46 protein-coding genes, 1 tRNA gene and 1 pseudogene (1 of these 48 cut by a window edge) are annotated in these 57,671 nt (G+C 36.5%); 13 read left to right on the top strand and 35 right to left on the bottom strand.

All coding sequences use genetic code 11. From position 1 onward, the window contains the following. Window positions 1-217 precede the first annotated feature (217 nt). Entirely contained in the window at window positions 218-997 is a 780-nt protein-coding gene (locus FLUTA_RS16050) for a sulfite exporter TauE/SafE family protein (protein WP_013687950.1), read from the bottom strand. A 296-nt stretch (window positions 998-1,293) separates the two neighbouring features. Between FLUTA_RS16050 and FLUTA_RS16045 the strand changes: the two genes are divergently transcribed. Continuing rightward, window positions 1,294-3,711 carry a TonB-dependent receptor plug domain-containing protein gene (locus tag FLUTA_RS16045; protein ID WP_013687949.1) on the top strand — a complete coding sequence of 806 codons (2,418 nt, stop codon included), beginning with the start codon at window positions 1,294-1,296 and terminating at the stop codon, window positions 3,709-3,711. A gap of 285 nt (window positions 3,712-3,996) precedes the next feature. On the opposite strand, the gene FLUTA_RS16040 is transcribed toward FLUTA_RS16045, so the two are convergent. From FLUTA_RS16040 to FLUTA_RS16020, 5 genes and pseudogenes are all read right to left on the bottom strand, one after another. Beyond that, on the bottom strand, window positions 3,997-5,661 hold the full coding sequence (locus FLUTA_RS16040; protein WP_013687948.1) for a T9SS type A sorting domain-containing protein: 1,665 nt from the start codon (window positions 5,659-5,661) through the stop codon (window positions 3,997-3,999). Window positions 5,662-5,836: 175 nt separating this feature from the next. Beyond that, window positions 5,837-6,073, bottom strand: a pseudogene (locus FLUTA_RS16035) (SAM-dependent methyltransferase); the annotation flags it as partial. 236 nt (window positions 6,074-6,309) lie between these two features. Continuing rightward, entirely contained in the window at window positions 6,310-7,479 is a 1,170-nt protein-coding gene (locus tag FLUTA_RS16030) for an efflux RND transporter periplasmic adaptor subunit (protein ID WP_013687947.1), read from the bottom strand. A gap of 113 nt (window positions 7,480-7,592) precedes the next feature. After that, window positions 7,593-11,954 (bottom strand): CusA/CzcA family heavy metal efflux RND transporter, encoded by a 4,362-nt coding sequence (locus FLUTA_RS16025; protein WP_013687946.1) that lies wholly within the window; start codon window positions 11,952-11,954, stop codon window positions 7,593-7,595. Window positions 11,955-12,071: 117 nt separating this feature from the next. Further along, entirely contained in the window at window positions 12,072-12,455 is a 384-nt protein-coding gene (locus FLUTA_RS16020) for a hypothetical protein (RefSeq protein WP_013687945.1), read from the bottom strand. 681 nt (window positions 12,456-13,136) lie between these two features. Here FLUTA_RS16020 and FLUTA_RS16015 point away from each other — a divergent pair. Beyond that, window positions 13,137-14,186 (top strand): hypothetical protein, encoded by a 1,050-nt coding sequence (locus FLUTA_RS16015; protein WP_013687944.1) that lies wholly within the window; start codon window positions 13,137-13,139, stop codon window positions 14,184-14,186. A 253-nt stretch (window positions 14,187-14,439) separates the two neighbouring features. On the opposite strand, the gene FLUTA_RS16010 is transcribed toward FLUTA_RS16015, so the two are convergent. The 4 genes from FLUTA_RS16010 to FLUTA_RS15995 all read right to left on the bottom strand — a co-directional run bounded on the left by FLUTA_RS16010 (window position 14,440) and on the right by FLUTA_RS15995 (window position 18,069). Next, window positions 14,440-15,261: an NAD(P)H-hydrate dehydratase gene (locus tag FLUTA_RS16010; RefSeq protein WP_013687943.1), complete on the bottom strand. Its 822-nt coding sequence runs from the start codon at window positions 15,259-15,261 to the stop codon at window positions 14,440-14,442. A gap of 53 nt (window positions 15,262-15,314) precedes the next feature. After that, window positions 15,315-15,683, bottom strand: a complete 369-nt coding sequence (locus FLUTA_RS16005) for a hypothetical protein (RefSeq protein WP_013687942.1) — start codon at window positions 15,681-15,683, stop codon at window positions 15,315-15,317. 111 nt (window positions 15,684-15,794) lie between these two features. Continuing rightward, on the bottom strand, window positions 15,795-16,853 hold the full coding sequence (locus FLUTA_RS16000; protein WP_013687941.1) for a response regulator: 1,059 nt from the start codon (window positions 16,851-16,853) through the stop codon (window positions 15,795-15,797). Beyond that, window positions 16,825-18,069 carry a PAS domain-containing sensor histidine kinase gene (locus FLUTA_RS15995; RefSeq protein WP_148235451.1) on the bottom strand — a complete coding sequence of 415 codons (1,245 nt, stop codon included), beginning with the start codon at window positions 18,067-18,069 and terminating at the stop codon, window positions 16,825-16,827. The genes FLUTA_RS16000 and FLUTA_RS15995 overlap by 29 nt, the downstream gene beginning before the upstream one ends. A gap of 80 nt (window positions 18,070-18,149) precedes the next feature. On the opposite strand from FLUTA_RS15995, the gene FLUTA_RS15990 reads away from it, so the two are divergent. The 5 genes from FLUTA_RS15990 (at window position 18,150) to FLUTA_RS15970 (ending at window position 22,660) form a co-directional block, all read left to right on the top strand. Further along, window positions 18,150-18,683 carry a DoxX family protein gene (locus FLUTA_RS15990; protein WP_083800571.1) on the top strand — a complete coding sequence of 178 codons (534 nt, stop codon included), beginning with the start codon at window positions 18,150-18,152 and terminating at the stop codon, window positions 18,681-18,683. Beyond that, on the top strand, window positions 18,680-19,543 hold the full coding sequence (locus FLUTA_RS15985) for a universal stress protein (protein ID WP_013687938.1): 864 nt from the start codon (window positions 18,680-18,682) through the stop codon (window positions 19,541-19,543). Before FLUTA_RS15990 ends, FLUTA_RS15985 begins: the two co-directional genes overlap by 4 nt. A gap of 18 nt (window positions 19,544-19,561) precedes the next feature. Next, the gene (locus FLUTA_RS15980) at window positions 19,562-19,966 is read left to right on the top strand and encodes a hypothetical protein (RefSeq protein WP_013687937.1); all 405 of its coding nucleotides are present in this window, start codon (window positions 19,562-19,564) and stop codon (window positions 19,964-19,966) included. A 417-nt stretch (window positions 19,967-20,383) separates the two neighbouring features. Next, window positions 20,384-21,238, top strand: coding sequence for a restriction endonuclease (locus FLUTA_RS15975; RefSeq protein WP_013687936.1), 855 nt, complete (start codon window positions 20,384-20,386; stop codon window positions 21,236-21,238). A gap of 33 nt (window positions 21,239-21,271) precedes the next feature. Further along, a complete protein-coding gene (locus tag FLUTA_RS15970; protein WP_013687935.1) occupies window positions 21,272-22,660 on the top strand; it encodes an MBL fold metallo-hydrolase RNA specificity domain-containing protein in 1,389 nt (462 codons plus the stop codon). A gap of 89 nt (window positions 22,661-22,749) precedes the next feature. Here the strand turns inward: FLUTA_RS15970 and FLUTA_RS15965 are convergent, their stop codons facing one another. The 12 genes from FLUTA_RS15965 to FLUTA_RS15905 all read right to left on the bottom strand — a co-directional run bounded on the left by FLUTA_RS15965 (window position 22,750) and on the right by FLUTA_RS15905 (window position 33,640). Then, window positions 22,750-25,266, bottom strand: coding sequence for a cation-translocating P-type ATPase (locus FLUTA_RS15965; RefSeq protein ID WP_013687934.1), 2,517 nt, complete (start codon window positions 25,264-25,266; stop codon window positions 22,750-22,752). A gap of 413 nt (window positions 25,267-25,679) precedes the next feature. Beyond that, window positions 25,680-25,844, bottom strand: coding sequence for an SBBP repeat-containing protein (locus tag FLUTA_RS22055; protein ID WP_425357332.1), 165 nt, complete (start codon window positions 25,842-25,844; stop codon window positions 25,680-25,682). Window positions 25,845-26,769: 925 nt separating this feature from the next. Then, window positions 26,770-27,096: a hemerythrin domain-containing protein gene (locus FLUTA_RS15950; protein ID WP_245545451.1), complete on the bottom strand. Its 327-nt coding sequence runs from the start codon at window positions 27,094-27,096 to the stop codon at window positions 26,770-26,772. Between the two features lie 124 nt (window positions 27,097-27,220). Next, window positions 27,221-27,949 carry an iron-sulfur cluster repair di-iron protein gene (ric, locus tag FLUTA_RS15945; protein WP_013687931.1) on the bottom strand — a complete coding sequence of 243 codons (729 nt, stop codon included), beginning with the start codon at window positions 27,947-27,949 and terminating at the stop codon, window positions 27,221-27,223. Next, window positions 27,946-28,869, bottom strand: coding sequence for a tryptophan 2,3-dioxygenase family protein (locus FLUTA_RS15940; RefSeq protein ID WP_013687930.1), 924 nt, complete (start codon window positions 28,867-28,869; stop codon window positions 27,946-27,948). Before FLUTA_RS15940 ends, ric begins: the two co-directional genes overlap by 4 nt. Beyond that, window positions 28,851-29,318 (bottom strand): hypothetical protein, encoded by a 468-nt coding sequence (locus tag FLUTA_RS15935; RefSeq protein WP_013687929.1) that lies wholly within the window; start codon window positions 29,316-29,318, stop codon window positions 28,851-28,853. The genes FLUTA_RS15940 and FLUTA_RS15935 overlap by 19 nt, the downstream gene beginning before the upstream one ends. Next, complete coding sequence (locus FLUTA_RS15930) at window positions 29,315-29,710, bottom strand: group III truncated hemoglobin (RefSeq protein ID WP_013687928.1); 396 nt, start codon at window positions 29,708-29,710, stop codon at window positions 29,315-29,317. Before FLUTA_RS15930 ends, FLUTA_RS15935 begins: the two co-directional genes overlap by 4 nt. A 4-nt stretch (window positions 29,711-29,714) precedes the next feature. Then, on the bottom strand, window positions 29,715-30,119 hold the full coding sequence (locus FLUTA_RS15925) for a hypothetical protein (RefSeq protein WP_013687927.1): 405 nt from the start codon (window positions 30,117-30,119) through the stop codon (window positions 29,715-29,717). A 4-nt stretch (window positions 30,120-30,123) separates the two neighbouring features. Further along, window positions 30,124-30,384, bottom strand: coding sequence for a hypothetical protein (locus FLUTA_RS15920; RefSeq protein WP_013687926.1), 261 nt, complete (start codon window positions 30,382-30,384; stop codon window positions 30,124-30,126). Window positions 30,385-30,388: 4 nt separating this feature from the next. Further along, window positions 30,389-31,396 (bottom strand): cytochrome c, encoded by a 1,008-nt coding sequence (locus FLUTA_RS15915; RefSeq protein ID WP_013687925.1) that lies wholly within the window; start codon window positions 31,394-31,396, stop codon window positions 30,389-30,391. 10 nt (window positions 31,397-31,406) lie between these two features. Beyond that, window positions 31,407-33,158 carry a cbb3-type cytochrome c oxidase subunit I gene (locus FLUTA_RS15910; protein WP_013687924.1) on the bottom strand — a complete coding sequence of 584 codons (1,752 nt, stop codon included), beginning with the start codon at window positions 33,156-33,158 and terminating at the stop codon, window positions 31,407-31,409. 47 nt (window positions 33,159-33,205) lie between these two features. Then, window positions 33,206-33,640: an RrF2 family transcriptional regulator gene (locus FLUTA_RS15905; protein WP_013687923.1), complete on the bottom strand. Its 435-nt coding sequence runs from the start codon at window positions 33,638-33,640 to the stop codon at window positions 33,206-33,208. A gap of 375 nt (window positions 33,641-34,015) precedes the next feature. On the opposite strand from FLUTA_RS15905, the gene FLUTA_RS15900 reads away from it, so the two are divergent. Together FLUTA_RS15900 and FLUTA_RS15895 are read left to right on the top strand one after the other, a co-directional pair. Then, window positions 34,016-34,615, top strand: coding sequence for a Crp/Fnr family transcriptional regulator (locus tag FLUTA_RS15900; RefSeq protein WP_013687922.1), 600 nt, complete (start codon window positions 34,016-34,018; stop codon window positions 34,613-34,615). A 114-nt stretch (window positions 34,616-34,729) separates the two neighbouring features. After that, window positions 34,730-35,305: a Crp/Fnr family transcriptional regulator gene (locus FLUTA_RS15895; protein WP_013687921.1), complete on the top strand. Its 576-nt coding sequence runs from the start codon at window positions 34,730-34,732 to the stop codon at window positions 35,303-35,305. A 204-nt stretch (window positions 35,306-35,509) separates the two neighbouring features. Here FLUTA_RS15895 and FLUTA_RS15890 read toward each other — a convergent pair whose 3' ends face one another. After that, window positions 35,510-35,908 (bottom strand): hypothetical protein, encoded by a 399-nt coding sequence (locus FLUTA_RS15890; RefSeq protein WP_013687920.1) that lies wholly within the window; start codon window positions 35,906-35,908, stop codon window positions 35,510-35,512. Window positions 35,909-36,356: 448 nt separating this feature from the next. On the opposite strand from FLUTA_RS15890, the gene FLUTA_RS15885 reads away from it, so the two are divergent. From FLUTA_RS15885 to FLUTA_RS15875, 3 genes are read left to right on the top strand one after another with little or no spacing between them, the layout of a single operon-like run. Continuing rightward, window positions 36,357-36,632 carry a hypothetical protein gene (locus tag FLUTA_RS15885; protein WP_148235450.1) on the top strand — a complete coding sequence of 92 codons (276 nt, stop codon included), beginning with the start codon at window positions 36,357-36,359 and terminating at the stop codon, window positions 36,630-36,632. A gap of 32 nt (window positions 36,633-36,664) precedes the next feature. Further along, entirely contained in the window at window positions 36,665-37,426 is a 762-nt protein-coding gene (locus FLUTA_RS20960; protein WP_013687918.1) for an MbnP family protein, read from the top strand. After that, complete coding sequence (locus FLUTA_RS15875) at window positions 37,419-38,450, top strand: cytochrome-c peroxidase (protein ID WP_013687917.1); 1,032 nt, start codon at window positions 37,419-37,421, stop codon at window positions 38,448-38,450. Before FLUTA_RS20960 ends, FLUTA_RS15875 begins: the two co-directional genes overlap by 8 nt. Before the next feature lie 306 nt (window positions 38,451-38,756). On the opposite strand, the gene FLUTA_RS15870 is transcribed toward FLUTA_RS15875, so the two are convergent. The 10 genes from FLUTA_RS15870 to FLUTA_RS15825 form a co-directional block, all read right to left on the bottom strand. Further along, entirely contained in the window at window positions 38,757-39,410 is a 654-nt protein-coding gene (locus tag FLUTA_RS15870; protein ID WP_013687916.1) for a hypothetical protein, read from the bottom strand. A 176-nt stretch (window positions 39,411-39,586) separates the two neighbouring features. Then, a tRNA-Arg gene (locus FLUTA_RS15865) sits at window positions 39,587-39,660 on the bottom strand. Between the two features lie 84 nt (window positions 39,661-39,744). Beyond that, window positions 39,745-40,014 (bottom strand): ATP-dependent Clp protease adaptor ClpS, encoded by a 270-nt coding sequence (locus FLUTA_RS15860; RefSeq protein WP_013687915.1) that lies wholly within the window; start codon window positions 40,012-40,014, stop codon window positions 39,745-39,747. Between the two features lie 43 nt (window positions 40,015-40,057). Further along, entirely contained in the window at window positions 40,058-46,519 is a 6,462-nt protein-coding gene (locus FLUTA_RS15855) for a PD40 domain-containing protein (RefSeq protein WP_013687914.1), read from the bottom strand. Between the two features lie 21 nt (window positions 46,520-46,540). Next, window positions 46,541-47,164 (bottom strand): glycerol-3-phosphate 1-O-acyltransferase PlsY, encoded by a 624-nt coding sequence (gene plsY, locus FLUTA_RS15850; RefSeq protein ID WP_013687913.1) that lies wholly within the window; start codon window positions 47,162-47,164, stop codon window positions 46,541-46,543. Then, window positions 47,164-51,780, bottom strand: a complete 4,617-nt coding sequence (locus tag FLUTA_RS15845; RefSeq protein WP_013687912.1) for a hypothetical protein — start codon at window positions 51,778-51,780, stop codon at window positions 47,164-47,166. Before FLUTA_RS15845 ends, plsY begins: the two co-directional genes overlap by 1 nt. Further along, window positions 51,777-52,622 (bottom strand): 50S ribosomal protein L11 methyltransferase, encoded by an 846-nt coding sequence (prmA, locus tag FLUTA_RS15840; protein WP_013687911.1) that lies wholly within the window; start codon window positions 52,620-52,622, stop codon window positions 51,777-51,779. The genes FLUTA_RS15845 and prmA overlap by 4 nt, the downstream gene beginning before the upstream one ends. Then, window positions 52,604-53,365, bottom strand: coding sequence for a triose-phosphate isomerase (tpiA, locus tag FLUTA_RS15835; RefSeq protein ID WP_013687910.1), 762 nt, complete (start codon window positions 53,363-53,365; stop codon window positions 52,604-52,606). The genes prmA and tpiA overlap by 19 nt, the downstream gene beginning before the upstream one ends. A 4-nt stretch (window positions 53,366-53,369) precedes the next feature. Further along, entirely contained in the window at window positions 53,370-55,268 is a 1,899-nt protein-coding gene (locus tag FLUTA_RS22005; RefSeq protein ID WP_013687909.1) for a DoxX family membrane protein, read from the bottom strand. A 12-nt stretch (window positions 55,269-55,280) separates the two neighbouring features. Next, the gene (locus FLUTA_RS15825; RefSeq protein WP_013687908.1) at window positions 55,281-55,817 is read right to left on the bottom strand and encodes a DUF1599 domain-containing protein; all 537 of its coding nucleotides are present in this window, start codon (window positions 55,815-55,817) and stop codon (window positions 55,281-55,283) included. A 10-nt stretch (window positions 55,818-55,827) separates the two neighbouring features. On the opposite strand from FLUTA_RS15825, the gene folP reads away from it, so the two are divergent. Beyond that, on the top strand, window positions 55,828-56,709 hold the full coding sequence (gene folP, locus FLUTA_RS15820) for a dihydropteroate synthase (protein ID WP_013687907.1): 882 nt from the start codon (window positions 55,828-55,830) through the stop codon (window positions 56,707-56,709). 84 nt (window positions 56,710-56,793) lie between these two features. Here folP and FLUTA_RS15815 read toward each other — a convergent pair whose 3' ends face one another. Together FLUTA_RS15815 and FLUTA_RS15810 are read right to left on the bottom strand one after the other, a co-directional pair. Then, window positions 56,794-57,237: a PaaI family thioesterase gene (locus tag FLUTA_RS15815; RefSeq protein WP_013687906.1), complete on the bottom strand. Its 444-nt coding sequence runs from the start codon at window positions 57,235-57,237 to the stop codon at window positions 56,794-56,796. Continuing rightward, window positions 57,237-57,671, bottom strand: partial view of a mechanosensitive ion channel family protein gene (locus FLUTA_RS15810; protein ID WP_013687905.1) — the 3' end only. 477 nt of this gene lie beyond the right edge of the window; only the last 435 of its 912 coding nucleotides appear in the window; the start codon falls outside the window, past its right edge; its stop codon occupies window positions 57,237-57,239. Before FLUTA_RS15810 ends, FLUTA_RS15815 begins: the two co-directional genes overlap by 1 nt.

Here is a 57,671-nt window from a genome sequence, read left to right as displayed (position 1 = left end):
AAATTGCACTATTTTATTTCGTCTCGTGTTGTACCAGAAATCCAATAATTGCGATATCAATAATGTGTATCCGACTAAATTATAGATATTACCATTTAGACTAAATCGATCTAGGATTCAAATAATGAAGCAGAAATTCATTCTTTATTTGTTAGAACACGTCCTGGGAAAAAATTCAATTGATTCAAACATGCTGTCTGAGGAACCAAAAATCAGCTTACAAAATTCCGGTCATTAAAAGGATGGAAAATAGTAAAAGCATAATTGCAACGAAGTTTTGGAGAAAGCGGATAGTTACTTTCTTCAATAGCTTATTTCCGGCATATGCTCCTAAAAAAGCAGACAAAACGGCCATCGTTAAGAGTAAATAATCCAGTTTATCATGCTGCTTTACAATATCGGATGAATAAATCCCTAATCTAGAAATATCAATTAAAATAGCTATCACTACACCAGTCGCAACAAACTGCTCTTTTGACAAACCTGCACGTATCAAAAATGCCGTTCTCAGCGCTCCCTGGTTTCCAGACAATCCACCGAAAAAACCGCTCAAAAATCCACCAAGAGGGATATACTTCTTGTTAAATTCCAGTTTCGATAAGCCAGGGATGATGTCAAAAAGCGCAAAAAAGAAAAGTAATCCCCCAACTATGAGTTTCGTAATTGTAATACTACCACTTATATTGAACATGGAATACATCAGTATTGGCTCCATATCGGATATGAGAGTCAAAATGTATGCGCCGATAAATGCAGATACAATTGCTGGAATACCAAATTTTAGTACAATGTTCCTGTTTGCATTCTTTCCCACCAAATAGAGTTTAAATGCATTGTTGAGAAAGTGAACAATCGCCGTTAATGAAATAGCCAGTTCCAACGGAAAGAAAATAGCAAATATGGGAACCAAAATAGTTCCGAGCCCAAAACCAGAAAAAAATGTTAGTCCAGAACCAAGTAATGAAAAAAAGCAAATGGTTATATACTCGATTACCATATTTATCTTTTACTGAGCTGCAAAATAAAGCTAATTAAACAAACTCAAAATTATCTGAATATGAAGTTAAAATTAAGTACTATTCATTGAAACCGGTTAAACATGGAACAAAAATCCGCGTATAAAGTTGAAACGGCTCCCTGGCAGATCACGCAACTCATTGTTTCCCTTAGGTTCAAATCCAAGAATGGAACACTATTTTATGGATATTTTATTTGACAACGTTAAAAAAACAGATTACTTAGCACTCAAATTGTTAATTATTGCGATAAACTCTTATCCAAAAAACACTCATTATGCTCAAAACCAACGTATTATTAGCAATTATAGCTTGCATATCCTCCTTCACACATGCTCAAAAACTTCAAATTGTAGATGACTACACGAAGCAGCCAATTGCCAACGCTGTCGTAGTTCAAAACCAAAAAACATACACATCAAATGCTATCGGGTTAATGGATTTAACAGGAATAACTGTTCCATCTGAAATCCTGCTCGAGCATCCGAATTATACCAGCAAGACAATACAAATATCCAATAATGAATTAACTGTTATTTCCTTACTCGAAAAAACCATCGATCTGGATGAAGTTACAGTTTCATCAAGTAGGTTCTTAGAGAAGAAATCTGATGTTCCGAAACGAATTGAAACAATCAGGAGTTCAGAGATCCAGAGAATGAATCAAAGTAGTACCGCAGATTTACTGGCGTCTAATGGAGCAGTTTTCATCCAAAAATCACAATTGGGAGGTGGTTCACCAGTGATAAGAGGCTTTGAAACCAATAAAATACTTCTCGTGGTTGATGGCATTCCATTGAATAATGCCATTTACAGGGGGGGACATCTTCAGAATGTCCTGACAATCGATCCAGCGGCTTTAGAAAGTGTAGAAATCGTTTATGGGCCAGGTTCTGTTGTATACGGGTCAGATGCACTTGGGGGAGTAATGCATTTTCATACTATGAAACCCCAATTCTCTGAAACCGATTCGATACTGATCAAAACGAACTCATTTGCACGATACTTTTCAGCTGCAAATGGTTTCTCCGGACATGCGTCTTTAAACCTTGGCTGGAAACGCTGGTCTTCATTTACAAGTTTTACGTATTCCCATTTTGGTGACTTAACTCAAGGAAAAGTAAGAAAAAGTAAGTATCCGGATTTTGGTGAAAGAACATTCTATGTTGATCGAATCAATGATGTAGATTCGATGGTGAATAATTCAAACAAAAATAAGCAGGTAGGATCTGCATACTCACAATACGATATTATTCAAAAAATTGCATTTAAGCAGAATGATCACATAGTTCATACCTTGAATATGCAGCTTTCAAATTCTTCTGATATCGATCGATACGACAGACTTACCCAGACAAAAAATGGGCTTCCCCGCTTTTCTGAATGGTATTACGGCCCTCAATTCAGAGCTTTAATCGCTTATGATTTATCGATCAACCAAAAAAGTAAAATCTATGATCAGGTGAAAGTGAATGCTTCTCAGCAATGGATTGAAGAAAGCCGCCATGACAGAGCCTATAAATCAGACTTTTTAAATCATCGAACTGAAAAAGTATTGGTTAGTACACTACTCGTTGATTTGGAGAAAAGACTGGGAAAACATGAAATCAGATATGGGATATTTGCGAAATATGATCAGGTTCAGTCGACCGCAAACAAACAAAACATATTAGTTGACACGTCAGGTTCTTTAGATACCCGCTATCCTGATGGAGGATCTTCCATGTCGACTGGTGCTATTTACGTAACAGATGTGATTGAGATTTCGGATAAGTTTATTTTAAGCGGTGGAATCCGGGCCAACTACGTTCATCTTAAAGCTAAATTTAATGATCGGACATTTTACCCTTTTCCATACAGCGAAGCAAAGCAAAACAATAGTGCTCTGAACGGTAATCTGGGAGTGATTCTACAACCAATTAAGAGCATTCGGATTTCATTGAACGGATCAACCGGATTCAGAGCTCCCAATATTGATGATTTGGCAAAAGTTTTTGAATCGGTAGTTGAAACAAACAATACCTCTGGAAAATTGGTGGTTCCAAATACAAACTTGAAACCTGAAACTGTATATAGCGGGGAATTAGGTATAAGCTATCGGTACAAGGATAATATTCAGGTGTCGGCTCTGGGTTATTATTCCAGAATAGAAAATGTGATTGCCATACTCCCATCTACTTTAAACGGTTCTGATACTGCTTTTTACAATAATAACTATGTAGATGTTTATTCCGCTAAAAATGCAAATTATGGTATCGTATACGGTGCTGAAGGAAGTATTAAAGCTCAATTTCTGAAACATTGGGTCGTGACTTCTTCCATTAACTACACACAAGGCCGCGTTTATGTTGAAGGCGATGAAAAGCCATTAGACCACATACCGCCTGTATATGGAAAAACTTCCCTTCAGTTTACCTGGAAAAAACTGCAGACCGAGTTTTTCACTCAATACTCTGGTTGGAAAAAACTAGCCGATTATTCAGATAGTGGTGAAGATAATTTGGCCTATGCAACAGCAGACGGAATGCCAAATTGGATTACTTACAACTTAAGAATCGGGTATCAATTTAATTCTAAATTGTCTGCTCAGGTTGCTTGCGAAAATATATTGGACCAAAATTACAGAACGTTCGCATCAAATATTAGTGCACCCGGAAGAAATTTCATTGTTACATTGAGATTAAACACCTTTTAAATGAATCAGGACAAAAAGTTGGGAGTAATTCAATAAAGAATTCAGAAAATACAAAAGTCCAACACTAAATATTGGACTTTTGTGAAGTCTTTCGGAAATTTTTGGGGAGTTTTGTAGGAGGATATGGAAAGTTTACTTCAAATATAAGCACACTCAAAACTCACTATATTACTAAAAGAACAAGGACTGATCGGAGAAAATAGATGAAATACTAAAATTATTTTGTCCCATGAACGTTCGGTTAACCAAAGATCAAAAGATTAAAATTGGCGATATGGAGGAGACTTATTCCTTCACAAAAATTTGACCTTCCTCTCTCCTTGAATTGCGCACGATCAGATAAGTTCCCGAAGTCAAATCAGACACATCGATCGTATTTGAATACTGGTTTGACCTCATCTCGCATCCGGTGAGATCGTAAATCGCAATGGATTCTGTTTGATCAAATGCAGAGTAGATTGTCAAGATATCTTTTGACGGATTGGGGAAAATAGCGAATTCATTTTTAGTGGAAATATCCTTGACGGAAAGTGTTGAGTTCAACTTAAGAATGAAAACACTGGGATCTTGTGGAGAAGCCGGAATAGTCAAAGTCCCGGGTCCTGGGTCGAAATCAGTTGTTCCGAAGAATGTACCACCTACGTATACATTTCCATCCGGGTCTTTTCCTATGCCCGTAATGGAAGAAAGCGAACTACTTGGGATGATGAACACCCAATTAAAACCTCCGGAAGCGTTTAAACTCAAGGCAAATGCATCCGAATTCCAGGGTGAATCAAACGTAATTGCTCCCGAATTGAATGAAACATGAGAGGTAAATGATCCGGTGATGATGCAATTTTCATCGGAGTCGAGAAGTATCCTGCCTGGGAAATTCGCATCTCCATCCACTCCTTTTACCCAGATAAAATTGCCTGAGCTATCCAATTTAAGAATGAAGGTGTTTCTACCAGTACCAATCAATACCTGAGGCGTTCCTGTCAGGTTAAAATCGGTTGTATCTGAATAATCTCCTGTCAAATAATAGTTTCCCTGATCGGACACCGCAATTGATCCCGGCTGATGATAGTACTGTGAACCATACGTTTTAACCCAATCGAGATTTCCAGAACCGCTCAGCTTCACTAAAAAAATGTGACTGATGATATTCGGACTTACCAGATGTACTCCAGGTCCCGGATCGAAATCAGTGGTATATTCAAAAGATCCTGTAATTGCGCAACCGCCATCAGAAGTATCGTCGATACCATAAGATTCATTCCAACCTTCACCAGGAAAACTTCCGCCCCAGATAAAATTACCATTCGCATCCAATTTTGATATGAAAACCCCACCATAATTGCTGGTGTTTAATGCTGTTCCCGCATTTGGGTCCACATCCACTTCCATACTGAACTCCCCTACTAGAAAACATTCCGAATTTGCATTGAATACAGCTGTTTTGACCCTTGAATGTCCTGTACTTGGAAAAGATTTTGCCCATTCGAAATTTCCGTTCAAATCCAATTTCACTGCAAATGCATTTCCAGTCGAGGACAGAGACGTTAATTGATAAATACCTATTCCCGGATCAAAATCAACCGTATCATTAAAAAAACCGGTTACCAAAATATGTTGATTGTTATCTATTGCCAGCCCCAATGCGTTCTCTTCTTCGGTTCCCCCTAAAGCGATAACCCAAACCAAGTGCCCATCCGAATCCAGTTTCCGGACATAAGTATCAAAATTGTTAAATGCTGTCAGATAATGTGTTCCAGATCCTGGATCAAAATCCAGAGTGCTGTAAAAATTACCGCAAGAATAGGTGTTTCCGGAATTATCAACAACCATAGCGGCTGCACCAATCTCTTCCGTGCTTTGCAGTGCGGAAGTTACCGATAACCATTCCAACTGTGCCTCTGTCGGAAAACAATAAAACAAAAGAGAAAATAGGAGTATTGTTTTTTTCATAGTACTTTAGATGTCTGATAAAGGGTCCATGTTGATTTCTCTTCAAATATACTTTTTAATCTTATTCATTCCTGAACAATAGACCTGAAAAATTGTCGAAAATGGTGATCGGATAATATCCAGGATTGACAATGCGTGAAATGAATAAGATTCTGAAAGAGATTGGTGAGTAGGCAAGTGAATTGGCTGAAATATCCAAGACTCTAATATTTTCAAAACCATCATCCAATAAGAAGTCTACCAATTTACTGTCTCCACCCCCAATATCAATAATATTTGCCGATTTATCCAATTCTAATGAATGAATGAAGTCAAGTGAGGTTTGAGGAATTTGTTGCGTCCAACTAACTTGATCCGGAGTTTTCGTTTCGTAAACCGTTTCCCAATGTGTTTTTTTTACTCTCTTCCATATTACTCTTCCCCTTTACAACAATCATCGCGTTGTTGGTAACCGTTCGGATCAGCTTTCACTTCATCAGCATTAAAACCACACAGTGAGATTTCTTTGCGTTATACAATCTCATCTTTTTCATTTACAAGAAATGTATGTAGAGTATTATTTACCCTCATTGCTCGTTTGAAATCGTCTTTTGAGTCCATCAAAACTAAAAATTCCCAGCAACTTGCATTTACCAATGTTTGAACCTTTTAGTGTGAGTGGCCACCTGCCTCTTCACCATTTTTCAACTTACTTAAAAGATCATATGCTCCGTTGATTACAATTTTCAGTGTTTCCCAACTTTTACCCGAGGACAGAATAATCTCTGTGTAGCCCAATTCACTCACCCCGGTTTTCACCGAAATCATTTCAAATGCATGTTCATTTTTGTGATCAGCCTTCACCTCAGAAAAAATATACTTCTCACCTTCAAACTCTACAATTGCTTTATCGGGAACAGCTGTTACCTCGTTACTTCCACTTTCAACCAAACCTTTGAGGTACATTCCTGGAAGTAATTGATTGTCTTCTTTGTCTAAGTGGCAATGAACATTCACCGTGCGATCATTTCCGATTTCTCGCCCAATCAAGTATACTGTTGCAATGCGTTCTTTATCTTCATTCGCTAATGTGAAACGTACTTTTTGTCCAACTATTAGTTTGGGAATGTCTTTTTCAAACACGGTTAATTCAGCATGTAAATGCTCCGTATCTGCAATCTTGAACAATACATCAGATGGCGTAACAAAAGCTCCAATATTCGTGTTTACCTGAGTGACATAACCACTAATTGGAGAAAGAATGGAAGAAGAACTTTGAATTTTTCCATTTTCAATTGAAGTAAGCGAAATATTCATTAGCTGTAATCGGGCCTTTAATCCATTTACGCGTGCCCGCATACTTTCATATTCGCTTTTTGCCTTTTGAACCGTCTTCTTTGCATTGATGTTTTCCGTAGACAATTCCTGCTGACGTTCATACTCCAGTTTCAGGAAATCTAATTGACTTTTGTAATCCAAATAATCTTGCTGAACATTGATGAAATCGGGATTCTGAATGATTGCAACTACCTGTCCCTTTCTAACTTTCATCCCTTGAAGGAGTTCTGTGTTTTTCACCGTTCCTCCAAAAGGTGCTGAAATGGAAACCAAATTCTGTGGTGGAACGTCTAATATTCCATTCACTTTTATGGTTCCACTAAGGGATTTTAATTCAATTTTTCCGGTTTGAAGGTCAATTGTCTTGTATTGTTCAGCAGTAAGTTCCACGCTATTCTCATTTGCGTGATGCTCTTCTTTAGGAGCTGGTTTTTCGTTCGAACTACAGCTTGCAAGAAACAAGGTTGTAATTACAATTGTTGATTGAATAAATGATTTCATATATAATTTTTTAATTTATCGTTACCTGCTATTTCAGCTAAAATTGTCGAGCAATACTTGTTTTTGTTTGACCACGCTAATGCTTGTTTTTTATCATCAGCCGTGGCTGGATCTTATTTCTGACCTGTTAAATACTGAATTTTTGCGGCACTCAGGTTCGTTTGAAGCAAAATCTCAAGGTATCTCTCCCTTATTTCATTGGCTGTTTTAAGACTAAGCAGGTATTCAGAATACCCAATCTCTCCACCAGCATAACCTTTCTGGCCGCTTCTCAAGATATCTTCAGCATTTCCCAAAGCAGACTGCGTGTAATATTCCAGGCTATTTCTATTGTTTAGGTATTCCTGTAAAGCCTGTTCATACTTACCATGTAAACCAGTCTGATAGGCTTCGAAGTTACTTTCTGCTACTTTGGTTGAGAGATTAGCAGATTTTACTTTTGCACTATAACCATTAAAGAATATAGGAATAGACAAACCAACCTGGAAGCCTTGAAAGCGCTTAGAACCATTAAAATATACATCCTGATTGTTTACGTTTTGGGTTCCAATTAAGGTTTGATTAAAATATCCCAACGTAATATCAGGCAAACCTTTGGCAATTTCTACTTTTCGCTGACTTTGGGTAATATCAATTTGTTGGTGAACAAATGCCAGTTCAGGATTTCCTTGAATAGCACTTGAGTCATTCGCCAACAGAAGCTGTTCCTCCTTTAAAATTGTTTCAGAAATAGAAACACGATCCTGGCTACCCATCAGATTTTGCAACAACAAAAGATACCTCGATTGGTTGGCTTTATTTTGGGTAATTCGATAGTTTAGCTCATCTGACTGGGTTTGAGCAGTTGTCTTTTCAAGCAATGTTCCTTCACCCGTTTTCTCTCTTAATGATGAAGCATCAACAAAACCTTTGAACACACTATCCTGAGCTATTAGAATTTCCTGTTCTCCGTTGAGGTATTGTAAATAGAAATAGCATTGTTTGATTTGATGGACCAACTCATTTTTGGTCAACTCGGTCTTCAATTTACTCTGTTCAATAAGTACATTTCCCAATTCCGAATTGGCAGAAAACACGGTTGGAAATGGAATGGTCTGGGAAATCGTCAGATTATTATCGTTTCGATTGATACTGTTGTATTGGCCCACCATCAAATTCACATCTGTTTTAGGAAGCTCAAATAAGGTTAGTTTATACTGGGTTTGAAATTCAATTTGCTGATTCCCTGCAATGACAGCTTTGTTATTCGATAATCCTGCTTGAATTGCCTGCTCCAAAGTCACTACTTTTGTCTGCGAATAACCAAAATTAGAAAGGAACAACAAGGTAATAACCGTGGCTATCACTGGTAACGATTTCACCTTTGGTTTCATTTTCTCAAACCAATAATACAGAATCGGAAGCACCAGCAAAGTAAGCAATGTTGCAGTCAATAGTCCGCCAATAACAACTGTCGCCAAAGGTTTTTGAACCTCTGCGCCGCTTCCGTTGGATAATGCCATTGGAAGAAATCCTAAGGATGCAACTAACGCAGTCATGATAACCGGGCGTAATCGAACAGCTGTTCCAGTTTTGATAATTTCTATTGTGTCTTTCACCCCTTCTTTTTTTAATCGATTGAATTCTGCAATGAGTACAATTCCATTTAAAACGGCAACTCCAAATAAGGCTATAAAACCAACACCTGCGGAAATACTGAACGGCATTCCACGCACCCAGAGTGCAATTACTCCACCAATTGCAGAAAGTGGAATTGCAGTAAAGATTAAAAGTGCTTGTTTTGCAGATTTAAAAGTAAGGTACAGCAGGAAGAAGATCAATAACAAGGCTACAGGAACAGCAATGGATAAACGTGCCGTTGCAGCTTGTAGATTTTCAAATGTTCCGCCGTAAGTAGGATAATAACCCGCTTCAAATCTCACCTCTTTCTCCACCTTTTTCTGGATTTCCTCTACAATACTTTCCACATCTCTTCCACGAACGTTGAAACCAACAATAATCCTGCGTTTCGCATCATCCCGTTGAATTTGATTTGGTCCGTCTTTGAAATTGATCGTCGCCAATTGTTCTAATGGAATCTGAGCTCCGGTTGGTGATTCAATAAACAAATTCCGAACATCGTCTAAATTTTGACGGTTTACTTTATCCAACCGAACAACCATGTCGAATCGTTTTTCACCCTCAAATACCAAACCTGCAACTTCGCCAGCAAATCCAGCACGAATGGCAGTATTGATATCATCGATATTCAGTCCGAATTGAGCAATTTTATCCCTTTTAAACGAGATGACAATTTGAGGTAACCCAGAAACCTGTTCAATGTAAATATCTTGGGCACCCTCAATTTCTTTGGAAATAGCTCCAATTTGCTTGGCATACTTACTGAGTTTACCCAGGTCTTCGCCATATATTTTAATCACCACGTCCTGTCGGGCCCCCGTCATTAATTCGTTGAAACGCATTTGAATCGGTTGTTGAAACCCAAAGGTTACTCCAGGAATATGCTCTTCGAGTTTGGCCTGCATTTTTTCAGCTAATCCTTCTCTATTTGAAGCACTTGACCATTCAGATTTGTCTTTCAGAATGACCATTAAATCACAAGCCTCAACAGGCATTGGATCTGTTGGAATTTCGCTTGAACCGATTTTACCAACCACTTGCTTTACTTCCGGAAAGTGGTCTTTCAAAACTTTACCAGCTCTAGTAGCTGCTTCGATTGTTTGAGACAAACTACTTCCCGTTAAAACACGTGTTTCAACAGCAAAATCGCCTTCCTCCAAAGTTGGAATGAATTCTGACCCCATGGAACTGAATAGAAACAGACAAAAGAAAAACAATCCCAGTGCAATTCCTGCAACCAAGGCTTTGGAACGCAGCGCAAAACGAAGCATTGGTGCGTATACTCGTTGACATCCTTCAATGATTCTATCTGAAATAGTACGTTTCAAAGAAATTTTCTTGCTTAAAAACAATGCACTCATCATTGGTACATAGGTCAACGAAAGGAGAAAAGCACCAAGGATGGCAAACACAACTGTTTGAGCCATTGGTTTGAACATTTTTCCTTCTACGCCCACCAATGCTAGAATCGGCAAGTAAACAATTAATATGATTATTTCACCAAAAGCAGCACTATTTCGAATTTTGGAGGCAGAAGAATAAACCTCTTCATCCATCTCCATCTGTGACAGTTTTGTTCGCTTAGTTCGAAGCTGTAAATGATGTAAAGTTGCCTCAACGATAATCACTGCTCCATCCACAATCAATCCAAAATCAATCGCACCTAAGCTCATTAGGTTTCCACTAACTCCAAACAGATTCATCAATGAAATTGCAAATAACATCGCCAATGGAATAACAGAGGCTACGATCAATCCAGCTCTGAAATTCCCTAAAAACAATACCAATACAAAAATCACAATCAATGCCCCTTCTGCCAGATTTTTCGCCACAGTTCCAATTGCACTGTTTACCAATTTCGTTCGATCAAGAAAGGGCTCTACTACTATTCCCTTAGGAAGTGTTTTTTCGATTTGAGTCATGCGTTCCTTCACATTAGCAATCACTTTGGAAGAATTAGCTCCTTTGAGCATCATAACGACAGCACCCACAACTTCTCCATCGTTGTTCCGGGTCATCGCTCCGTAGCGGGTTGCGGATCCAAATTTCACTTCAGCAACATTTCTGATCAGCACTGGAATTCCGTCATCGTGAGTTGTTACAACAATTTCTTCAATATCGTCAATGGATTGAATTAATCCTTCGCTACGAATAAAATAGGCATTTGGTTTTTTATCAATATAAGCACCTCCTGTATTTTGATTGTTCTTTTGAAGAGCAGTGAATACGTCGTTAACACCAACGTTCATGCTTTTCAGTTTATCCGGGTCTAATGAAATCTCATACTGCTTTAGAAAACCTCCAAAGCTACTTACATCTGCAATCCCCTCTACACCTAATAATTGACGTCTAATGATCCAATCCTGAATCGTTCGAAGTTCAGTAGCATCATAGTTATCCTCATAGCCTTTTTTGGGATGAATCACATATTGGTAAATTTCTCCCAGTCCAGAAGTTAATGGAGCCATTTCAGGAATTCCCATTCCTTGAGGAATCGTTTTAGAAGCATCATTGAGACGTTCATTTACTTGTTGACGAGCCCAGTAAACATCTACTTCTTCCTTGAAAACTACCGTTACAACTGAAAGACCAAAACGACTAAAAGAGCGAACCTCCTCTATATCTGGGATTGTTGCCATGGATTGCTCCACTGGGAAGGTAACAAAACGTTCAATATCTTCTGCCCCGTTACTTGGTGAAGAGGTAATAATCTGAACCTGATTATTGGTGATGTCAGGAACGGCATCTATGGGTAATTGATTGAGAGAATATGCTCCCCAACCGATAAGCGCGACAATCATAATGCTGATCATCAACTTATTCTTGATACTAAATTGAATAACTTTATCTAACATGAACATGCTTGTTAATCGTAATTAATTCACTTGCCTACTGGTAGGCAAGGTTCGCTAATGTTTAACACAGAAGCGGTCAGGATAGAATATACCCTGTCTAAAGAACAAATGAAACGATTAACCCAATTGAGGCGGTTGCCAAATGAAGGATGCAAATTCAGAAAGCGCGAATTGCGTGGAATAGTTTATTTTAACCGATTCAACAATTCCAAAATCAGATGAGCCAATCTGGTAAAATGGATTGTTTGTTGGAATATAAACTAATTGAGATGAATAACAATTGGAAGAGTGGTCATGGTTAAAAGGTAAGCGACGATGCTCTGTATCTGTTTTACGATTTGTAGCATGATCCATTAAAAAATCAAAAAAACCAACAGCTTCATGTTCCTTGTTATGATGTTCATAATGAGCAATAACTTCAGGGAGCTCCACTAGAAAATGAACAAAACCCGTTGGAGCAATTATTCCAACAACAAAAAAATAGACCATTATTTTTTTCATCTTATTCACTTATACCAAAAGTATAAAAACAATTATTAATCGAATTCGATTTCACATTTAATTAACTCTTTTTATTCCAATATAGAATAATACCAAATTATAAATAAAACCATATTTTGTTCAAAAATATCGAATTGAAAAAGATTGTACCCTTAACTTAATAAATCTTCAGACTATCGTTTCATAAATCGTGGATTCATTCTATAATCAGCAATGCTATTACATCTTATCTCCTTCTATTACGAAAGTATCCTGTTCCTAACAGGATTTTAGTCGCTTTGGATTCGCTCGTCCATATAATATGAACTATCCCAGACAAGTTACAATCAACTGATTCATTTCGGAGGTTGAACCTGTTGGAATAAACTGAAAAACTAATAACATTCCTGAACGACATCGTAAACCACTTTTTTCAAAATCGTTAGTTAATGTTTTTCCCATCTGGTAAGCCACCATTTGAATACATAAAATAAGCGAAAGAACGAATATATCTCAATTCTTAACGAATTTCAACAAAACCACTTCTAATATAAATTCACCAATCCTGTCATAATTTTATGGCTTACTTTTGTAGAAAAATCAGTAATAAATCTAGAGTTCCTGCAATAATGAGGTGTCCTAAAAATCCCTAAATAGGAAAAAAAATGGGTCTATTCGCGGAACTGAAATCGATATTAAATTATGAAAAACAAGTTACTTTTATTTTTAGCCCTAACAAGCATTCACTTTTCGGGATACACACAAACAAAAAAACCAGTTGCAAAACCTACTGCCACTAAAGAATTATATACTTTTTACACTGTGAAAAACGGTGTAAAAACGAAGGTTAGTCCCAGTTCAAAGATTGTTATTCCAGTTGGTGCTGACGGGATGAACTCAATCAACATTGCTTTAGATATTGATGTACAGGCATTCCACAAAAAACACCCTTACGATTTTGTATCCATTTATGTTTACAACTATACGAAACAAACTTCCTACTCCAACAACCGTGTGATGAATTTCATCGATCCAGGAGAGGCAAAGATCATGGCACAAACCGTAACAAAGGGAATTACATTATATCCTGAATCAGGGGCTAATTTCAAAAACTATGAGCCATTATTCAAAACTACTAATCAAATCAGTACAGATTGGCAGGGTGATTCGTTGGCATTTATCATCACTGGAGCATACTCCAATGGAACTGAAACCTATTATGATGACTATTCCAATTCTGTAAAAACGAAACAGATATATAGCAAATTTACAGAAATAGACCCAGTTCCAACTGTACTCTTCGGCTACGATAAAGCGTATTTGAAAAATATTTCCAATATGAAACTTCGAAATAAAATTGATGGAAGCAACAATTTATTTACTTTCAATGGAACTGAAATTTTGACCATCAATGGAATGGCAAAAGAATGGTTAAAAGGTGCGATGTATTCTGCTAATGAAGCAGATATGATGGCAACCAAAACGTTTATTGTGAATTACTTCAACTCACGCCTAGCTGAATTCGAAAAAATGCCTGAAGATTTGGGCTATCTAGATAAATTAAACGCACTGATCCAAGAAACCACTTTTTTAAATCTCAGCAAATTAACAACTGATGAGAAAAAAACATTGGATAGACTCATTAAAAGAAGTAAAACTGCTACAACCGATGAAATTGTTGGCTACTTCAAAACAGCTAACCCAAATCCACCTGCAGCAGTGGTGGATTATTCCACGTATATTGCACGTTGATATTTAAAGTGCTTACTTATATAACAGATAGATTTAAGTATATTCAATAGATGAATTTGAAAAACCTTCGGGAGTATCCGAAGGTTTTTATGTTTAAGCAAACAGGATTATTTCTTTTCAAAACACTTTCGTAAGCGTAATAAGTGATCAGTTTTTTTAATCCCTGGTCATTTGCCTTCCTACGAATTAAAATCTGTATCGACTGAGAGATAAATGAATGGATGCATACACCTAACTTCTATTTAAGCTGAATTCAAGATCTAATTGATTCAAACGCTTTTCCAAAATTTTCAATCACATCTGTGATAACCATACTTTCCATACATTGTTCATTTAAGGTGATATCCGCCGCTAAACCATGAAGATACACCGCCAACTTTGCAGCATTTAAAGGAGTATATCCCTGCGCTAAAAAAGAAGTAATCACACCTGTCAAAGCATCTCCCGAACCTCCTTTTGCAAGCCCTGCATTACCTGTTGAATTTTGAAACACCTCATCTGGAGTTATAATTGCCGTTTGATGACTTTTTAACACTATAATGATTTGATACTCTCTCGCTTTAGTTATTGCAGTATTCATTCTATCATCATTATTTTGATGAGCACCAAAAAGTCTGTCAAATTCAAGGATATGAGGCGTAATGATTGTTTCCTGAGGAATGTAAGCGTGTAACTTTCTATTAGAAACCAAGGTCAATGCATCCGCATCTAATACGATTGGTTTTTTAAATTGTGCCAGAAGGTTAATAAGTAATTCTTCGGTAGTTTTATTTATACCCATACCAGAACCTGCTCCAATCGCAGAAAAATGATCAAAATCATACTGCTGATCTTCTCTCAATAGTAGCATTGCTTCTGGAACACTAATTTGAAGAATCTCCCTTTCTTCTTCAGGCACACAAACGGTGAGCAAGCCTACTCCTGTTCGAATTGCCCCTCTTGCAGCAATTACAGCAGCTCCCATAGAACATTTTTTACCAGCTACAATCAGTGCATGACCGTAATCCTTTTTACTGGAATTTGCTTCTCTCTGCTTTAACAGCGTTTTTATATCCTCTTTCTTGAGCTGATTCATTTCAATACATATTTCTAGAAAACAGGAGTGTAATCTATGATTGATTTAAGACCTTATCTCATAAAATGTTCTTTAACAAATGCTTCTTTCTGATTATCCGTCATTTTATCTGAAGATGCAATATCTATCTGTATATTCTTGAAATGCGAATCTTTAAGCAAGTAATGATGGAGTTCTGCTTTTGCATCTGTCGGACCAAATAGCAGTATATGATTGTAATTCCAAATCGCATTTGCAATTTCTTTATAATAAACTTGATGCATGTGTTTTTCTTTATTATGCATGTGTTTCTCTCCTTTTTTGAGTACTTCTTCCCTTTCACGAAAAGAAAAATCAGATTGTATCGAGCGATTCTTATTCTCATTATTCAAATCAATCAAATTTGCACTTGAATGATCCATCCAGATTCCTATTGCTTTCATAATCAATTATTTTAGAAGACATGACAAAGGAATTCAATTAGTCCTACAAAAACAATGATTCAACTCATGTGAATATCTGATAGTTACCCGAATGAATTTGATGTGTCTTAATCAATTTTTCATAGTAGCCAGTTTTTCATACTCGAGGATGGTGATCATACTTCCTGTAATCTCAATATATTTGTCCTCCTTAAAATCGCTCAGTGTTCGAATTACTGTTTCCTTGGCCGTTCCAACCAAGTTCGCCAAATCTTCACGCGAAACATTCATGCTGAATTGTTGATCTGTTTCTTTTTTATACGTATCAGAAAGCTTAACCAATGCTTCCGCCACTCTTTTTCTTACAGAACTATAAGCTAATCGTATCAATTGTTGCTCATTTTCAAGGAGATTATCAGAAAGAATTCCAATAAACTTTTTTGCAACCTCAGCATTTTTATAAATCAGTGAAAAGAAATCTTCTTTGGGGATCATATATATTTCAGCAGCTTCCAATACTGCAGCTGAATGAGTATACTGCTCATCTTTAAGCAAAGAAAGGAATCCGAAAAAATCTCCATCTTTATGTAAACTACTGATAAGCTCTTTTCCCTGGTCATTCTTTTGAAATACTTTTATCTTGCCTTTATTTATGAAATAAACACCTTTCGGATAAGCGCCTTCCATAAAAACCACGTCTTTCTTTTTATAATGCCTCATATCGCGTGACATCGAAAGCTCTTTCAATGAAACCAAACTTCGGGCCTCGTTTAAAAAATCCTGAACACCATCAATACTCTTCGTGAACTTCTTTTTCAAAAGATCTTGCTTGTTCAATCGTGTTTCGATCGCGTTCATTAATTCCTGATCATCGAAAGGTTTTGTTAGGTAATCATCTGCCCCCATAGCCATTCCTTTTCTCACATCACTGCGTTCTGCCTTTGCTGTTAGAAATATGAATGGAATACCAGCAGTTTCTTCATTTTTTGAAAGTAAATGCAACACTCCATGTCCATCTAAAACAGGCATCATGATATCACAAATTATTAGATCGGGGGTTTCTTTGATTGCTAATCGTACTCCTTCTTTTCCATTTTCAGCAGTGATTACTTCATACTGTGCCAATTCCAGTATTTCAGCCGTATTCTCACGAATATCAATATTATCCTCTATTAGAAGTATCTTTTTCATTGTCATTGGTTTTAGAGTCTTTTATTGATAGCGTAACTTTGGTTCCCTCGTTCTGAACGCTTTCAATCTCAATAGTTCCATTCATCAGTTCAATATATCTGGCTACAATACTCAAGCCTAATCCTGTTCCCTGAATATGAGTAGCATTTTTTCCTCTGAAAAAACGTTCGAAAAGCTGCTCTTGGTCTTCCTTGGAAATTCCAATTCCATGATCCTTAACAGTAATGAAAATTTCGTCTGCAATTTTTCTAACCGATAATTCAATTACCCCATCTTGAGAAGAAAACTTGATTGCATTGGAAAAAAGGTTCAGAAGTACATTCTTTAAAATTTTAGGATCCAGTCGAACTAGTTCCTCTCCTAAATAATCTTCACTAATTACCTGTTTACCAAACAACATGGTTCTCATTTCTGAAACTATTTCAGAAATAAATATTCTGATATTCATTTCCTCAGGTTCATTTACAATCTTACCCTCTTCCAATTTCGAAACTGAAAGAAAGTCATTCAGTATATCCGTTAGGTTATTAATCGATATTTTTACTTTACTAACATGTTTCTGATGATTTCCATCATCCTTACGCTCATGATACTTCGAGATTAAGGACACAGATGACATCATGGTGGTAAGTGGTGTTCTGAATTCGTGTGAAGCCATGGAAACAAATCGTGATTTCATTTCATTCAACTCCTTCTCTTTGGCAAGCGAAATATCCAGATCTCTTTTCGTTTTTTCTAATTCTGCTATCGCTTCTTCAAGAACCAATGTTCTATTTTTTACTTGTTTTTCAAGATCTGCAAAATAAGTTTTCATTCTGAACTCCGCTTCTTTTCTGAGCGTTATATCAATAATAAAAGCTATGACAAAATTTCCGTCTTTATTACTGTAAGGGCTCAAACTTATTTCAACTGGAAACTCAGATCCATCCTTTTTAAGACCAAAAAGATCCATACCCAAGCCCATCGATCTTGCATGTGGATGATGCGCATAACTCGTTCTGTTCGTTTCGTGTTTTTGGGTAAATCTTCTAGGAATCAGTGCTTCGATTTTCATTCCGGCCAATTCTCCATGTTCGTAACCAAACAGATGCTCTGCACTTGGATTAATTCTTATTATCTGCCCACTTGAATTTGTTACCAAAATCCCTTCTGTGGCATGTAAAAACAACGCATCATTCCCCTCTTTGCTTTCCATCTTTTTCAGTTCGTAGTTCATACCGAATATACGCTTTTTGATCGAAGACCAAATGTAGAAGAAGATTATCCATGAATAGGTGATCATAATCATGTCGGATAATGATTTTAATCATCCTCATTCGGATTACAAACGATGATTTAGCTCATTTTATAATCCTTGTTTCCTCTGTACGTTTGCTTATAGAAATAAAAACCTTAATGGAAATTCTTACTCAATATAATCCGATCGCAGCAATTACAATTGCACGAGTTTTTCTTGGAATTCTCTTTCTTTTCCAAGGATACGATGCGGTATTTAATATTGGACTGAAAAAAGTAACTGATACTTATCAAGCAAATTTTGGTTTGAAGGGTATTCCACGAAATCTAACCTCTTTTGCTGCTTGGTATACCTCCTGTACAGAACTCATTTGTGGTTTACTTCTCGTTTTAGGCCTATTTGAATTCGCTTCACTTTACTTACTTGGAATAAACCTGATTATTGCAGCCATTGGGTTTGGACTAAATGCCCCATTATGGGATACCAAAAATGTTTACCCAAGACTCATCTTACTTCTTTTTCTGTTAATAGTTCCTGCCCATTGGCATCATTGGTCTCTGGATTACCTATTATTCAAACCCCACATGTTATGAAGACTCTTTTAAACCAATCTGGAACCCTCCTTCCATCCAAGCGGATATTAGTACCCGTAGACTTCTCCGAGCTTTCAACTAATGCATTGGAATACGCTCTTCATTTGGCTAAAAAAACAAATGCTGAACTTCATCTGATTCATGCTTATGATTTCGAGATCTTCATGTACGATTCGGTTCAAATAAGCCAGACCGAGAATGACTTGGAAAAAGAAATCCTTCAACAACTCGAAAAATTGAAACAAACAATTCACTTAACCAATCCTGGGTTAAAGATTGTTTATAAAGCAATTATCGGAGTACCCGTTGATGAAATCAATGCTTACACCCAAAAAGAAAAAATTGATTTAATCGTCATTGGAACGCAAGGAGCAGGTTATATTCAGGAAAGAATGTTAGGCAGTACTGCTTCCTTGCTGATTCGGAATGCTAAAGCCCCAGTTATAATTATCGATAAAACAGTGAAGTTCAAGGATCCAAAACAAATTGTTCTTGCTGCCGACTTTCAGAAAACGGATCATACAAAAGTTCTTAATCCCTTGAAGGATTTTGCAAAACTGTATGATTCTCATATATGTATCTTAAATATTTATCCACACATTCAATTAATCCCTTCACTGGAAGAAATTCCCGAAGGATTCAGACTAGACTACTCTTTGAAAGATGTGAAACATACTTTCTTTTCTCTAGAAAGCGATCAGATTATAGAGCGCATTAACGACTTTGTAGAACATCACAAAATCGAGATGATTGCGATGATTGCTCGCAAACACTCATTCTTTAGCCGAATCTTTCGAGAGCCCTTAACAAAAGAAATGTCATTCCATAGTCATGTTCCACTTCTTGTTTTACACGACTGAAATCTGAATTCCAAAACAATGAAAATTACCATAAACGATCAGCAAACCATTGCTGAAATTCAAAATTCCTTTAATAAAGAGTTTCCATTTCTCAAACTGGAATTTTTCTCAAAAAGACACTTATCTGGACATCCATCTCCGATTAAGTTCCTGATCCGTAAGAACCTTCTGATCCGAGAATGCCGAACGATTCATCATGAGGGGGAGATTACTATTTCACCCGACATGAAAGTAAATGAGCTGGAGCAAAAACTTTGGAATCAATACGGTCTTGGGGTTCAGGTTTTCCGTAAATCGGGAATGAGCTGGTTGGAAACAATCTTAACAGACAACTGGACTCTTGCAGAGCAAAATGCAGAAGGAGAATCTCTGAGCAAAGGAATTCCCCCAGACGAACTGGATTATTACCAAGATAGAAACTGAAAAAGGTATTTTTCAGAAGGCTAATTAAATTATTTCATATAAAATTAAAACTTGTACTAACAATTGGAATTCCAGCAGTTGTTTTTGTCATTGCAGGAGCTTTCCTTAGTCGCTTTGTAAACACATCATTACTTCAGATAATACTATCCATCTTCTTGATCCTTTTGAGCATCTTACTAATCGTCTTTAGATACTGATAAGAGTCAATTAATCAATTGATTAATATCATTTTAAGAGATTTAAATGTACCTTAATTTTGTATCTGACCTTAAACTTACTGAAATGAAAAAACTTACAACCTTTCAAGTGCTTTATTCATAAGAGCTCAGAAACTTATCCGTTCTACTCACTTGTACAAATCGATTTAATCCCTGATTTTTAGTATTTAGACACTGCACTAATTCTTACAAACAGCTTATGCATCATCCCTTAACGGTAACAAAGGCATCTGGAGAACAAAGCCCATTCTCAGAAGAAAAAATCAAAAAATCCCTTCGACGATCAGGTGCCGATGAAGATCAGATTGACTTCATTCTTCAGGAAATTAAAAAAAACATGTACAACGGTATGACAACCCGTAACATCTATAAAACCGCCTACTCATTATTGAAATCCGGATCCCGCCATCAGGCAGCGCGGTATCATTTAAAGTATGCTATTATGGAACTCGGTCCATCTGGTTTTCCTTTTGAGAAGTATATTGCCGAGTTATTGAAATTTGAAGGTTATCAAACACAGATTGGGCTTATATTACAAGGAAAGTGTGTCACCCATGAAATTGATATAATCGCTGAAAAAGACCATAATCAACTACTCATTGAATGCAAATACCACAATCAACAAGGGATCACTTGCAACATCAAAATACCACTGTATATACATGCACGATTTAATGATATTGAAGCACATGCGCTTAAAAAGTCCAATAATACTGTAAAAAAACGCAAGGGTTGGATTGTTACAAATACGCGCTTTACCGCAGATGCTATCCAATATGCTGGTTGTTCAGAAATCCAACTTTTAGGTTGGGATCATCCATTTGGTAAAGGATTGAAGGATAAAATCGATGAGTCAAAATTATATCCAATAACCTGTCTAACCTCATTGACACTAGCTGAAAAACAACAATTACTGAGTCGTGAAATAGTTTTGTGTAATGAGTTACAGAATAACGGAAGACTCCTCTCATCTATTGGAATAAAAACAGGCCGAATGGCAACCGTACTCAACGAAGTTCACCGACTTTGTGATTATGAAATCAAAATTAGTTGATCAATTAATTCTAGTACAACAAATAAATAGTGTATGAAAAAGAATCTAACTATTCAGTTTTTAGGCGCAGCGGGCACCGTAACTGGATCTAAATACCTCATAGAACTAATCGATCAGAAGTTATTGATCGACTGTGGCTTATTTCAGGGCTTGAAAGAATTACGCCTTTTGAACTGGCAATCTTTGCCTTTTGATGTTGCATCTCTTGATGCAGTCATTTTAACTCACGGACATTTAGACCATGTGGGCTACTTGCCTTTACTTGTCAAACAAGGTTTCAAAGGTAAGATTTATGCAACTGAACCAACCATTGAAATTGCAAAGTTGATTCTGCAAGATAGTTCCAAAATTCAAGAAGAGGATGCCGAACGTGCCAACCGTTTTGGATATAGTAAACATCATCCAGCGAAACCTCTTTACACGACAAAAGAAGCCGAGTCTGTTTTCCCCATGTTCCAAAAGGAAGCGATAGACCAATGGATTAAACTTTCGGATTTATTTACTTTTCGTTTTTGTTACAACGGACATATCCTTGGTGCTACCTTTATCGAATTGAAAGCAGCCGATAAAGTCATTGTATTCTCTGGAGATATTGGCAGACAAGAAGATCCTCTCTTGTTTTCACCTCAAAAACCTGAACAGGCAGATGTATTGCTAATCGAGTCAACTTACGGAGGTCGCACGCATCCTACGGATCCAGAAACTCAACTGGCAGAAGTCATTCATAAAGCTGCTACTAAACAGGGCACCATCATCATACCTGTTTTCGCGGTCGAACGCGCTCAGCTTCTCATGTTTTACTTGTGGAAACTGAAAAATGAGCAGCGCATCCCCGATTTACCCATTTATATGGATAGCCCTATGGGAAAACACGTCTTACAGATTTTCGCTAATCACTATGCTTGGCACAAATTGTCTCCTTCTGAATCGAAACAAATCTCCCAAGAGATTCAAATCATCAGTAAACAAAATGAAACCCTCAAACTTGCAGAAAACAAAGATCCTAAAATTATTCTGGCAGCTTCAGGAATGGCCACTGGAGGAAGGGTGCTCACCTATTTCGAACATTTTCTGGGCGATAAAGCAGCCACTATTTTGATGGTTGGTTTTCAGGGGGAAGGTACTCGTGGAAGAGCTTTACTCGATGGCGCCAAGGAAATTAAAATGCGTGGAAAATATTGGCCTGTGAATGCAAGCTGCGTTCTTGTGGAAGGTTTATCAGCTCATGCAGATCAAAACGAACTAATCGATTGGATAAGTAAACTCGCGAAAAAACCAGAAAAAATATTCATCGTTCATGGCGAACCAGCAGGTTCTCTCGCTTTAAAGTCGAAGCTCAAAGAAGTTTATGGCTACGACAGTATCATCCCTGAATTAAATGCCGCTTTTACCATTCCAGTAAATGTTGGTGAGGTGTCATGAGCACATTTCAAAGCAATTAATTCAAGTAATCTCAGCGACTGTAACAGATTTCCTGCTGCAGTCGCTTTGTGGCTTAGAGACAATTAACTTCATTGAATGAGGTGGGGATTCTGTTTTCTTCTCTTCCTCCATTTCACTAGCTCAAACCAAATCACTGAAATAAATCCAGTACCCAGACAAAGGAGCAGTTGACTGCCATTCATCCGTTCGAACGCAAAGAAGTTGGTCAAAGGAGGAATAAAAAGTAACAATCCCATCAATAACAGAGTTATTCCAATGATGTAAACGACTAACTTGTTTTTATACTTTAAAGTGGTCCAAATTGAATAATAGAATGAGCGATTGATCAAGGTCAAGAAGATATTTGCCACCACCAAGTCGGTGAAGACCATCGTTCTTGTCAATTCTTCATTAAAACCATTGTAAACAGCGTATTGATAGATCAGAAGGATTCCCAACGCAATAACCAATCCCTGAATGATGCTGATAGTGAGTTCTGTCCAATTAAAAAATGTGTTGGACACTGGCTTGGGTTTTTGGAACATTAAATTTTTCTCCATCGGTTCATTTTCATAGATGATGGAACAAGTAGGTCCCATAATAATTTCTAAAAAAATGACGTGGACTGGTGAAAAGATATTGGGGTAAATCCATCCCAAAGCCAAAGGGATAAATACTGTTAAAATAATGGGAATATGAATCGAAATAATGTATTGAATCGCTTTCTTCAGATTGGTATAAATTTTCCTTCCCATTGCAATGGCATCAATCATTTTGGACAGATCATCTTCCAATAAAATGAGGGATGCGGCATCTTTCGCAATCTCGGTTCCTTTTTTACCCATCGCAATACCGATATGAGCGGCTTTGAGTGCAGGTCCATCGTTAACACCATCACCAGTCATGGCTACAATTTGGCGCTTCTCTTTTAGAGCATTGATGATTTTTAATTTGGCATCGGGAAACATGCGGGTGAAAATGGCCGTTTCCATGACACACTCTTTCAACTCTTCGTCACTGAGTTGCATCAATTGATCTCCATTGATGCTTTTTTCAAATCCTGAAAAATAAATTTGCTTGGCAATGGCTGTCGTCGTTTCTGCATTATCTCCAGTAATGATTTTCACCTTGATTCCTGCATCATAAAAGGATTTCAGCACTTGGTCAATGTTCTTTTTCGGAGGATCGTAGAAGGCAACAACTCCTTTAAAAGTGAATTTCAAATCTTCCTGGTTTTCTGGGAATACAGTTCCTAAAAAAGTTGAAATCCCTACTCCCAAAACCCGATATCCTTCTTTTGCAATTGCATGCACCACCTCATTCACTTCTTTTTGTTCGGTACTCGTAAGTGATGATACGCGCATCATAGTTTCGACGGCTCCTTTAGCTGCGATGATCTGGTTTCCATTGCTATCTTCAAAAACATGGGTCATCATGGGTGGTTTTCCAGCTAAGGGATATTCGTGAACCAATTTAAAATCGGGGCGTTGATCTTTCGGGGTGAACTTTTTATAAGCTTGATGCAACGCAATCTCCATGGGGTCAAATGGAATGGGTTCACTCGCCCACATGCCTATTTCAATGAGTTCTTTTTCTTCCGAAGTGGAAACCTCATTTAGTTCGGAATGTTTTTTTGTTGACCAAACGAATAGCTTAGATAAGCTCATTTTATTCTCCGTAATGGTTCCCGTTTTGTCGGTACAAATAACGGTTGCACTCCCCAAAGTTTCAACCGTTTTCATTTGTTTTACTACGACTCCCATTTTCATCAAACGCCAAGCACCAAGAGCCATAAAGGTGGTAAATGCAACTGGAATTTCTTCAGGTAGAATACTCATTGCCAAAGTCAATGATTGTAACAAACTGGATAGTAAGTTATGAGATTGAACGTAATTGATGATCCAAACAACTAGAAAAACAACTCCCCCCACAATCGCCATTTTCTTCACAAAATTGGCAATCTGAAGTTCCAATGGTGTTTTTTCTTCCTCAATACTGTCCAGGCTTTTTCCAATTTTACCCAATCGGGTTTCATTACCAATAGCCGTTACAATTATAATAGCCAATCCAGAAGCAACCGTTGTACCGCTATAAATGCTATTATCGTTGGAACTTTTATCCTTGAATACGGGAAGGGATTCGCCTGTGAGAATGGATTCGTTTACTGAGAAATCATTCGATTGAACAATCTTTCCATCTGCTATAATCAGACCTCCTTCCTCCACTATCAGACTATCTCCACAAACGACTTCTTCACTTTTTATTTTCTGTCTTTCACCGTTTCGGATAACCGAGCAAGTAGGTTGTGAAAAATCTTTGAGTTTATCCAGGGCATTTTTACTTCTGGAATACTGATAAATGGAAATAAACGCCTGAAACAAAATGGCTGCGGAAAGAAAAATTCCATCTCCAATTTTCCCGCTAATGAAGTAAATAGAAGCCGCAACAAATAGCAAAATGATCATCGGCTCTTTTGCGATTCGAAGAACAGTTGTCCATAAATTAGTTCTTTTTTTAGTCGTCAGTTCATTGGACCCGAATTGTTCCCTTGCCTGAACGACCTGTTCAGTGGTTAATCCTTTCATATTGTCCGATTCTTTATGCATGAATGAATTTGAGTGATGTTAAGGTAACCATAAAAATGGTCGAAATCATGCTTTTACTTTTTTCAATATCCAATTGCCGATCCGAAACAAAAAGCCCCAACTCACACAAGCAAATCAGGTTCTTTCTTTTATTTACAGGGCAGGTTTCACAGATGAAAATTTCTCGTGGTTGATTTAATAATTGCTATCGCGAGGGAAACATAATAAGAAAGGGGGCTAATCTTTGCGTCGTTGCTCCTTCACTGAAGCTCTAGCTTAAGTATTGCTTCTTAGTTAAAAAATGAAAAGAGTATATTAAACGCAAAGTACAGATAATCCCAAAAGCTATCGTGAGAAAGGTTTAAGTGTGTTTTTATTCAATTCATTAATACCTGATAAAAGCGGAATTGCATTTACAGAAAGTATACTTGTCTCTAAATAAACTTTTTTACAAAATTCGCTTTTCTATGCCTACTAACTTGAACATGTTTACCATCTGTCATCTCAACACTTCCGGAAAATCTCCCAACGGTATAAACATTGCCTAAATTATCAGTTATAATTGAATATCCTACATCGTCATCACTAGATCCCCCCATGTTGTTGACCCACTCAACCATTGGTTGAGCGTAAGTAAAATTAATTTACGTGAACATTACAATAGCACAGATTATCATTTCTATTAAGTGGTACCTTTTTTTCATGAGTTTAAGCATTTTACTTGCTAAAGTAGTTACTTGACTAAAAACTTCTTTGTTGCTTTAATCTCCAGGTTCCATTTTCAGGACGCTTGGCAATACTATTTTATCGGTTGGCTAATTTCAACTATTTTCGGAATTTGGTCTTAATCCATTAGCTCGGATTTATGCTTGATTTTTTCTACGCCCCAAGAATTGTTCTTGATTCAATTTATGCTTAGTCACCAGAATTTGGTCTTGATCCAAAATACTCTCACGGTTTTGGGAAGAAAAAGTTTCATAAAACAAGAAAAAGCCCCAATTAATTGGGGCTTTTTACCGCATAAAAACGGTCTTAGTGACCTCAAGCGGGGAAACTTCTAACTTTTTGATGGAAGATTTGGAGCTTGTGTTGCAACTTGAAACTATTGATAAATAAGGTGTTTCAATGAGATTGGAGGTTCAACGTTTGGGGTTTTTAAGTTAGCTATCGTTTAGCATTCATCTATCGAAAATAAACACTTTGGCATTTTTTTTCAAATAAAGCTATGAACTTTTGATCATAAAGAAAATTCGTTGGCAAAGAGATTACTTTTAAATTCTTCATTCGAAAAACGTCAGAATGAATTGGAAATTCCTCTGGTTTCATAGTGGTCTTATAGTGAACAAAATAAAGTGCTTCAATTTCGTTTAGTAAATGACTATTCTTCAGTACACCTTTTGTCACATATGCTAATTCCAACTCTTTCAAACTTCTTAACTGGGCAATTGTTTTTATTCATGTATTTACATCCTTAAAATCACCACCGTCATTATCTGCTACCGTAAATTTTTATAGTGTCTCCTGTCATTCCCAAAAAGGATCTGTGAGATTATCGACAAATTTGCTATCAGAATGAAACAGTTGTATTTGTTCCAATTGTTCTTTGGTTGCTGCTTTTTGAATTTCATTGAACAGCACCCGTTCTTCAAAACGAATATGCTTTTCCAGTTCTTCTTCAATCAAATTAATGGATTTATGAATGTCATTTCCATTTTCAAAAAGTCGTTTCAATCTTCTGTGTTCAGCAAGGGTTTGCTTAACAAGTTCATTTTGGCTGCCGAGAATGGGTAAAAGTAATTTTTCTTCTATTTCAAAATGTTGTCTCAAATGATTGTTCCAAAACCAATCCATATACCTTTTTATCCTTTCCGCTGCAATGTTTCGTTTGATACCTTTTCTGATTTTCCAACAAAGCAGTAAGCCGTGATGATGGTCACGACTTAATGGTTTTAGTGGATCTTTCCTTTTAATGGGTTCATACATTTGTTAATTGTTTTTCAAGTTCAATAGCTTTAGGAAACAGCATGTTATTCTCCAAATGAATATGCAGGTGCAGGTCCTGTTCGAATTCCTTTAACAACGCGAAAGTTACCCTATAGGTGTTGCAGGCATCTTGTGGCGGAGTGTAATTATTGCTTAGTGTTTCAATTTTTCTGAATCTTTCTCCTTCTGTGGTATGTTCATTCATCATCATTTGAATAGGGTTTTCCACAGCACCAAAGTGAGGTGCATCCGGTACTTTGTTTTCTTGTTTTGCTTTTGCCATTTTTCTTACAAAAGGGAATAAAACAAGCTCTTCTTTCTTCATGTGAAGTGCCAATTCACCAGCTGCCGTAGTAAAATGCTCATTGATTTCAAACAATTCCGGATGACGTTCTCCGTGAACTCGACATATCTTATCGAGATAAGGTTTTATTTCCTGTGTTTTTTCTTCCACGTAGCGATGATGCTTTTTCTCTATATAATCAACCAATAAATCAATTGGCCAGGATTTATAGTCGGTTGTTCCCTCTGAGGGTACTTGATTAATGGAGTTTAGATCTGTTACAACCAATTTGGAATCTAAATTTTTAGCAACGCACGCGTCTTCAATGGTTCGGTTTCCCTGACAGCAAAAGTCAATACCATATTTTTTAAAAACTGCTGCTGCCCGGTAGTCTTGTGCTACCAATTCTCCTATGATATTGTTTTCTTGAATAGTCATAATGATTTGTCGTTAAATTTTGTTCCCCAATTGGTTATTTCTTCGTTACTCCAGAGTGTTGGGAAAAATCTTCGCTGTTGAAACTTAGGATGTAAGTACTTTTTCCATTCGCTTCCACCTGTAGCCGCTTTTCCTTCGCCTTTCAAATCGAGATAGTGTTGAGCAGTTTCCAAATGAACTAACGGCCAGGCAACATTATACAAATAGTCAAACTCCTTCAGTTTCGCTTTTAATGCTTCGGAGCAATTCATTATTTTCAAAACCTTATCTTCTATTGTATTACCCTTCGTTTTGTTTGCTAAAGCAATTAACCGGTCTAAATATTTTTCTTCAAATTGGCGGAGAGTCAGCGATTTTTTGCCTGTTTTTCTATTTAATCCTGCATCTTTCCAATATATGTGCTCAAAATATTCGTCGGTAGAAGGGGTGCTTGAAACTCTTTTTCGACCTTCTGCGTTTATTAGATTTTCAAGGCGAGTACAATAAATCTCTATCAATCGAAATGTTGCCGACTGAAACCCGCTAGCAGGTGTTAAGGTGCTGCGAAACGTATTGTAATCATCATAGTTCATTCCGTATTTCATTACATCAAATGAGCCAATGAGCATATTGGTGTATCTATTCAGACGATTTAATTTTTCTATCCATACGCTTTCTTCAAAAGGTTCGTATACTAGTTGTTTAATTTCGTGAACCATCATTTTCAGAAATAATTCTGTTACCTGATGATACATAATGAAGATTTCTTCATCTTTAAAATTAGTTCTCGGTTTTTGTAAGGAGAGGAGCGTATCTACTTCTATATAATCCCAATAATTTATGGGTTTGGCGTGTAGCAATCCTTTCAAGTAAGTTTCGGAGTTTTCTCCTAATTCCTGATATTTTTCATCAATATCATTGATTAATTTGTCTTTATCCATATTGCTGTGTTTTTAAAAAGTGCTAACCCAAAAGTGGAAAGGCATATTGTTTTAATGAACTCCATACCAACATAGTAGAAATGCAAGTTGGAAGATCGTGGGGTTTGCCCTTGAATGTACAATCTTGCTCTCGCATCCAGTGCGGGTAAGAGCCAAAAAGTTTGAATAAGTAACAGGGCAAAAGGAATAATAATAAATAGATTCTGCCATTTCCAAAGCTCGGTGGAGCCTGACCAAATTATATTGGTGATGATAACTAAGGCAAAAATCCATTCTACTTTGTTAAGTGCGTTAAAGACCAATCGTCCAATACCTAAACCCAATGGCAATGTAATTCCGGGTGCGCGAAATTTAAGCCAGGCTTCCATAAAGCTAATGGCGCAAACAAATCCAATCCAAAGAAAGGTTGCGATGACAGCTACAGCTATGGGCATTTTCACAATAATCATATCAATGGTGTTGCAGAGTTATTTCTGTAGTATTCAATTTTGGAATGGAACATTTCTGCCATCCTCTGTCCTTGCCACTTGGCTCTTGTAGCTTTTTCGCCTTCAAACAGGGAATCTACTGTTTCATTGAAAATGTGTAACCATTGTTCAAAATGGGTAGCATCTACAGGAAGTTTGGCATGAGGAAGAAAGGGACTACCGAAATAAGTATGTTCGTTCAACAAAACAGTTTGCCAAAAACGATACATCTTTTCCAGGTGTGCTGTCCAACGGTCTTCAATTTTATTGTTGAAAATATCTTTTAACTTTTCGTCTTTGCGAATTTTTCCATAGAAAGTATCCACCATTAATTTGATGTCCTCGATATTTTTTATATCGTTTTTTAGTGCCATTCCATTATAAACTAAAATTTGTAATCAAATAAAAGGCTGCCCATCCCAAGAAAGCAATTAGCAATATCCACAACCAATTAGGTACGCTTTGCGGTGTTTCACTTCCTTCAATAATAAATTTCTTCTGATTGCCTTTATCGTAAGCGTTTATCATTAATGGAACCGTGCCATCAACAACGCTGTTTTCGCTGATTCCTTCGATTGAAATAGCGGGCCCATTGCGAACAATAAATTTAATCTTGCGAATTCCTTCTCGACCTGTTGGTGATTTGCTGACGATTTTCAAAGTGTGCTCACCATCGGTTAATTTTCTTGTATCTAGTTCAAATTGCACGGGTGCAACTAATTCTGCAATTGGGTCTAAACCATCATCTACAAAGAGTATTATTTTACTTTTATCTTCTTGCATATCATTAATTACTTAAGATTGATTGTTTAATGTGTTGGGTATTCTTCTCTCCGGGTTTAATCAAATATTTTACTGAATAAATAAGGGTTAAAACCGCGATGACTGTAATGACGGCTATTATTACCCAATCCCAATTACTTTGTGGACCTGCACCATGGGTTAAACCTTGTGTGATTTTTGGTTGCTGTTTTTCGCATACTGGACAGGCCATAATGGTTTGTGAGAGCAATACAATTAAGAGTGTTAAAAATGACGTTACTTTCATTGCTCTATTTTTTAGTTGTTATTTTTATAAAATCCATTATTTTTTTCACTTCTTCAGTTGTTACCTTTTTTGCATTGTTTCCCCAACTTGTTCTTTCGTGATTGATAATGGCTGTTACTTCTTCAGGTGTTAGGTTATTATCTGTCCCAATGGCGTTCATTGTGGCATATTCTGGTCTTGGGTCGTATCCCAACATTATAATATTCACGTACAACTCAAGATTATCACCTAACACAATGGGACTTCCTTTTAATGGAGGAAACGCGCCTTTTAATCCTTCACCGTTGGCTTGATGACAACTCATACAATTGTTAGTGTACAATAATTTACCATCAGGGAGGTTTAACGTGCTTCCTTTTTTACCTGTCGGCGCTTCCTTTTTCTTGTACAAAAATTCCATTGGGGCCTTTCCATTAGGCAATGGTGTTTGTTTAAGACTTTGAATGTATGCCACTAAGTTGAGTGCTTCCTGGCTCGCAATTATTTTTCCATTGATCCCTTTTCTGTATGCATCAGGTACAACTACTTCCACTTCATTCTTACCTACTTTATTTTTAATCTGGAACAGCCATGGATAGGCAGGCATTATGGATTTTCCTACCACTGCTCTTGGTTGATAGAGGTGCAATAAATTCCATGCCATACTTGGTTGTCGTGCCCCGATATTGGTCAAATCGGGGCCTGTTCTTTCAGTTCCCATTAATGTGGCGGTGTTTCGCCAAAAATCCGTTCTTGTAATGCCAGCATAATCAGCAGCAATACCGGGTCTGTTACCCCATATTTTATCCATGTCCACATTTCGAACTTGTTGGGTATGGCAGGCGACACAACCGTTGGCAATAAAACTTTTTTTGCCCAAGTAGGCTTGTTCACTTAGTGGTTCGTAATTGGGTAGTGGAGCATTATTCTTCTGATTATTGATTGCAGGACGAATTGCTACAATTAACGTCAACCCAACAAAGAGACCTAATGCCGTTCTGAATAATTTTTTATGATTATCGAAAAATTCCATTTCGTATATATTAATTAGTTTGTGCTTGTGTATCCAATTCTTGTTTCGCCTTTAAAATATCGATTGGTGATGTCGGTACTGTTATTTTATCTTTTCGTTTCACCATCACATAGAAGTTATAGGCAAACAAAATATGGGAAAGCCACATTAATGAACCACCAATAGCACGCCATAGCCAATAAGGAGCCATCAGTTCGACACTTTCAATAAATGATTTTGTACCTTCCATCCACATCAACCCCCTTAGCGTTGAGCCATACATTAATGGAAATGTGTAAAACAGTAAGCCAATTAATGCCAACCAAAAATGAGCTCCAACGGTTATTTGTGGCGGTTCTTTACCAGTAAGTCTTGGGACTATGGTGTAAATAAATCCCCACAACATAAAACAGATAATACCATACATTGTTAAGTGTGAATGTGCCACGGTAAAATCTGTAAAATGCCAAACAAGATTGGTGAAGCGAAAGGCTTCGGCTGTTCCTTGTAATGAACCTGTGAAATAAAATATGATCCCAATCAAATAGAACGGAAGCGTGTAACTACCAGAGAGTTTATGCCACGACCCCTTAAAAGTCATCAAGAAATTTGTTGTTCCTGCAACAACCGGTATTATCATTCCTGCACTCCCTACAATTGCTACTGTTTGCAACCACCAGGGAATGGCGCTGAAAATAAAGTGATGCGTCCCAATTAAAGTATAGAAAAGAATTTGAGCCCAAAACGCCAAAATACCCAAGCTATAAGAATATATAGGCTTGTTTAATTGCTGTGGTAAAAAATAATACATCAATCCAAGATTGAAAAGCATAAACCACATTCCCACACCTTGGTGCATATAATAGCCTTGCACAACGGTTTCACCCAGACCAGTTTGCCAGCTTGGCCAATAGGCAACAACTGCTATTACCAGCAAAAACATCATTGCTGAAATAATGTACCAGTTAGAGACATAAATTTCTTTGGTTGTTCTTTTGGCAATGGTTTTGAAAAAGTTTCTTAAAGAAATGAAGACTCCAATACCAAACAAGGCCATTACGGGCCAAATATATTCTCTGTATTCGCCACCTCCATTGTTTATGCCAGCCATTAAAAACAAACTTCCCAATACCACGGAAACATTAATTAGTATAAGAGAACGATATCCTGTTCTTATACTTGCTATTGGCACATTACTCACTCTTGGTATTACATAGTAAGCCAAGCCCATCATTGCCAGGGATGCCCATCCCCAAAAAACAGCATTAGTATGCACGGGACGTAATCTTCCAAAACTCAACCAACTGTAATGATCAACATCAGGAGCAACAAATTTTATCCCTAAATATTCTCCTACGGTAGTTCCAAATAGCAACCAAAATGTTGCACAGCCTAAATACCATATAATGAGTTTGGAGAGTTCAGGTTCAATATAAGGACGTGGTTGACTTTTTTTCTTTTGTTCAATAAACCGAAGCGTTTCAACCGTACTAATATTATCAATTAAACCTTTATTATCAACAGGTTGAGTTTTCCCTGATAATTCATTATTTGACAAGGCAAATTCAAGTGCTCTTTTTCTTTGTTCTAGTTTTTCAACTTCTATGGGAGTTAAGTCCTTTACATAATTATTGAACCTCTCCTGTTCTTTTTTTTCGAGGTAATTTTTGATAATGGCCTTAGCCTTAACAATTGCCAAAATAGAAGCCACAATTATCGGTAGGGCAATGAGCAATAGGGTTATAATAATTCCCCATTCGTTAAATATATTTTTTGTTCCCATTTTTATTTATATTGGATAAAATTGTCCACTATTTGATTAAATTTTTTTTATCGTTTCAAAAAGGAAAATCCCTTTTCGTAGTCCACTGCCAACGACAGAACTGTTGTTGTTTCAAGCATCTTTTTAAGTTGATCTCTTATCATCTTAAATTGATTGTGTACGGGACAAGGCATTTTTTCATTACACTTTTTTAGTCCTAAACCACAACCATTGTAAATACTTTCACCATCAATAGCGAATACAATTGAACTGAGTTTAACTTTTTCAAGTTCCTTTTTACCCATTGAGAAGCCACCGGTAGGACCTTTATCTGAGTTAATAATGTTATTGCGTGATAATTTTTGTAAAATTTTGGAAGTATAGGATGCTGGCGAATCTATCGCTTCTGCAACGTCCTTTAAACTCACTTTTCTGTCTAAAAGCGATTGCTCAGCAATGAAGATTGATGCTCTAATGCCATATTCACAAGCTTTTGAAAACATTTCTTTACTTTTTACTGAGCAAATATAAGTATTAATTTAATAATGGATGAAAATGTCCACTAATATTTTAATGGGGAAATAATTCGCTCTTTTGAGGTTTCCTGTGGGCATTGTACGATTTGAAAACAAACCAAATTTGCCAATGTGGAATTAAAATAATGTAACTCGGTTTAGACTTCAAGCACAGTTCCGTGCTCAAAACTCACACTCATCCCTGAAAAGAAAAAAGCATAGCAGAAGGTTTGGCTAGAATGAGCTACATGAAAGGAGGGATTACATATTCTTACAAAACTTTGGTATTTTAGCATAGTATTGCTTCGATCTCCTTTCTTGCTTGATTAAGCTCTATCGCAATGTTTTCAAAGAAACTTTAGTATGAGAGAACTTCTAAAACTGAATATAACCAAGCACATTGACCTTTCAGAATCTGAAACAGAAGCATTTTGTAATTTGTTCCAACCAAAGCGAATAGAGAAAAAACAGTTTTTGTTGAGAGAAGGGGAAGTTTGCAAGTTTGAAGGTTTTGTTGTGAAAGGGCTTTTTCGGGTATATCACATCGACAATAAAGGTTTTGAACAAATACTCTATTTTGCACTAGAAAATTGGTGGATTACCGATATTGATAGTTTCACCAATGAAAAACCATCACAGCTTTTCATCGAAGCGTTGGAAGATAGTGAAGTGCTTTTGATTTCAAAAAGAGAAAAGGAATTTGCTTATACTCAGCTTCCAAAAATAGAGAAATTGTTCAGGGTAATGACCCAAAAAACACATGTTGCTCTTCAAAGAAGAATGATTGATAATTTGAGTAAAACCGCTGATCAGCGTTATATTGATTTTATTGAAAAATACCCTCAACTTTTCCAAAGATTAACCAATCTTCAAATAGCCGCCTATTTGGGTATCAGCCACGAATTTTTGAGCAAAATAAGAAGGAAAATTGCTAACAAAAAGGAAGACGAGCTAGATTATTGAGCAGCTTAAATATTCTCTAGAATTTAGTTAAGCCGATGAGTGATTCAATTCATGAACATGGCACAACATTCTTTATACCTTTATATCGGGTTTTATTTAAATCAATAGGAAATTATGCACAAAAATCTTTTTACTTATATCAACCAACATACAACTTCAATACTTACTAAAGAAGAGGAAACATTGATTGAAAATGCATTTCAGCCAAAAAAAATGCGAAAAAAGCAATACTTTTTGCAAGAGGGTGAAGTGTGTAAATACGTTGGTTTTATTGTTAAAGGTGCTATGAGACAATACAGTGTAGATGAAAAAGGTATTGAGCATATTGTGCATCTTTACATTGAAAACTATTGGGCGGGTGACCGTGAGAGTTCAATTATGCTTACACCCTCGATATACAATATTGATGCTTGGGAAGATACAGAAATGCTAACGATTACCCGTGCAGAAATGCTCAGCTTAATGGAGAAAATTCCTTCATTAGTAAGAATGATTCAAAAAATGGACGAAAGAAATGCAATTGCTTCACAGCGAAGATTAAGTTCAACGATTAGCAATACAGCAGAAAAACGCTACGAAGAATTTGCAGAGCATCACCCTCAATTTTTGCAACGATTTCCACAACATATAATAGCCTCCTATTTAGGAATTACAAAAGAAACTTTAAGTAGGATCAGGAAGAAAACCTAAAATAATTGTCAATATACACCCCATTGTTTTTTCTAAAGCGTTGATAAATATCAACGCTTTTTTTTATCATTTCTCATCGTTGCAAGAAATGCTGCTATTGCAATTTTGCAGTGTTAAATCAATGAAGAAATAACCGTAAAAATTTAAAAAATGGACAATACAAATTCAAAAAACACTGCAGCTACTCAACTTCTTCGTAACAGCTTAGATACCTTTCTTGCAAAAGACATGAAAGGTTGGACATGAATCAAGTTGATGGGCCGCATTAACATGCAATGGAACATAATTAGAATATGCCAAGCTTTGATCTTGCATCACTACATGATCCCATCCACCATTCATTATTTTACTTACTCCATTATAATAAGAAGGAAAATTTATTAGATTGGCTAAAAACGCGCCACCAGGAGTTTCACTTTCATAGTTTAAGGTATCTCCCACTGAAGCAGCAGCATCAGCAATCATTTGAGGTAAATTATTTGCTGAAGTATAACTATTCCCAAGGAATAATACATTTTTTGAATTGCTTGTTTGCGCAACTGTTGATACAGAAACAACTAAAAAACAGAAACCGATTTGTGTAAAGTATAGGTTGAATTTCATATAGGTTTCAATCATTTATAATGGATACTCACTAAAAGTATGTAAGCCCTTTGTTAAAGGTTTAAAAGTATTTCATTTCTAGTAATTTACCAAACATTAAAAATTTAGATGAAACTTAGCAATTGACACATTTTAAAATGTCCCCCCAAAGTGTGAGCATTTTATCAGAGTGACCCTGAGCGGGGAAACTTCTAACTTTTTGATGGAGGATTTGGAGCGAGTATTGCAACTTGAAAGGTTGGAATTTATTGAGTGATGGAATTGAAAACAACTTGTGTTACCAAAGAGCTTAAAAAATAATTACTTTCGCGCTGTGAAAAGAATAGCGCTTTTTTTGATTATTTGTACATTTTTGATGCAGGCGTCAATTAAGACTATCGTTTTTATTGATTGGAAAATCAATCAAGCTAGGATTACAGAGTTATACTGTGTCAATAAAAATAATCCAATGATGCATTGTAATGGTAAATGTTATTTATCCGTTCAGTTAAAGAAAATCGAGTCTGATTACGAACAGTCAAAAGCCCCCTTTAATCCTAAGAATCTTAAAGCAACAGAGTTAGTACTTTTCGTCGAAAACTTTATTTCCAATCCATTAGAAATCCAGCGTTTCAAGAAGCAAACGACTAAAGGTGGAATCTATAAAGAGTCAACAAATCAATTGTATTTAAGTTCGTGTTTTCACCCACCCAATCGTTTTTCTAATTCCACATTAACCACTTAACCAAGTCGATTAATTTTTATTAGAAAAACAATATGAAAAACATTATCACTTTGGGTGTTTCTGCCCTTGTATTATCTATTGCAGTAAGTTGTAAAAAAGAAAAAATTGAACCAACACCAGTTGAAGGAACCGACAATGTTGTTCTTAAAATAGAACACAATTGGCAAGATAGTCTTGAATTTGAGTTGAACACTGATTTAGTAAATCCTCTAACTGGCGATACCTTGAATTTTGCAAACTTCAAATATTACGTTTCAAATATACGTTTGAAGAAAGCAGACGGTAGTTGGTGGACTCAGCCTAACAGCTATTTTCTACTTGATTTAGTAAACGGGACAACTCCTTCCATTCAATTGACTGGTGTTCCTTACGGTGAATACACAGATGTTGAATACGTTTTGGGAGTAGACAGTACCAGAAATGTATCGGGAGCACAGGATGGCGCTCTATCAACAGATTTAGGGATGTTCTGGACATGGAATTCAGGATATATTATGGTAAAGGCTGAAGGAACATCACCAAATTCGGGAATGGGTTCGTTTGCGTTTCATTTAGGTGGATTTTCAGGAGCGAACAACATTGTGACAAAGAAAACGCACAACTTTGTTGGAAATAACCTCTCTGTAACTGGAAATGGGCACTGCCAAATTCATTTAACGGCCTCACCTCAAACCTTATGGCAAACAATCGGTAGTGTGAGTAATCTTTCAATGATTCACATGCCAGGTGCAGACGCAAAAACAATGGCTGACGATTTCTATAACTCTTTCGAGTTTGAGTATATCCATGAATAGTTCATTGGTATTTAAGCTGCTGATTGCATTGTCAATCGGCAGCTTAATCGTTTCGTGTAAAAAAGCAAAGGTTGAGCCGTATAAGCCTTGGGGATTTAATTCTCCAAGTTACTTTCCTACCCCTACTTACACGTTCGAAAACAACAAACAAACGTATCAGAAATTTGTTTTGGGAAGAGCCTTATTTTACGAAACGATGCTGTCTTCCGATCAAACAATTTCATGTGCTACATGTCATGCGAACACACATGGTTTTGCTGGACACAATACAGCTTTAAGTGCGGGAGTAAGCGGATTACTCGGAACACGGAATTCACCCTCAATAGCCAACTTAGCATGGTCAACTTCTTTTATGTGGGATGGTGGCATCAATCACATTGAAATTATGCCTGTCGCTCCTCTAACAAATCCTGTTGAAATGAATGAAACTTTTTCAAGTATCATTTCGAAATTACAGACTTCTGATAAATACAAAAAGTTGTTTATGGATGCTTATGGAAATGAAGATATAACAGAACAAAAGATTTTGAAAGCACTTACACAGTTTATGATGATGATTATCTCGGATAATTCAAAGTATGATCGAGTAAGAAGAGGTGAAGATAGTTTTACAGCCTACGAACAAGAAGGGTACGAACTTTTTCAGCAAAAATGCAGTCAGTGTCATACTGAACCTCTGTTTACAGATCATTCGTTCAGAAACAATGGACTAGAGATCAATGCATTCAATGATGAAGGCCGATTTCTGATTACTCAGAATGAAGAAGACAAAGGCAAGTTCAAAGTCCCTAGTTTAAGAAATGTAGTTATGACCTATCCGTATATGCACGATGGTCGGTTTTATACCCTAAGTGCCGTACTCGATCATTATAGCAGTGGAGTTCACCAATCGGCAACACTAGACCCTTCTCTGCAAAGCGGAATTGCTTTAACGGGTGCAGAAAAAAGTAGAATCATCGATTTTTTGAAAACGTTGAATGACTATGAATTGACTAGTAGCAGTTGGTTAGCTGAGCCGAAATAATATGTTCGTTTAAAAAAAGTTACTTGCTCTGTTATTGCTGGGGTAAGTAACTTTTTTAATGTTTTTAGGCTAATTGCAACCTAATAAAAAACTAAATGCCCCACCAAAGGTGGGGCATTTAGTTTTCGTGACCTTGAGCGGGGAAACTTCTAACTTTTTAATGGAGGATTTGGAGCGGATATTGCAACTTGAAACCATTGATGAATTGGGAATTTAAACGAAAAGAGGCATAAAGGTTTAAGCAATTCAAGCATCAGACATGACACTAGTAGAAAAAAATGATCTTCTTTTATGCAGCATGACGGTTTATTCTAAATAAAGTGCTTCAATTTCATCAACCTCCAATGTAAAAATATCAATCAATCCTTCGCATATTCTTTTATCCTCTTCAGTAACGACATAATCAACATATCGATCTTCGACATCTCCACACCGTTCAAATTGTTCATTGAAGTCAATCTCTTGCCATCCAATCGGAGAACTTTTGAAGTCTTCATATGTCTCATGCATAACTATGTAACACTTATCTTTTTTCTTGACTACAAGCCTTAAATGAGTCATTATCTTTATGGGCTTGGTGTGTGCAATTTTTTTGAAATAGAAGCAATCGATTTGAAAAGGTCCTTCAATGGTTATAGGTTTCTTAGGATCATTAACTGTAATAACTATTTTTCCATCATCTGATTTTCCAACGGTTAAAGCAAATTCTGATCTTAACCTTAAACGAATAGTGATTACGACGAAAATAACAACGATAACAATTGATAGATAAATTGTAGTTTGTTCAATCGTAGAAAATGGAGTTTTATTCACAAAGGATTTAACAGATAATACAACAGTCCAAACAACCGCTAAAAAGGCCATAACTAGGAAACACCCAAATGCATTTGAAGAAGTAGCTCTCATTACTTTACCCGAATGTAAGATTTTGACCATGGTGTGATTTGATTCTTTGTCCATCAAGTAGTTAATCTTTTAATTACAATATTAATACTTTAAAAATGATTGGCAAATAGGCAAAGGCAGTCTAACAAATATAGTGAACTTTACATTTCAGTTGGCCAATCCCGAACCTTAGAGTTATGCGTTTCTTTTTGATAAAAAAAAGTCCAACACTCGTGTTGGACTTTCCTTAGTGACCTCGTTAGGATTCAAACCTAAAACCTCTACAGCCGTAATGTAGTGCTCTATTCAGTTGAGCTACGAAGCCTTGTCGTTAGACGGGTGCAAAGATACGTGCTTTTTTTTATTTTGCAAGTAATCTTTGTGCTTTTTTTATGAGTTTTCTGAATTACTACTGTATTTCAGCACTTATTCCTCTTTCTAACAGCGCAGTACACATGGGCTCTAATTTTTCATATTCCCCACGTTTTACCTGGCATTTTCCATTGTAATGAATAATCCAAGTACATTGCTCTGCTTGTTCAACTTCATGCTTGCACACTTTAATCAAGGATTCAATGACATGATCAAATGTGTTGTAATCGTCATTAAAAATCACCAAATCTTTCTGCTCTGTAAGCAATTCTAAGACTTCTGTTTCGTTCTGTTCTAGCGTCTGCATTTTTCTTCTAATTCTTTTACAAAGTTAGTACTTTTCTAAGTAATTATTCTGTTTTTAATCTTCCACCTTGCGCTGTAAAAAGTGCTTCCACTTTCTTACGCTCCTCTTCCCCACTCACATTCATGGATATTTCAATAATCGATGAACTTGTCTTTACTTCATAAGGAAGGGTTAAACGAAGTAACCAATTTGCCCATGAACCAGAAATTTCCTTAAAATCCCATATTCCTACAACTAAAGTTCGATTTGGTTCATTGATGTCAGCAGAAATCAGTGGTTTTTGAACAATTGTATCAAACAAAATAGTACTATTCACTAACTTTGGAAGAGCTTCTTCTAACTGAGTTTTGATCCGTAAATCGGTCTGATCGAAGTAAAAATCTCCTTGAATACGCAATTGATTCATGATTTTTCGCGGATATTCCGAATAGCTTTCTTGTGAAACCAAGGCATATTGATTGAAAACTGGCTTCTCAATCAATGGATTCGCTTTCGCATAGTCTTTCACCACTTGGTCACTGACGGGTGTTTCTTCCACTTTTGGCAATTCCTGTTCCTTGAATAAAACCGCTTCTCCTTGATCTGCTAACAATTTCTTCGCTTCTTGTAATGAAATCCGCTCACCATCGTAATAAGCGGTAATGAATGCATCTAAAACGCCTTTCTCCACTGCTTCAGCTTTCTTCGGACGTGCCGCATCCACTGAACGGAAAGTTCCTGTTGAATAGCGAATTTGTCCATTTTCCAAACGTCGAGTCACCAACGGATTGATATCCCGCAACTGCTCTTTGGTCGCAGGCCTGTTGTAAACCCCAACCTGAACAGTGAAAAATAATCCTTTAATTTCTTCAATTGCAATAGCGGAAACAGCTCCAGGAGCCTTGTTGTAATCACTTACTTTTGGTTCCGTTTTATATTTAGCAATGGTATCTAATGGAAGTTGAGCAATCGTGTTTTGAATCACCTCCATAACGATCGAATCCTGACGCATTGGTTTGCACAATCCTTGTTCTTCTAACTGGCGTGCTTCGGCCAAACTGATTCGTTTTCCATCACAATAAGCAACCACGAATGCATCTTTATATCCTATCCCGCGGATAGCTTGTTGCGCATCCAATACCTTCTGACGGTTTCCAAAATATCCTGCCAAATAACGGGTAATTCCATTATCCAACTTTTCCCCAGTAACTGGCGTAAACTCCTTGAACAAATCTTCGGGAATTGGTTTTGCAAAAGCTCCAACCTGAACACGATAAACCAAGCCTGTTGGTGCCTTAATTCCTAATGGAATCACTTTTTTGATTGTTCGAGGTTCAGTTCCATTCTCTTTCTTAATCTCAAATCCAGAACCAACTTCTGGGGCTAATACTTCTGAAATACTTGTTGATACAGCTGTTTTTGGTTGTACTTCGCGTGTTAATACATTTTTCCAAGCTTCTTTATCCCCATCAACGTTATTTAATGCTGTATTTAAAACAGTTTCTTTGGAAACAATCTCTTTATTTTGCGCAGCCAACTCATTGCCTAACTGTTGAATTTGAGTTTGAATACGTTCTTTTTCAGTTGAATTGGTAGCTAAAACATACTCTTTTCGCTTTTCAACAATGCTGTTTTGTGTCTGATTTGCAGATTCCTTCAATCGATTAATCGCTTGTTGCTGTTCTCTCAACTCTGGGTACTCTTTACTGGAAGCGATTTTTTGCTCCTCTTCGACCGAAACTGATTTAGAAAGCGCTGGATCATTGATTAAATCATAACTCTTTTCTTTATCTAAAAGGACGAGTTGTTGATCAATTTTAGCGATGGCATCTTGTAATGCTTTCCGTTGTAATTTAAGTTCTTCTGTGCGTTTTGAATCCGATTTTGATTGCTCCATTTCAGATTCCAACTCGCCAATTTCTATTGAAAAGCGACGACGCTGTTCCTTTAATGCAGTTTCAGTTTGCACAATTTGATTTGTCTCTTCAAATGCTTTCTGACTCAGCAAAAAATCGGTTGAAGCTTCAATTAAGGTAATTTGACTCGTTTTCTCAAATATTTTATCCTCAGAAACTAGTTTTTCAGCTGTACGACTTAATACAACTTCCTTCAGTGGATTCGTTGTTTCAATTTCTTCTAAACCAACTTTCTTTTCGTCGGATTTCGCCTTCAATTCTGTTACTTGCTTCTCTTGAATCGCAAGCTCTATTTTTTGCTGATTGGCATGATTTTCCGCCAATTTCTTCTCTATCTCAGTTTTTCCTTTCGGAGTTGCATTCGTTAATTCAGTTTTCAATTGTTTCTCATCACTTTTCAACTGAGCCAAATCAGATTCCGGGTTTTCAGTTTTTGGAGTTTTAACTTCAACAATCTGTACAAATTCAGAATTAACCGTTTCTTTTCGAGCTTTGATTGATGCCAATTGATTTTCAAAAATCTGAATATGTGATTCATTCCTTGTTTCAGAACGCTTCTCTTCATCCAATTTCAACTCGATACTTTCTGACAATTCATTCAAAATTTGCAATTGTTTGGACGCCTCTTCTTTATTTGCTGGCTTTTGAGTCATTGCAAACTCGTAATCTTTTCCTAAAACAACATTCAAACTAGCAATTTCTTTTGTAGTTGTAGTAGCAATTGGAGTTTTACTTGCTACAGCTTTTAATTCTTCTTCCGTTTCTTTTGATTGTTGCAACAAATCAGTCAAAACTTGATTCTCTGCAGTTTTTTCAGCTGAAAATTTGGTGTCCAAACTCTTCTTATTCGCTTGAATTTGTTTTTCTAGGGCTGTTTGAAGTTCCTTTTCTTGGAGAAGATTCTCTTTAGCTTGATCTGGATTCAGGCGTTGAATTTCATCCTGACTCAACATTTGATAAGTTGGCAAAATTTCCTGACGCACTTGTTCATCCTTCAATTTCGCTTTTGCCTGAGAAATAGCAGTTTGCTTTAATTCATCCAATTTCGATTCATGAAGCGTTTCCAATTCATTCAAATCAAGTAATGTATTGATTGAAAGAGAATCTGTTGGATTTTTCCCAATGATTTTCTTTAGTTTATCTTGTTCTTGATTAATTGCCGTTAATAATTTGGATTCTTCCTCAATAATTAACTGACTCTTTTCTAATCCGGTAGAAGTTCCTGCTTCAATAGTAGCGATATTTTCGTTGTAAGAAGGAAGAATTTCTTTAAACGCATTATTGTCCGTTGGGTTGATTGGATCTTTAGATGCAGTGGTTGTCAACTCTTTTATCGTTTCATTTCGAGAGGAAATATTCTCTTCAAATTGCTTTCTCAATTCTCCAAGAACCTCTTTTCGTTTGGTACTAACAGGATCTGTTTTCAGATTTAAAATCGTCAATTCTTTATTTATAGATTCATTGACTTTCGTTTCCAATTGATTCAAAGCCTTCAATTCTTCCAAACCGTTCTTGGTTCCAATTACTTTTTTCTCTTCTTCGTAATTCGGAGCAACTTGATTCAACTCCTTCTCAATACTTACTGCAGCAACTTGATCATTTTTAGCAGTTTGTAATTCATCCAATTTATCTTGGCGTTCCTTAACGACTCCTTCTTTTTGTTTTTTCAAGCTAATTAAAGCTTCTTTTTTATCTTGTAATTTTTGATTCAACGGATCTTTTGTCAAGGATTCATAAACGCGTTCCATTTCTTGATCCACTTGATCTAAGAGCATTTCATCCACTTGATTTTCAGCCTTCAACTTTGCTTCTACATCCGATTCATTTCCTGCATTTTTAAGAAGAGTTTCATAGTTAGGAACCAAAGCTGTTAATTCTTTTTCAGGGGTTGTAGAAACATTTATAGGAAGTTGAGCTTCAGTAAGGATTGTTTCTTTGTTAGAAAGATTCTCCGTTTTCAGAGCCAACACTTTTTCCTTCTGTTTCTTTAGTTCTGAGTCTGTTGGGTTTTTCGCTAATCCTTCATCAATTTTGGATAATTCCTGAGTCAATTTTTTATCCAATTGCTCATTATTTTGAATCTTCAAAGCCACTTTTTCTTCATGTGTCAAATCCGATTGCTTATCGACTGCAGTTTGAGCTAACGAATAATCAGCTTCAAATTCTTCGATACGTTCTTTCGATTCTTGCACCAACACATCGTTACTTCTAGCAGTAATCTCAGTAGTATCGATACTTTTAACTTGTTGTTTCACATACGCTTCTAGTGAACGAACATTGTTTGCATTGATTTCATCCACTTTCGCATCAGCCTCTGCTTTCGTGACAGTCCGGTTATCATTCGTATGCTGAAGATTATTGATGAACGTAATTTCCTTTGTATTTAACACCTCGACTTTGTGTATCTCTGCTACTTTATCCGTTAAGCGTTTTACTTCTTCAGCAACTAACTTTTGTTCTGCTTCCTTTGCATCAATTTTCGACTGAATTGCAGACTGATCTTTTGATTTAGCTTCTCCCAATTCTGTTTTCAAAGCCTTCAGCTCTTGTACCAAGTTTTGGTCGTTCTCTTTGTACGATTTCAATTGTTTCTTGAGCTGTTCGGATTGTTTTCCCAAGGTTTCGTTTTGAGCCAAGAGGTTATCTACAGGATGTGTTTCTTTTTCGCTTTCAATACTTTTCACCAAATCGGCTTTCGCAACTACCGCATCTTTGAGCTGGTCGAACTTTTCATCAATTACCGATTTACTAACCGTTTCTTTCAATGCAGTAATTGATTGCAATTTTTCCTGTTCTTTTGGGATCAATTTCGAAATACTATCAACAAATTGATCAATCCGCTGAATTTCTTCCTTCAGCTCCAAAATCTTTTCTACTTTGTCGTTAGCTGCTAATAAAATCTCGTTTTTTTCAGTATTCGTTGATGCCGCATTTGCCCGCGCTACATCTTTTTTGACTTCTGCCTGTAGATTTTCTGCTTCAATCGCCTTATCGACTATTGCAACCAAGGAACCTGTTTCCAAACGCCTTAATCCATCCAGCTTTTGTCCTTGTTTTTGTTGAATCCCCTCAAATTTCGAAATAATTTCCTGATTCGAAGCCCCTTCTAAACCAATATCAGCCAGTACTTTTTTATTCTCTTTCTCTGAATCCAAAGCAAGGATATCAAAATTCCCTGCATTAACGTTCAATTCAGCACGTGCCCTGATGACTTCAGCCAGAATCCCTTGAGCATCTTCTACTTCCTCGTTGAACTGATCAACCACTCGAACAACATCTTCTTTGTTCAATAATTCTTCTTGAATTTTCTGTTTCAAAGGTTTAAACTCCTTTAGAATTGGAATAGTAACTTGCGATTTATGAACGCTTGTACTTCCATCAACAGTCATTTCGTAGGTATACTTTCCTGCTTTTGGAAGTGTAATGAGGTATTTTCCTTTGTCATTCGATTTGAAAACTCCAATTTCGTCACCCGAATTGAAATCGACCACTTTGATAGTTACTTTTTTATTTTCCGGATTTATCGTGGAAATAAAATCACCTTTTATAATTGCCAATTGCAAAGGAACCCGATCAACTCGCACTTTGTAAACATGAATTTTTCCATTTTCACTTTGTCTAGTAGAAGCGAAATAGGCATTTTTCTCCAAGGAATCAACTACATAAAAGAGATCATTGTCGGGTGAGGAAATAGCGAAATCCATATTTTCAGGATCGCCAAATGAGTTGGTTTCGAAATCGAACTTAGATCTATATATATCAAATCCACCCATCGAATTGTGGCCTTTGGAGCAAAAATACAGATATTGACCATTTGGACTTAAATACGGAAAATCCTCATCGTATTTCGTGTTTACATTTCCAGTAACCAAGGAAGGAAGTCCCCATTTTCCGTCTGGAAGTCTTCTTCTACAATAAATATCCTTGCTTCCCTTATCTGAATCTCCGTAGGAAGAATAGTAAATCGTTTGGGCTTTATCTGGAAAATGAATGAGTGGAATATGATTTTTCTTTTTATCAATTTTAGATTGGTAATCAGCCGTGATTAAGTTTACTCCACCGATGTTTGAAAGGTTATACAAGCGAAAGAAAGAAGCATATTCAATTTCTTTTTTCTCTAGCACCACCAAATCCGAAATTGTTGTCAGTAATTTTTTTCCATTCTGACACATTTCTATTTGGTGACTTGTTTCAAAATTGGGATTTGGATTACCCCCACTTTTTTGAATATAGATGTTATAGTTTTTAATTGCTTCATTAAACTGAAAGTTCAAGTGATATGCTTTTCCTAAATAAAAATAGGCCGCAGGAGCAATGGTTGGATCTGTAACCGAATAATTCAAATACTTAAACGCATCTTGTTTTCTATTTGAATTGAATAACAGGCAAGTTCCATATCGGTAATTGTATTCTGTTGATCTTGGATTCAGTGCTATTAAGCGAAGATAAAGAGATGTTGCTTCTACAAATTTCTCAGAATCGAAGAGTTTTGCAGCATTTTCTTTTAATTCGGTTTCAGATTCTTGCGCAAAAGAAAGTTGAGCCGTTTGGATAAACAGAAATAGCAGTAACCAAGCATTTATTCTTTTAAATGACTTCAAGCTCAACATCTTGTTTTAGAGGCAATACGCTTATTTCTTAAAAAGGTTCATTTTACCTTCTGTTCCATCGACTAATCGTTTGATATTTTTACGATGGGCAAAAATCACAATGAACGCTAATAAGGACCCAAAGATAGGTAAAGCGTACGTATTTATTGGGAATAACCACAAACAACCTGAAAAAACAATTGCCGCACAAATGGATCCTAAGGAAACATAATGAGTTGTTATAAAGACAATTAAAAAGACAATGAGACAAATTCCTGCTGCTAAAGGCTGAAGTCCGACGATTACTCCAAGTGATGTTGCAACCCCCTTCCCTCCTTTGAAACCCGCAAAAACGGGAAAAACGTGTCCCAAAACAGCCATGAAAGAAGCAACTAATTGAATGTGTGTTAAATGAGGGGAAGAAAAAGGAACTGGCAGTACAAAATACGGAATCAGTACTGCCAGCATTCCTTTCAAAATATCTATTGTAAGAACGACTCTACCTGCTTTTTTTCCAAGTACACGAAACGTATTTGTTGCTCCCGCATTTTTACTTCCATGTTCTCGAACATCTAAATCATATTTTGCACGACCAACCCAAACCGCAGTTGGTATTGATCCTAAAAAATATGCAGGTATAGCCCATAAAAAATCAGTCCAGTTCATTATTCAAAAATAGCATTTAGTTTGCCTAAATACACGCTATTTGTTGAAATTTGGTATAAGAAATTTTTATGTTTACGTTTCTCTTCTTTCAATGCATTTATAGCACTTGAAAGATCCGAATCGCTCGTTATGATATTCATCGTTCCATCTTTCTTCACCATCGAATATGAAAGTAAGTAATCAACTCCACCAGGAACTTGCATCATCAAAGTAAAATTATCTCCATTGGATGAGTAAATCTGCTCAAACGTTGAACGGAAAACAACTTGTCTCATGACTGGCTTACCATAGAAATTCACAATTGCAGCTCCATCCAAATTCGACATCAATCCACGAATATCTTTTGAAATTGGAATATTTTTCAAATGTACTCCTGTAATTACAATCGATTTTTCCATTTCTTCTGGTAATCGTTTTACTTTCTTATCTTCAGAAAGAGTGTAATCTGACTTAATCTTATCTGCTGTTTTGCGATCGCTCCACATCAATAAAGCTTGCTCTAAATTAGTTGTTTCAAAAGACAACGGTTTTGATCCTTCATAATCAACAATTCGCTGACCAGCACTTTCAAAAATCCCTTTATCCATTGGCAAATTGAGCTTCAGAGTTGCATTCACATCCGTTTGTCCATTTTGCTGATTGTAAGAAACAGTTCCTACTGCGTCAACAGTGATATCACCATAATCCATACCCATATTAATCTTTCCTTCACCATTCATCGAACAGCTTTCGGTATGTAAAGAAAGGAAATTACCTGCTTCATTGCGATTCAATAGTTTCTCTTTAGGTCCAATTTGGAATTCTTTTGAAGAGAAATCATATTGTAAAACTCCAGTTGCTGTAATAAAAATTGGATCTGTTGGATCCTCCAAAGAAGACAAGAACGTCGGATATAATCGAATCGAATCTTTTTGTCTTGAATCTCTCCAAACAATTCCAGCTGCAATTGGTTGACCATCCAGTGTTTTCATGTTTGAATTAACTGGAATTTGAATATTTTTCGGGTCAATTTCTGCCGTAAATGACATCCAACTTTTCGCGAATTTCTCGCAATTGTGATTGATTCGCGTTGCACCAGTAAAACTAATTAATGGATTTGCAGCCTTCACATTCATTGTTCCGTAGTAATCAAAGTATTTATTCAACTTAAATCCTGATTCACTTTTAACTGTACCGTTTGCAATTGTTTGGTAGGTTGAATCCACACCAATTTTATCCATGTGAATCAACGTTTTGGTAGAATCGGCATCATAATAAGGATAATCCCCTTCTGAGATGTATTTTCTTCTAGCCAAAATGGATGTTTTCGCATTCAAGAACGTATGGTATTTTGTGACATAATTGGCAACCACTTTCGAATTAACAAGTGGATCCATCAATGCATTTTTATGAATAGTTACTTTCGCACTATCTGGATAAATACGTGCATCTGCTACATCTATAAATTCAGTCTTACTGCAATACAGAACTTTGTTCTTCATAGAGAATTTCACCTTCGGAGCAGCAAACTGCAAGGAATCCTGATCTGGATGGATAGAGAACATATTTGGCTGTGCTAAATTCAAATCAGTATTGATGTTGATGTCACCAGAACCACCTCCACCGCCTTTTTTAGATAATTCCATTTCATCTTGATCCATTAACCATGTGAAAATATCCACTTTGGCAGCATATTTAATGACAGGGAATATTTTCAATTCTTCCCCATCATTGGATTTGAAATCTCCTTTTCTATCCTTGAAAGAAATATGAGCATTTACATTGTAAGAAGAAAATGCAAGTGGGCTTTCTCCTTCTTCGGGATATGGATTCTTGAGATTAAATACAGAGGTATCTGAATAAATATCATGTCGTTTAAAACTAAATGCGTCCGAACCTAAACTCGCTTTTTGCATCGTCATAATTCCATAACCAGTCATACCTGTTGGTTGGATAATTGCTGTTCCTTTCATCGTCGCTTCTCCAGCAAAGAACGTTAATTCATTCTCCAAAGTAGATGCTGCTTTCAATACATTTTGTCTTGGAATATAAGTGATGTAAGCATCTGGAGATTTTACATCTGGAAATTGAACTCCTGCCTCAACTGGTTTATTTTCAAACTTAGCGTATCCCAAAGTTGAATCGGGCAAGAAGGTAAATGCCTTGGAATCTGAAATCGATTGAATAAAATTAATAACTCCAGCTCCCTGTAATCCATTGTTCGACAAAACAATTTTGTTTTTATACATGGCTTTCGTTCCATAAAAAACATGACCTTCTGGTGGAGCCAAAGTGCTAAACCCTAAAGAATAATCAGCCATAATCTTCAAATCCTCTTTGATTACTGGGAAAATTCCTGCAGAAACCAGTTCTCCTTTCAAACGGAATGATTTTTCAGAAAAATTATCTAAACTATCCATTTCAAAAGGAATACATGTGTAATAAAAACGAGCAGAATCGTAAGCTCCTTTAAACAAATTGTATTGATTGTAATACACTTTTGATGGTTTCGTGGATTTTAAAATTGGAAACTTGGTAATTTCCTTTTTCATACCTGAACGATTCATTGGATCATCAATGATAATTTCTCCAATTATTCCATTCAATGCGGAACCTAGAGCAATTGACTTATTTCCATCTGCTTGAGAAAGCGGTTTTGCACGAAAATAACTTCTATCCGTTTTTAATAAATTAATTTTATTGGATTCGTAAGTATAACTAGCATCCAAGGTATGTGTTTCGAATTTACCTGCTGAAGCCCAACCTGAAAACTTAAAATCTCTATTTTTAGTGACTTTAACTTGTGCTTTGTCAGGTAAAACAAATGAAGCTTGAGCATCCGAAATAGTTACTCTATCCACAGCTTCAAGCGCAATATCTAACGAAGTAAGACTCATCATACCATAATTAGGCATTGTTCTTCGTTTAATATTCATTAAGGAATCTTGAGCTGCAATTTTTTGAAGTGCCGCATTATCTTTCAGTTGTTCTGGTGAATATTTTGGTTTCGGACGCATATCTGAAACGAAAATTAAGTTGTCATAGTCGCGTTTACCGCTTCTCGCCTCAATAAACACTTTTGTTTTTTGATTCACTTTAACAATCTTATTTTCAATATCATAACTAATAAACCCATAAGAAGCTAGATCTAATAATTGAGTCTTTACTTGTTCAACTGTTTTTCCTAAAGCAGTTGCTGCTTTACCTTCAGTTAGAGTAAACTCATCAAATTTGTAACAGTAATTGTAAAGTGCCGCCAATGGATGTGTTTGATCCATTCCTTGTAAACGATCGTATAATCTTCCATCATAAAAATTCATAGATTCGAATCGTGCAACTCGTTGTTCCTGACTTGTTCCATATTCATAAGAGAATAACAAATCAGCACTTGTTCTTTTCCAAATCACTTTCTGCACATACCACTCTAATTGATGATATGAATCAGTAAATGGTGATTGTAAAACACCTGATTTACCTCTCGATAATTCCACTACATTTGAATCTTTGGTATAAATAAGTCCAACACCTGGGTGAGTTACTGAATCTTTCTCACCAACATAAAATGTGGTTTGTGTCACATTAGAAACAATCTTGAATGGACTGATTGCAATATATTGCGTTTTTGCAACCAAAAATTTCTTACCACTTCTTTTTATGGTCAATTGAGCTGGTTCCGTTGCATTCCCTAATCCAACTACACTTGCGCCTTCTAAAGAAAATCCACCAACATAATCCATATCTGGAAATACGTTATTGATTGCTAATTTTCGTTCAAATGATATAAACTGCGGATAATTTTTATCTGCTTCTCGGATGATTCGGAATGCTCTTTCATTCAAAGTACCTTTCACTTTTTTACTAGGAAAAAAAGGACTTGTCAATTGAACAGTATCAGCTTTTAGAACATTTGATTTCATAGAAGCATCGTAATAACCAAGTTCTGCAAAAGTTTCAGAATCTTTCAATCCAACTTTCGCCCAATTCACCGTACCTCCTTTTCCAATCCATTTTTTAAGGACTGGATCGTAAGTTCCATTTGTTTTATAAACTACTAATGAATCGACGAATCGAGGCTCACCTTTTTTGGCACTTTTATTCGGAAATCCGCACACTAAGCGACCATCAGTAAATTTAATAATGGGTTTGTCTGAATATTCAAAGACATAAGAACCATAAAAATACCACTCTTCATTAGGTGAACTAGCCAACATACCTTTGGAAAAGAAACCAGATGAAAGTTCAATGAAATCTTTGAATTTATTGATATTTTTTGCGTCTAATAATTTATCAACCGAACTGTGCCAAGCTGAAAAAGAGTTAGCTGGTTGTTTGTTTTTCACAAAAGAATAAACCGAGAAAACGTAATTATAAATCTCAGGATAAGGTTTTAAACGCTTAGACTCCATTAAATTACAAGTCGACACCATTTGTTTGAAATACTGATCTGGAAAATCAGTTGATTTCAAAAGAGCAACAGCAAGTTCATCTTTGATAAAATCTTTTTGATCTTTTTCCAAATAGTCATTCGTAGCTGCGCTAAATGCTTTTACAAACTTCTCACGATCTTCTGGATAGGTTTGCGAAAAGGAAAATGTTGTACTCAGAATGGTTATAATGAATAATCCCCAATTTTTCATAGTTCTACTTTTTTAAGTTTCATGGAAGCCCATGTTTCTTTATCTCTTGTTTCAATTAATTCAAATCCAGCTTGGTTTGCTACTTCTTCCAATTCCTTTACATCTGAAGTAAAAAATCCACTCAGATAAAGTAATCCATCTCTAGCGCATAACTTTGCATAGTCTGGCATGTGTCTTTTCAAAACATTTTTGTTGATGTTAGCAAGTATCACGCCGAAATCTACATCTTGAATAGCATCAATATCTCCCAGAAGACCTGTTATTTTTGAGCACTGATTTCTAGCCGCATTTTCAAGTGTGTTTTCAACAGACCACGATTCAATATCAACAGCCAAAATATGGGTTGCGCCTTTTTTCTCTGCAAGGATAGCCAAAACACCAGTTCCGGTTCCCATATCAAGCACTTTTTGAGGAACAGATTCTAAATCCATCAAATATTGCGACATCAGATAAGTCGTTTGATGATGTCCTGTTCCAAAAGACATTTGTGGTTGAATCACAATCAATTCGCGGTCTTGAAAATCTGCTGGGTTGTGAAAAGGTGCAATGATTGCTAAGCGTGAGTCGATCAAAACAGGATCAAAAGATTCTTCCCAAGTTGCGTTCCAGTTTTGATGCGGAATTTCTTCAACCTTCCACTCCACTTGAATGGATTCGTTTTCGTGAATACACGTTTCTTTCAAAATGGATGAAACATCACCAATTTGAACCGGAGCATATGCTTGAATTCCAGATTCTGTTTCTACAAAGCTTTCAAAGCCCAATTCGGCCAATTCCGCTACTAAAATATCAGACCAAGGATCTCTTGGTTCGATAGCAATTGTTAATTCAAAATAGTCCATGTTTCTTCAGCTACTAAAACGGAAAAATCTGCAGCTTTTAAAGAAGCACCTCCAATCAATCCTCCATCTACATTTTCGCAAGCGAATAACGCTTGTGCATTACTTGGGTTACAACTTCCTCCATATAAAATGGAAGTATTTGTCGCAATTTCTTTTCCATACTTCTCTTCCACCCACGAACGAATGGCGGCATGCATTTCTTCGGCTTGTTCGGTACTCGCTGTTTTTCCTGTTCCAATTGCCCAAATAGGCTCATAAGCAAGTACAACTTTTGAAAAATCAGTTGCTGAAAGATGAAAGACACTTTCTTCTAATTGATTCTTCACGAATGTCAAAAAGGTATTATTTTCACGGATATCCAAAGGCTCTCCGCAGCAGAAAAAGGGTTTAATTCCATGATGAATCGCTGCGTCCAATTTTTCTTTTAACTGCTCATTTGTTTCATTGAAGTACTCTCTTCTTTCAGAATGACCTATCAAAACCGCTCCAATTCCAGATTCTTTCAATTGCAACATACTCACCTCACCTGTGTAAGCACCGGAATCTTTCGAATAGGCATTTTGAGCACCAACTTTCACTTGTGTTGAATTCGCATTGCAATCACTTACATATAACATTGGAGGAAAAATATACACCTCAATACTTGATCCAATTGTTAGTTGGTTCACTTCCTTACACAATTCCTTTGCCTGATTTTGAGACAAATTCATTTTCCAATTTCCAGCTACAATTTTAGAGCGCATGTTTTTATTTCAATAAATTAGTTTGAATCCAATTAAATGTAGGCAACGAGTTGCCTGTATATTTTCCCTTCACTCGGCCGTGTTTCAATACCATCAATGCAGGATTAGCGCGAGAAATGACTTTCAATTCGGTTCCATCATTCATAAACATAGGAACATGAAGATTGTGTTTCTTTTTAAAACTTTCAATCTCATCACTGCTTGACCCAACGATGAAAACAATCGGAACATTTGCCTTTTTAGCTTTTGAAACAAGTGTTTTTATTTCTGCCAAATGATCTAAATCAAATTCTTTCAAGCTTTTAGAAACCAGTACCAATACCTTTGGAGCGGTAAATAAAAAGTTGCGAATACTCACTTCAGTCAAGTCTGGATTCTCCACTTCAATCGTGTCTAAAACAGCATAAGTATCTATCGGATAAGACTCTACATTGTATTCAATCTCAGAAATTTCAATCTTCTCCTTCGTTAGAATATCTTCTAAGAGAAGTCCTGTAATCTTTCTGTTCTTCAACTGTTTTTTAACTACTTCCATGCTTAATTCATCTGCCGATAATTGATTGATTTCTCTTACGGGATTAAATTGAGCAGTATCAATCGACGGAAGAATCATCGGAATGATTTCCTTATTGATCATCGTTTCGTATTTCCATTCTTTGGTTTTTTCCCAAATTTTGGAGTCCATAAATTCCTTACTGGAACCGTCGTATTCTTTTGTAGCTCCTGTTTTCAAGTTCTTGTAAACCAATAAACTTTGAAATTTACCTGGATTTCCATTTTTCGTCAATTCTGGTAAATAATTTCCTGTTGCATAAGCTCTGTAATCTCTCAACGGATCATATTTCAATACAAACCAAATGAAAATGCTACACAATAAAGTCACGATCAACGCAGAACCGTAATGATTTCCAATAAATTTATTTCGAATGCGATAAATCCATAGCGAAGCTAATAAGGCTATTATAGAAAACAGGATTGGGAAATACCAATTAAAAACCCATGAAAGTCCTGAAATTAATAGAATCGAAATTGGTATATAAATCCAATTTTGGCGAACATTATTTGCTTTTACTAATCCTTGAGCTGCAAAAATCCAAATGACCAAGTACAGCAAAACGATATCCTTCCAAAGTGACTCTTTAGGTGTTAATGATCTTCCCACAGAACCCTTCATAGCATCACCAAAACAACCACAATCAGTAACACACTGAGGTGATTTTAGCTCTTCAACAACTACTTCTTTCGAATTTTTAGAGATGATTTTAATGTCTTTATTCGTTTTAGCCTCGTCTATTTTTGTATCAGAAAGTTGCGCTTCTTTTGGTATTTCAAGCGAATAGGTATCTCTATCAACAAATTTCTTTTTCCCATCACAGGTAGAAGTGTGCCAAGTCAAGAACGTAAAAAACAACATCATGATTACTAAAGACCAGCTTACCAATTTAACTTTCCCACCAATAATCACCAGTACTCCCAATACTATTTCGGCGATGCAAATAAGGACCGAAAGTAACAGTGCATGTTGAATGAAGTATTCCAATGAAAATCCGGGAGATCCAAAAAATTCCTTGATACGATAAGCCAATGCACCATCTTCAAAATATTCTTCCAATTTATAAGAAAACCCTACGGGATCATTGGCTTTTATCAATCCAGAAACAATGAATAAACTACCAACAATTACGCGTGATACTGTTGCAATCATTAACCTTCCTTTGAAAAAAATGAGCGCTACAGCAGAGAACAACATCAGTCCAATTCCAATGCAAACAAACAATAATTTATGGGCTTCAAAATGTTCGTGAAATCCAATCGTGGTAAGAGTTAGTCCTCCCAAATTCAAAATAACAAACAAGGCATTGAGTAGAAATGAATGTCCTGAAATGGTATGAGTAGCTTTCATAAGGGCGTTTTATTAAAGGGTAAGGTGTATTAAAGCAAAAATAGAATAGTTCAAAATATCAAAATAATTGGATTCAATTCCTTCTGAAGCAATTGTTTGCCCCCCATTATCTTCAATTTGTTTGATTCGTAACAACTTCATCAAGATCATATCTGTTAATGAACTTACGCGCATGTCTCTCCAAGCCTCACCATAATCGTGATTCTTCTTTTCCATCAATTCAAAAGCTTCTTGAGCCACTTGATTGTAAAAAGCGAGTGCTTGTTCTTCATTGAGTTCCAGACCCAAATCTTGTGGTGCTCTGGATTGAATGATTGCCATGATACAGTAATTCACCATTGCTCCAAATTCGCCCTCAATGCTTTCTCCCACTTTATTCTCCGTAGTTTCTTGCAATGTTCGAATGCGATTTGCTTTGATGAAAATTTGATCCGTTAAACTACTTGCTCGAGCTATTCGCCAAGATGTTCCGTAATCTTTTGTCTTTTTTAGGAAAATTTCTCTACAACCCTGTACGATGTGTTGATATTGTTCCGATGTTTGTATCATCTATGTAAGTATGGAATTTTTAAGGTCTGAAAATACAAATTTTTCGCGAGAATGGGCGTTAAACATCCGTGGTAAGTTATTCACTATTTCCACTCCACAGGTGATGGGAATAGTGAATTGCACACCTGATTCGTTCTATGCGTCTAGCAGAAAGTCTTCGATTGATTCTCAAAAGAGTTTGATTGATTTACACGTTGAAAATGGCGCAACTTGGTTAGATATAGGTGGTTACTCTACCCGACCAGGAGCCGAACACATTTCTGAAACCGATGAAATTGAACGCATCAAACAAGCTGTTTCTTATGCTTTAGAGAAGTATTCAACCGTTAAAATAAGTGTTGATACTTTTCAATCTGAAGTAGCAAATTATGTGCTAGAACAGGGTGTTCATCTCATTAATGACATCAGTGGCGGACTAATCAACGAAGAACTATTTTCAATTATAGCAAGCCATGAAGTTCCTTATGTATTGATGCACATGCGGGGAACTCCTCAAAATATGACACAACTCAACTCATACGAGAACATGCTTCAAGAAATACTGATTGAGTTAGGAATTCAAGTTGAAAAAGCCCGTAAAGCTGGAATAAAGGATATAATCATTGACCCAGGATTTGGGTTTGCAAAGAATAGCGAACAAAATTTAGAATTGTTTTCTAGACTAGAAGCTTTCCAGCTATTTGACTCTCCAATCTTAATTGGAATTTCTCGAAAATCGTTGATCTCTAAAACATTGGGAATTGATTCTTTTGATTCGCTAAACGGAACAACTGTTTTGAATACACTTGCTTTGGAAAAAGGAGCAAACATTCTTCGGGTACATGATGTGAAAGAAGCAGTTGAGACGGTGAAACTGTGGTCAAAGATAAAAGGAATACCATCCCCCGAATAATATCAAGAAATCATCTTGTTCTGATATCATATTATCATGATTTCGTTATATAACGAAGGGAGTGATTTATTGTTGGAATCCTAATTAAAAAACTTTCTCGCTGATTTTCGAAACCGGGTACGCATTCATTGTTGCAGAAGCCGTAGCGACCAACTCTCCTTTTTGATTGGTTATTTTTCCTTCTACGAAAAGAATACGCTTTCCAGACTTAATTACCTGAGCATCTGCCAATAAAACATCATCTTTCAAAGCTGGAATTAAATAGGAAATAGTCAAATTTACAGTTGAAACTACTTTCAAGTCCTCACAAACCTCTGTTAAACAAGCAACTCCCAAAGCTGCATCAATCAAAGCAGCAACAGAACCGCCGTGTGCAGCAAAAGGTGTTGCCAAATGATTGTTAGTCACAGTCATTTTATACAACACATGTCCTTTTGACTCGACTTCGAAATCCATTCCGAGCAAATCACCAAAACGATTCCAGATGATGTATTGCTTAATAATGGGATGTTGTTTTAAATCTATCATTATTTTGATTCCTGCATTTGTACAAGGTGCTCTTGAGGAGAAGTTAAATTCAAACCTTCTTTTTCGAATTCTTCATAAATTCTTCTATTCAACTCATAATAAACTGACCAGTAATCATCTGTTTTTGCCCATGCGCGAACAGTAATCATGACAGAAGCTCCCAATTCTCCCAGTGCTACAAAAGGCGCTGGATCTTTTTTCACATGTTTGTCTTCAGACAAATATTTCAAAATTAGTTGATGAGCTTTTACAAAATCATCTCCGTAAGAAATTGGTATACTCCAATCCACTCTTCGTGTATTTGCTTTGGTAAAGTTTGTAAGCGGTCCATTTGCAATCGGTCCATTCGGAATCACAATTACCTTGTTATCTGAAGTATGCAGATAGGTATAAAAAATCTGAATTTCCTTAACTGTTCCCTGTAAACCTTGCGT

Origin of the sequence: Fluviicola taffensis DSM 16823, assembly GCF_000194605.1 — a bacterium.
Lineage (GTDB): Bacteria > Bacteroidota > Bacteroidia > Flavobacteriales_D > Crocinitomicaceae > Fluviicola > Fluviicola taffensis.
Note: the sequence above shows the minus strand (reverse complement) of the source record. Positions and strands in the feature narration are given on the sequence as shown.

Coding starts and splice junctions, on each gene's coding strand:
- FLUTA_RS15965 (WP_013687934.1), bottom strand. CDS start 25,266: ATGCATAAAGAATCGGACAATATGAAAGGATTAACCACTGAACAGGTC.
- FLUTA_RS16045 (WP_013687949.1), top strand. CDS start 1,294: ATGCTCAAAACCAACGTATTATTAGCAATTATAGCTTGCATATCCTCC.
- FLUTA_RS16050 (WP_013687950.1), bottom strand. CDS start 997: ATGGTAATCGAGTATATAACCATTTGCTTTTTTTCATTACTTGGTTCT.
- FLUTA_RS15895 (WP_013687921.1), top strand. CDS start 34,730: ATGCACAAAAATCTTTTTACTTATATCAACCAACATACAACTTCAATA.
- plsY (WP_013687913.1), bottom strand. CDS start 47,164: ATGAACTGGACTGATTTTTTATGGGCTATACCTGCATATTTTTTAGGA.
- FLUTA_RS15885 (WP_148235450.1), top strand. CDS start 36,357: ATGATGCATTGTAATGGTAAATGTTATTTATCCGTTCAGTTAAAGAAA.
- FLUTA_RS16030 (WP_013687947.1), bottom strand. CDS start 7,479: ATGAAATCATTTATTCAATCAACAATTGTAATTACAACCTTGTTTCTT.
- FLUTA_RS22055 (WP_425357332.1), bottom strand. CDS start 25,844: ATGGGGGGATCTAGTGATGACGATGTAGGATATTCAATTATAACTGAT.
- FLUTA_RS15985 (WP_013687938.1), top strand. CDS start 18,680: ATGAAGACTCTTTTAAACCAATCTGGAACCCTCCTTCCATCCAAGCGG.
- FLUTA_RS20960 (WP_013687918.1), top strand. CDS start 36,665: ATGAAAAACATTATCACTTTGGGTGTTTCTGCCCTTGTATTATCTATT.
- FLUTA_RS15935 (WP_013687929.1), bottom strand. CDS start 29,318: ATGATTATTGTGAAAATGCCCATAGCTGTAGCTGTCATCGCAACCTTT.
- FLUTA_RS15995 (WP_148235451.1), bottom strand. CDS start 18,069: ATGAACTACGAACTGAAAAAGATGGAAAGCAAAGAGGGGAATGATGCG.
- FLUTA_RS16000 (WP_013687941.1), bottom strand. CDS start 16,853: ATGAAAAAGATACTTCTAATAGAGGATAATATTGATATTCGTGAGAAT.
- FLUTA_RS15890 (WP_013687920.1), bottom strand. CDS start 35,908: ATGAAATTCAACCTATACTTTACACAAATCGGTTTCTGTTTTTTAGTT.
- FLUTA_RS15815 (WP_013687906.1), bottom strand. CDS start 57,237: ATGATAGATTTAAAACAACATCCCATTATTAAGCAATACATCATCTGG.
- FLUTA_RS16015 (WP_013687944.1), top strand. CDS start 13,137: ATGAAAAACAAGTTACTTTTATTTTTAGCCCTAACAAGCATTCACTTT.
- FLUTA_RS15870 (WP_013687916.1), bottom strand. CDS start 39,410: ATGGACAAAGAATCAAATCACACCATGGTCAAAATCTTACATTCGGGT.
- FLUTA_RS15860 (WP_013687915.1), bottom strand. CDS start 40,014: ATGCAGACGCTAGAACAGAACGAAACAGAAGTCTTAGAATTGCTTACA.
- prmA (WP_013687911.1), bottom strand. CDS start 52,622: ATGGACTATTTTGAATTAACAATTGCTATCGAACCAAGAGATCCTTGG.
- FLUTA_RS16010 (WP_013687943.1), bottom strand. CDS start 15,261: ATGAATCAGCTCAAGAAAGAGGATATAAAAACGCTGTTAAAGCAGAGA.
- FLUTA_RS15970 (WP_013687935.1), top strand. CDS start 21,272: ATGAAAAAGAATCTAACTATTCAGTTTTTAGGCGCAGCGGGCACCGTA.
- FLUTA_RS15940 (WP_013687930.1), bottom strand. CDS start 28,869: ATGGATAAAGACAAATTAATCAATGATATTGATGAAAAATATCAGGAA.
- FLUTA_RS15925 (WP_013687927.1), bottom strand. CDS start 30,119: ATGCAAGAAGATAAAAGTAAAATAATACTCTTTGTAGATGATGGTTTA.
- FLUTA_RS15825 (WP_013687908.1), bottom strand. CDS start 55,817: ATGATACAAACATCGGAACAATATCAACACATCGTACAGGGTTGTAGA.
- FLUTA_RS15950 (WP_245545451.1), bottom strand. CDS start 27,096: ATGGATTGGTTTTGGAACAATCATTTGAGACAACATTTTGAAATAGAA.
- FLUTA_RS16005 (WP_013687942.1), bottom strand. CDS start 15,683: ATGAAAGCAATAGGAATCTGGATGGATCATTCAAGTGCAAATTTGATT.
- FLUTA_RS15915 (WP_013687925.1), bottom strand. CDS start 31,396: ATGGAATTTTTCGATAATCATAAAAAATTATTCAGAACGGCATTAGGT.
- FLUTA_RS15855 (WP_013687914.1), bottom strand. CDS start 46,519: ATGTTGAGCTTGAAGTCATTTAAAAGAATAAATGCTTGGTTACTGCTA.
- FLUTA_RS15875 (WP_013687917.1), top strand. CDS start 37,419: ATGAATAGTTCATTGGTATTTAAGCTGCTGATTGCATTGTCAATCGGC.
- FLUTA_RS15975 (WP_013687936.1), top strand. CDS start 20,384: ATGCATCATCCCTTAACGGTAACAAAGGCATCTGGAGAACAAAGCCCA.
- ric (WP_013687931.1), bottom strand. CDS start 27,949: ATGACTATTCAAGAAAACAATATCATAGGAGAATTGGTAGCACAAGAC.
- FLUTA_RS15905 (WP_013687923.1), bottom strand. CDS start 33,640: ATGTTTTCAAAAGCTTGTGAATATGGCATTAGAGCATCAATCTTCATT.
- FLUTA_RS15980 (WP_013687937.1), top strand. CDS start 19,562: ATGAAAATTACCATAAACGATCAGCAAACCATTGCTGAAATTCAAAAT.
- FLUTA_RS15900 (WP_013687922.1), top strand. CDS start 34,016: ATGAGAGAACTTCTAAAACTGAATATAACCAAGCACATTGACCTTTCA.
- FLUTA_RS15930 (WP_013687928.1), bottom strand. CDS start 29,710: ATGGCACTAAAAAACGATATAAAAAATATCGAGGACATCAAATTAATG.
- folP (WP_013687907.1), top strand. CDS start 55,828: ATGGAATTTTTAAGGTCTGAAAATACAAATTTTTCGCGAGAATGGGCG.
- FLUTA_RS16020 (WP_013687945.1), bottom strand. CDS start 12,455: ATGAAAAAAATAATGGTCTATTTTTTTGTTGTTGGAATAATTGCTCCA.
- FLUTA_RS22005 (WP_013687909.1), bottom strand. CDS start 55,268: ATGAAAGCTACTCATACCATTTCAGGACATTCATTTCTACTCAATGCC.
- FLUTA_RS15910 (WP_013687924.1), bottom strand. CDS start 33,158: ATGGGAACAAAAAATATATTTAACGAATGGGGAATTATTATAACCCTA.
- FLUTA_RS16025 (WP_013687946.1), bottom strand. CDS start 11,954: ATGTTAGATAAAGTTATTCAATTTAGTATCAAGAATAAGTTGATGATC.
- FLUTA_RS16040 (WP_013687948.1), bottom strand. CDS start 5,661: ATGAAAAAAACAATACTCCTATTTTCTCTTTTGTTTTATTGTTTTCCG.
- tpiA (WP_013687910.1), bottom strand. CDS start 53,365: ATGCGCTCTAAAATTGTAGCTGGAAATTGGAAAATGAATTTGTCTCAA.
- FLUTA_RS15845 (WP_013687912.1), bottom strand. CDS start 51,780: ATGAAAAATTGGGGATTATTCATTATAACCATTCTGAGTACAACATTT.
- FLUTA_RS15920 (WP_013687926.1), bottom strand. CDS start 30,384: ATGAAAGTAACGTCATTTTTAACACTCTTAATTGTATTGCTCTCACAA.
- FLUTA_RS15990 (WP_083800571.1), top strand. CDS start 18,150: ATGATTTTAATCATCCTCATTCGGATTACAAACGATGATTTAGCTCAT.